53 protein-coding genes and 1 pseudogene (1 of these 54 running past the window's edge) are annotated in these 57,671 nt (G+C 45.4%); 7 read left to right on the top strand and 47 right to left on the bottom strand.

Annotated features, from left to right (window positions below; all coding sequences use genetic code 11):
• A protein-coding gene (locus tag NE638_RS08640; protein WP_173746035.1) for a glycosyl hydrolase family 18 protein crosses the window boundary here: on the bottom strand, positions 1-770 show its beginning. Its footprint begins 880 nt before the window's first position; only the first 770 of its 1,650 coding nucleotides appear in the window; its start codon is at positions 768-770; its stop codon lies beyond the left edge, outside the window.
• A gap of 185 nt (positions 771-955) precedes the next feature.
• Positions 956-1,225 (bottom strand): hypothetical protein, encoded by a 270-nt coding sequence (locus NE638_RS08635; RefSeq protein ID WP_227573883.1) that lies wholly within the window; start codon positions 1,223-1,225, stop codon positions 956-958.
• A gap of 359 nt (positions 1,226-1,584) precedes the next feature.
• Here NE638_RS08635 and NE638_RS08630 point away from each other — a divergent pair, with 359 nt between their 5' ends.
• Complete coding sequence (locus NE638_RS08630) at positions 1,585-2,352, top strand: adaptor protein MecA (RefSeq protein WP_021651393.1); 768 nt, start codon at positions 1,585-1,587, stop codon at positions 2,350-2,352.
• Between the two features lie 106 nt (positions 2,353-2,458).
• Here the strand turns inward: NE638_RS08630 and NE638_RS08625 are convergent, their stop codons facing one another.
• Positions 2,459-2,659 (bottom strand): DUF1858 domain-containing protein, encoded by a 201-nt coding sequence (locus NE638_RS08625; RefSeq protein ID WP_015527179.1) that lies wholly within the window; start codon positions 2,657-2,659, stop codon positions 2,459-2,461.
• 208 nt (positions 2,660-2,867) lie between these two features.
• Between NE638_RS08625 and NE638_RS08620 the strand changes: the two genes are divergently transcribed.
• Entirely contained in the window at positions 2,868-3,038 is a 171-nt protein-coding gene (locus NE638_RS08620) for a DUF362 domain-containing protein (protein WP_015527180.1), read from the top strand.
• A 46-nt stretch (positions 3,039-3,084) separates the two neighbouring features.
• Here the strand turns inward: NE638_RS08620 and NE638_RS08615 are convergent, their stop codons facing one another.
• The 17 genes from NE638_RS08615 to NE638_RS08535 all read right to left on the bottom strand — a co-directional run bounded on the left by NE638_RS08615 (position 3,085) and on the right by NE638_RS08535 (position 16,921).
• On the bottom strand, positions 3,085-3,654 hold the full coding sequence (locus NE638_RS08615; protein ID WP_022426424.1) for a MerR family transcriptional regulator: 570 nt from the start codon (positions 3,652-3,654) through the stop codon (positions 3,085-3,087).
• A gap of 226 nt (positions 3,655-3,880) precedes the next feature.
• On the bottom strand, positions 3,881-5,209 hold the full coding sequence (gene dnaB, locus NE638_RS08610; protein WP_015527183.1) for a replicative DNA helicase: 1,329 nt from the start codon (positions 5,207-5,209) through the stop codon (positions 3,881-3,883).
• A 3-nt stretch (positions 5,210-5,212) separates the two neighbouring features.
• Positions 5,213-5,659, bottom strand: a complete 447-nt coding sequence (gene rplI / locus NE638_RS08605) for a 50S ribosomal protein L9 (protein ID WP_015527184.1) — start codon at positions 5,657-5,659, stop codon at positions 5,213-5,215.
• A 2-nt stretch (positions 5,660-5,661) separates the two neighbouring features.
• Positions 5,662-7,710: a DHH family phosphoesterase gene (locus tag NE638_RS08600; protein ID WP_022426425.1), complete on the bottom strand. Its 2,049-nt coding sequence runs from the start codon at positions 7,708-7,710 to the stop codon at positions 5,662-5,664.
• A 173-nt stretch (positions 7,711-7,883) separates the two neighbouring features.
• Complete coding sequence (gene rpsR / locus NE638_RS08595) at positions 7,884-8,147, bottom strand: 30S ribosomal protein S18 (protein ID WP_021651398.1); 264 nt, start codon at positions 8,145-8,147, stop codon at positions 7,884-7,886.
• A gap of 48 nt (positions 8,148-8,195) precedes the next feature.
• Positions 8,196-8,654: a single-stranded DNA-binding protein gene (locus tag NE638_RS08590; protein ID WP_015527188.1), complete on the bottom strand. Its 459-nt coding sequence runs from the start codon at positions 8,652-8,654 to the stop codon at positions 8,196-8,198.
• 73 nt (positions 8,655-8,727) lie between these two features.
• Positions 8,728-9,015 (bottom strand): 30S ribosomal protein S6, encoded by a 288-nt coding sequence (rpsF, locus tag NE638_RS08585; protein WP_015527189.1) that lies wholly within the window; start codon positions 9,013-9,015, stop codon positions 8,728-8,730.
• 115 nt (positions 9,016-9,130) lie between these two features.
• Entirely contained in the window at positions 9,131-9,325 is a 195-nt protein-coding gene (locus tag NE638_RS08580; RefSeq protein ID WP_022426426.1) for a DUF951 domain-containing protein, read from the bottom strand.
• A gap of 49 nt (positions 9,326-9,374) precedes the next feature.
• Positions 9,375-10,097 carry an NAD-dependent protein deacylase gene (locus NE638_RS08575; protein WP_173746034.1) on the bottom strand — a complete coding sequence of 241 codons (723 nt, stop codon included), beginning with the start codon at positions 10,095-10,097 and terminating at the stop codon, positions 9,375-9,377.
• A 32-nt stretch (positions 10,098-10,129) separates the two neighbouring features.
• Positions 10,130-10,948 carry a class B sortase gene (gene srtB / locus NE638_RS08570; protein WP_173746033.1) on the bottom strand — a complete coding sequence of 273 codons (819 nt, stop codon included), beginning with the start codon at positions 10,946-10,948 and terminating at the stop codon, positions 10,130-10,132.
• Between the two features lie 177 nt (positions 10,949-11,125).
• Positions 11,126-11,998 carry a phosphoribosylaminoimidazolesuccinocarboxamide synthase gene (locus NE638_RS08565; RefSeq protein ID WP_015527192.1) on the bottom strand — a complete coding sequence of 291 codons (873 nt, stop codon included), beginning with the start codon at positions 11,996-11,998 and terminating at the stop codon, positions 11,126-11,128.
• 124 nt (positions 11,999-12,122) lie between these two features.
• Positions 12,123-13,643 (bottom strand): ATP-binding protein, encoded by a 1,521-nt coding sequence (locus tag NE638_RS08560; RefSeq protein ID WP_173746032.1) that lies wholly within the window; start codon positions 13,641-13,643, stop codon positions 12,123-12,125.
• Entirely contained in the window at positions 13,640-14,926 is a 1,287-nt protein-coding gene (locus NE638_RS08555; protein ID WP_256137144.1) for a vWA domain-containing protein, read from the bottom strand. Before NE638_RS08555 ends, NE638_RS08560 begins: the two co-directional genes overlap by 4 nt.
• A gap of 34 nt (positions 14,927-14,960) precedes the next feature.
• The gene (locus tag NE638_RS08550) at positions 14,961-15,392 is read right to left on the bottom strand and encodes a hypothetical protein (protein WP_092068357.1); all 432 of its coding nucleotides are present in this window, start codon (positions 15,390-15,392) and stop codon (positions 14,961-14,963) included.
• A gap of 157 nt (positions 15,393-15,549) precedes the next feature.
• Positions 15,550-16,209 (bottom strand): SdpI family protein, encoded by a 660-nt coding sequence (locus tag NE638_RS08545; RefSeq protein WP_330603413.1) that lies wholly within the window; start codon positions 16,207-16,209, stop codon positions 15,550-15,552.
• The gene (locus NE638_RS08540) at positions 16,196-16,474 is read right to left on the bottom strand and encodes an autorepressor SdpR family transcription factor (protein WP_015527197.1); all 279 of its coding nucleotides are present in this window, start codon (positions 16,472-16,474) and stop codon (positions 16,196-16,198) included. The genes NE638_RS08545 and NE638_RS08540 overlap by 14 nt, the downstream gene beginning before the upstream one ends.
• A 216-nt stretch (positions 16,475-16,690) precedes the next feature.
• Entirely contained in the window at positions 16,691-16,921 is a 231-nt protein-coding gene (locus NE638_RS08535) for an HPr family phosphocarrier protein (RefSeq protein WP_173746030.1), read from the bottom strand.
• A 157-nt stretch (positions 16,922-17,078) separates the two neighbouring features.
• Here NE638_RS08535 and NE638_RS08530 point away from each other — a divergent pair, with 157 nt between their 5' ends.
• Positions 17,079-18,305, top strand: a complete 1,227-nt coding sequence (locus NE638_RS08530; RefSeq protein ID WP_015527199.1) for a 6-phosphofructokinase — start codon at positions 17,079-17,081, stop codon at positions 18,303-18,305.
• 151 nt (positions 18,306-18,456) lie between these two features.
• Here NE638_RS08530 and NE638_RS08525 read toward each other — a convergent pair whose 3' ends face one another.
• The 10 genes from NE638_RS08525 to NE638_RS08480 all read right to left on the bottom strand — a co-directional run bounded on the left by NE638_RS08525 (position 18,457) and on the right by NE638_RS08480 (position 26,922).
• Entirely contained in the window at positions 18,457-19,545 is a 1,089-nt protein-coding gene (locus NE638_RS08525) for a class II aldolase/adducin family protein (RefSeq protein ID WP_114002153.1), read from the bottom strand.
• A gap of 211 nt (positions 19,546-19,756) precedes the next feature.
• Positions 19,757-21,568 (bottom strand): S8 family peptidase, encoded by a 1,812-nt coding sequence (locus NE638_RS08520; RefSeq protein WP_173746029.1) that lies wholly within the window; start codon positions 21,566-21,568, stop codon positions 19,757-19,759.
• 104 nt (positions 21,569-21,672) lie between these two features.
• The gene (locus NE638_RS08515; RefSeq protein ID WP_015527202.1) at positions 21,673-22,443 is read right to left on the bottom strand and encodes a prolipoprotein diacylglyceryl transferase; all 771 of its coding nucleotides are present in this window, start codon (positions 22,441-22,443) and stop codon (positions 21,673-21,675) included.
• Entirely contained in the window at positions 22,440-23,270 is an 831-nt protein-coding gene (locus tag NE638_RS08510; RefSeq protein WP_173746028.1) for an arginase family protein, read from the bottom strand. The genes NE638_RS08515 and NE638_RS08510 overlap by 4 nt, the downstream gene beginning before the upstream one ends.
• A gap of 43 nt (positions 23,271-23,313) precedes the next feature.
• Positions 23,314-24,258, bottom strand: a complete 945-nt coding sequence (locus tag NE638_RS08505; protein ID WP_173746027.1) for a DUF308 domain-containing protein — start codon at positions 24,256-24,258, stop codon at positions 23,314-23,316.
• 168 nt (positions 24,259-24,426) lie between these two features.
• Complete coding sequence (locus tag NE638_RS08500; RefSeq protein ID WP_015527205.1) at positions 24,427-24,618, bottom strand: small, acid-soluble spore protein, alpha/beta type; 192 nt, start codon at positions 24,616-24,618, stop codon at positions 24,427-24,429.
• A 97-nt stretch (positions 24,619-24,715) separates the two neighbouring features.
• Complete coding sequence (locus NE638_RS08495; RefSeq protein ID WP_015527206.1) at positions 24,716-24,898, bottom strand: PspC domain-containing protein; 183 nt, start codon at positions 24,896-24,898, stop codon at positions 24,716-24,718.
• 13 nt (positions 24,899-24,911) lie between these two features.
• Complete coding sequence (locus NE638_RS08490; RefSeq protein WP_173746026.1) at positions 24,912-25,829, bottom strand: DUF4097 family beta strand repeat-containing protein; 918 nt, start codon at positions 25,827-25,829, stop codon at positions 24,912-24,914.
• The gene (locus NE638_RS08485; RefSeq protein ID WP_173746025.1) at positions 25,826-26,602 is read right to left on the bottom strand and encodes a DUF1700 domain-containing protein; all 777 of its coding nucleotides are present in this window, start codon (positions 26,600-26,602) and stop codon (positions 25,826-25,828) included. Before NE638_RS08485 ends, NE638_RS08490 begins: the two co-directional genes overlap by 4 nt.
• A 2-nt stretch (positions 26,603-26,604) precedes the next feature.
• On the bottom strand, positions 26,605-26,922 hold the full coding sequence (locus NE638_RS08480) for a PadR family transcriptional regulator (protein WP_015527209.1): 318 nt from the start codon (positions 26,920-26,922) through the stop codon (positions 26,605-26,607).
• Between the two features lie 256 nt (positions 26,923-27,178).
• On the opposite strand from NE638_RS08480, the gene NE638_RS08475 reads away from it, so the two are divergent.
• A complete protein-coding gene (locus tag NE638_RS08475) occupies positions 27,179-28,639 on the top strand; it encodes an RsmF rRNA methyltransferase first C-terminal domain-containing protein (RefSeq protein WP_173722851.1) in 1,461 nt (486 codons plus the stop codon).
• Between the two features lie 52 nt (positions 28,640-28,691).
• On the opposite strand, the gene addA is transcribed toward NE638_RS08475, so the two are convergent.
• Both addA and addB read right to left on the bottom strand, forming a co-directional pair.
• The gene (gene addA, locus NE638_RS08470) at positions 28,692-32,414 is read right to left on the bottom strand and encodes a helicase-exonuclease AddAB subunit AddA (protein ID WP_173746024.1); all 3,723 of its coding nucleotides are present in this window, start codon (positions 32,412-32,414) and stop codon (positions 28,692-28,694) included.
• 4 nt (positions 32,415-32,418) lie between these two features.
• Entirely contained in the window at positions 32,419-35,817 is a 3,399-nt protein-coding gene (gene addB, locus NE638_RS08465) for a helicase-exonuclease AddAB subunit AddB (protein ID WP_330603412.1), read from the bottom strand.
• Between the two features lie 167 nt (positions 35,818-35,984).
• Here addB and NE638_RS08460 point away from each other — a divergent pair, with 167 nt between their 5' ends.
• Positions 35,985-36,422 (top strand): FMN-binding protein, encoded by a 438-nt coding sequence (locus NE638_RS08460; RefSeq protein WP_015527216.1) that lies wholly within the window; start codon positions 35,985-35,987, stop codon positions 36,420-36,422.
• Between the two features lie 74 nt (positions 36,423-36,496).
• Here NE638_RS08460 and NE638_RS08455 read toward each other — a convergent pair whose 3' ends face one another.
• The 4 genes from NE638_RS08455 to NE638_RS08440 all read right to left on the bottom strand — a co-directional run bounded on the left by NE638_RS08455 (position 36,497) and on the right by NE638_RS08440 (position 41,445).
• The gene (locus NE638_RS08455; RefSeq protein ID WP_173746023.1) at positions 36,497-38,446 is read right to left on the bottom strand and encodes an NAD(+) synthase; all 1,950 of its coding nucleotides are present in this window, start codon (positions 38,444-38,446) and stop codon (positions 36,497-36,499) included.
• Between the two features lie 19 nt (positions 38,447-38,465).
• Positions 38,466-39,347, bottom strand: a complete 882-nt coding sequence (gene hslO, locus NE638_RS08450; RefSeq protein WP_015527218.1) for an Hsp33 family molecular chaperone HslO — start codon at positions 39,345-39,347, stop codon at positions 38,466-38,468.
• A 17-nt stretch (positions 39,348-39,364) separates the two neighbouring features.
• Entirely contained in the window at positions 39,365-40,138 is a 774-nt protein-coding gene (locus NE638_RS08445; RefSeq protein WP_022426586.1) for a class I SAM-dependent DNA methyltransferase, read from the bottom strand.
• A gap of 176 nt (positions 40,139-40,314) precedes the next feature.
• Positions 40,315-41,445: a hypothetical protein gene (locus tag NE638_RS08440; RefSeq protein ID WP_059086908.1), complete on the bottom strand. Its 1,131-nt coding sequence runs from the start codon at positions 41,443-41,445 to the stop codon at positions 40,315-40,317.
• 444 nt (positions 41,446-41,889) lie between these two features.
• On the opposite strand from NE638_RS08440, the gene NE638_RS08435 reads away from it, so the two are divergent.
• Together NE638_RS08435 and NE638_RS08430 are read left to right on the top strand one after the other, a co-directional pair.
• Positions 41,890-42,447 (top strand): ECF transporter S component, encoded by a 558-nt coding sequence (locus tag NE638_RS08435; RefSeq protein WP_059086010.1) that lies wholly within the window; start codon positions 41,890-41,892, stop codon positions 42,445-42,447.
• A gap of 54 nt (positions 42,448-42,501) precedes the next feature.
• Positions 42,502-43,632: a pyridoxal-phosphate-dependent aminotransferase family protein gene (locus NE638_RS08430; protein ID WP_173746022.1), complete on the top strand. Its 1,131-nt coding sequence runs from the start codon at positions 42,502-42,504 to the stop codon at positions 43,630-43,632.
• Positions 43,633-43,746: 114 nt separating this feature from the next.
• Here the strand turns inward: NE638_RS08430 and NE638_RS08425 are convergent, their stop codons facing one another.
• From NE638_RS08425 to NE638_RS08375, 11 genes and pseudogenes are all read right to left on the bottom strand, one after another.
• Positions 43,747-45,882, bottom strand: a complete 2,136-nt coding sequence (locus tag NE638_RS08425) for a HelD family protein (RefSeq protein WP_059086012.1) — start codon at positions 45,880-45,882, stop codon at positions 43,747-43,749.
• Between the two features lie 5 nt (positions 45,883-45,887).
• Entirely contained in the window at positions 45,888-46,208 is a 321-nt protein-coding gene (locus NE638_RS08420; protein ID WP_059086013.1) for a putative heavy metal-binding protein, read from the bottom strand.
• Between the two features lie 182 nt (positions 46,209-46,390).
• Entirely contained in the window at positions 46,391-48,229 is a 1,839-nt protein-coding gene (locus NE638_RS08415) for an ABC transporter ATP-binding protein (protein WP_138276435.1), read from the bottom strand.
• Positions 48,226-50,388, bottom strand: coding sequence for an ABC transporter ATP-binding protein (locus NE638_RS08410; RefSeq protein ID WP_118608394.1), 2,163 nt, complete (start codon positions 50,386-50,388; stop codon positions 48,226-48,228). Before NE638_RS08410 ends, NE638_RS08415 begins: the two co-directional genes overlap by 4 nt.
• Positions 50,381-50,899: a MarR family winged helix-turn-helix transcriptional regulator gene (locus NE638_RS08405; RefSeq protein WP_021651325.1), complete on the bottom strand. Its 519-nt coding sequence runs from the start codon at positions 50,897-50,899 to the stop codon at positions 50,381-50,383. Before NE638_RS08405 ends, NE638_RS08410 begins: the two co-directional genes overlap by 8 nt.
• Positions 50,900-51,202: 303 nt before the next feature.
• Complete coding sequence (locus tag NE638_RS08400; RefSeq protein ID WP_044961487.1) at positions 51,203-51,376, bottom strand: DUF4250 domain-containing protein; 174 nt, start codon at positions 51,374-51,376, stop codon at positions 51,203-51,205.
• A 287-nt stretch (positions 51,377-51,663) separates the two neighbouring features.
• Positions 51,664-54,246 (bottom strand): ATP-dependent chaperone ClpB, encoded by a 2,583-nt coding sequence (clpB, locus tag NE638_RS08395; protein ID WP_173739304.1) that lies wholly within the window; start codon positions 54,244-54,246, stop codon positions 51,664-51,666.
• Positions 54,247-54,490: 244 nt separating this feature from the next.
• Entirely contained in the window at positions 54,491-55,708 is a 1,218-nt protein-coding gene (locus NE638_RS08390) for a tyrosine-type recombinase/integrase (RefSeq protein ID WP_059086018.1), read from the bottom strand.
• A gap of 105 nt (positions 55,709-55,813) precedes the next feature.
• Positions 55,814-56,008: a hypothetical protein gene (locus NE638_RS08385; RefSeq protein ID WP_005423220.1), complete on the bottom strand. Its 195-nt coding sequence runs from the start codon at positions 56,006-56,008 to the stop codon at positions 55,814-55,816.
• Between the two features lie 270 nt (positions 56,009-56,278).
• Positions 56,279-56,626: pseudogene (locus tag NE638_RS08380) on the bottom strand (TnpV protein).
• 590 nt (positions 56,627-57,216) lie between these two features.
• Positions 57,217-57,671 (bottom strand): ATP-binding cassette domain-containing protein (locus tag NE638_RS08375; protein WP_173746021.1); only part of this gene is annotated, 455 nt, incomplete at its 5' end.

Here is a 57,671-nt window from a genome sequence, read left to right as displayed (position 1 = left end):
AAATAGCTGTTTGCATCTGTGCTGGTAACCTGGTGCCATGCCAGGTTCACCGGCTCATCCATGGTAAGATATGTATAGGACTCTGTTTTAAAATCCCTTTCATAATCCGTTGTATCCACAGCACTTACTTTTTTCTTCTGAATATAACCGATGTAACCGTCATCGGTTGCCACCTGATCCCAGTCCTCTCCTTCATTCATCAGCCGGAGAACTGTATTCTTCGCCAGTTTGGAAAGGATCGGCGCCTTGATCCCGCCCCGGTAACGGATCACGGTATCTTTCTTCGTGGTCACGGTCTCCACATTGGTAAATTTGTACTGTATCGCAACCCTTGCAGGATCCTGCTCTATATAAGAATCGATATCTGTATACTTTTTTACATAATCCAGTTTCAGATAAACCGTGTCATCCTTCAGCCACACGTTTCCGTCTGCCTTATCTGAAGCCGTTTCCTCTGTGAGACTGGATGGTGTTGCATACAGTATCTTCTTGTTTTCGCTATCCCAGTAATATCTCTGATTCAAATATCCGTTCACTACATCCAGCGGAAGATATACATCTTCTCCTGAGATAAGTGCCTTCTCTTCCAGTTTCTCAGTTCCAAGTATCAACGCAGCCTCACCGTCTGCATTCTGGCCATAGTATTCTGTCAGATCCATCTGTTTCCTGCTTGGTATAAGCTTATTGATCCCGTAAACAGCCCCTCCGGCAAGAGCGACCAGAACGATCAGCAGACCTACCACAAGGACCGGTATGTGTTTTTTTATCATGTTTTTTTCCTTTCGGTATAAAATGTCATAATTTGTTTCATTATAACATATCTTGTCTACATTTCGTTATAAAAATCGACTTTTAATAATTTTTCACAATTTCTTTAGAATTTCGGTTCCCCGTATGGTATGCATGAGTGCAGGGGATGATCGTTATCCGGGGAACCGTTTTTTCTTATGTACGGTCATTCTTTGCGAATAAGATCAAAGCTTACACAGGCGATATGGCCGTCTTCATCTTCCGTATAATCCCGCATATAGACCCCGTTTTCCGCAATCTGACAGGCTTTTGCGATTTTTTTCGGAGTGCTTGGTGCTCCATCGAGATAAAGAGAAACTCCGTTCTCACGATAAAGCTCCAGCTCCCTTCGAAGGGGTTTTGCGGATTTCTTTTTTTCCTGTGATATATTTGGCGTATCCCGACCTCCTTTCCTGGTTAGATTTTCAGAAAACACCAGCAATGGTTCTCGAAAAGCTGCAACTTCCCTGTTAGGATGATACTTGTAATAAAATATAAATAATAAAATGGGGGAAATTTCTCTGTGTACCGACAGACTCGCCGATGAATTTCACACAGAATCCTTATCTTCAGAAAAATATGACTTTAAGTTATCGTTACTGTCTTCTTGCTTCCGGGAGGAGACAGCTTTTCTGCTTTTCATTATACCTGATTTCCCTTCAGATGCAAGTCTTTTATAAAAGAATCAGAAATTTTCTTTTTTCTCCGGTTTCTGCATCTTTACATCTTGTGTATAACTGTTATATAATACAGTATGTAAAAGATTAAATTTATTTACCTATAGGATGTGATCATATGAAAATAGAAAAAATCAATGAAAATCAGATCCGCTGTACCCTGACGAAAGAAGATCTGGACAGTCATCAGATCCGTATCAGCGAACTTGCATACGGTACCGAAAAAGCCAAACGTCTCTTTCGTGATATGATGCAGCAGGCACAGATACAATTTGGTTTTGAAGCAGATAATATTCCTCTGATGATTGAGGCTATTCCTGTCAATGCCGAAAGTATTATCCTCATTATCACTAAAGTGGAAGATCCTGAAGAACTGGATACACGTTTTTCCAAATTTGCACCCTTCAAGGGCAACAAACCTTCCGATACCGTAGAGATCGATGGCGCTGACAATATCATCGATATCTTCCAGAAGCTCTGTGAATCCAAGCTTAAGGATCTTTCACAGAAACCGGAAGAAAAAAGGGCGGAAACTTCCGCCTCTCAGGCAACAGAAACTCCGGATGCATCACAGCAACCGGCTGAGAGTTCTGTAAAGCTTATACGCCTGTACTCTTTCCCGGGGCTGGATGATGTTATTGCCGCATCTCATGGTATGAATGGTTTCTTTACCGGTGATAATACTCTCTATCGTGAAGGAGAAGACGGTGTCTATCAGCTGGTACTTCATCAGTCAGACTGTACACCTGAAGAATTTAACAAGGTCTGCAATATCCTTTCCGAGTATGGCATCGGCCGCGCATTCACACCAGCCGGTGAAGCCTACCTCAGAGAGCACTGTGCACTGATCGCTGATCATGCACTTCAGAAGCTTCTGAATATCTGACAAACCAAATATCCTACAGACAAACAAACCGCTGTCGGAATGCGATCCATATGATCTGCATTTCCCGACAGCGGTCCTTTTGTTTCAGCAAAAAAGCTTCTGTTTATTACTCACCAAGAAAATCATTGATCTGAGCTACGAGGACATCTGCGTCCAGGCCATGGACCATTGCTGCTTCTTCCAGAGATTCCATCTGTGAAGACGGGCAGCCAAGACAATGCATTCCTGCTCTCATCAGGATCGGTGCGATATTCGGGTCTACAGTGAGCAGTTCTCCGATCAGCATGCTCTTTGTAACTTTTGCCATGATTGTATTCTCCTTTACTGTTTTATCGAAATATTTTCATTCCGTTCTGCTATTATAATACGAATCCGGAATGGAATCAACGGGTTACGAATTTTCAGTTTTGTTTATAAATTTATACTTGTATTCTTTATGCAGATATATTAGAATGGGAATAGAATCCCTGGTAGGGGATACATATAATACACAATTTAAAAGGAGGATATCAATTATGGCATATGTAATTTCTGACGAGTGCGTTAGCTGTGGAACATGTGAGGGTGAGTGCCCGAACGAGGCTATTTCTCAGGGAGACGAGCATTATGTAATCGACGCAGACGCTTGTGTTGACTGCGGAACATGCGCTGAGGCCTGTCCAGTTGGTGCTATCTCTGCTGAGTAATGCATCATTAGCTTGATAAGCTGCTATAATGAATGAGGCTACCGGTTTACCGGCAGCCTTTTCTGTTTTTTTTATTCTTTTTTCCCTCACAGGAAGCTGCCGCTTCTCTTCTTGCCTGCTGCTGCCTGCGGATCGCTTCATCCAGAGAACGACACCGGTACTCTCCTTCTTTCTTTCTTTGCATTTCCTCACGGATCAGGCGTTCCATGATTTCTTGAAACTCCAGTATCTTATCGTTATCTGCTCCGCACTTCTCTGTATTCCCGGATTCCGTTTTTTCCATGAACTCCTTTTCAGATCCCGTTTTTTTCATTGGGATATCTTCAAGCTCAACAGCTTCTCCATCCAGGATCCTGATACCAGATTCTGAAAAATCCGGTGTATCTGCCTTTCTTGCCTCCGGTGGGATCAGTGTACGGATTGCTTTCAACTGAAGTCCTTTACTTTTCAGCTCATTTATTTTAAGAAAAAGCTGGATATCAAACGGTGTATAATAGCGATGTCCCAGTTCATTGCGTCCGATCCGAAGCTCCAGTTCTTCCTCCCAGTAACGCAGGACATAAGATTTCACTCCGGTCAGTGTTACGGCCTGTCTGACTGTATATCTTTTTTCCATTGTGAACGCCCCCTTATATAGAGATTCACTGCTGCTGTCTACAGTATAACCCCTGAGATCAAGAAATAGCAAGAATAATCGGTTGACATAATTTTACCAAATATGACTCTTTGCCTATATCCATAGCATCCCGAACTCCACGATCACACAGACAAAAATACAAAAGGCCATCAGGATAACTATAAGCTTTCATCCTGACAGCCTTTCATTTACCGTCTGCACGGCTCTATTTTTTCATATTTACAAACTGGGTATATCTCGGCAACCATACCAGCTCCACAGTTCCGATCGGACCGTTTCTCTGCTTGGCTATGATAATTTCCGCAATGTCTTTCTTCTCGGTATCTTTGTGATAATAATCATCTCGATAGATAAACATGACCACATCCGCATCCTGTTCAATAGCTCCGGACTCTCGAAGATCCGAAAGCATCGGCCTGTGATCCGGTCTCTGTTCCACTGCACGGCTAAGCTGTGATAACGCAATTACCGGTACATCGATCTCTCTTGCCAACGCTTTCAGCGATCGTGAAATATCTGAAATTTCCTGCTGTCTGGAATCCGATTTTCCACTTCCGCTCATCAGCTGAAGATAATCGATCATGATGATCCCTAGATTATGCTCAAGCTTATATTTTCTGCATTTGGAACGAAGCTCCGCAATGGAGATTCCAGGTGTATCATCAATAATAAGATTGGAGCCACCGATAATATCCGCTCCTTCTACCAGCTTCGTCCAGTCCTCATCTTTCAGATTTCCGGTACGGAGATTCTGGGAATCCACGTGAGATTCCATAGCAAGAAGACGGTTTACCAGCTGCTCCTTGGACATCTCCAGACTGAAAATAGCCACGGTCACATCTTTACGAAACGCCATATACTGGGCAATATTCAATACAAAGGCAGTTTTTCCCATGGAAGGTCGAGCTGCGATCAGTACAAGATCGGACGCGTGCATACCGGAAGTCTTATAATCCAGATCCACAAATCCGGTCGGGATCCCGGTAACGGAGCCCTTCAGCTTGGAAGCCTTCTCAATATTGCTGACTGCATTCAACACAACCTGCTGGATCGGCACATAATCGCTGCCATTTGTTCTCTGCAAAATATTAAACAGCTTTTTCTCGGATTCCTCAAGTATGGTTTCCGTACTGTCCTTTTCCAGATAACAGGCATTGGCAACTTCTTCCGTAGTCCGTATCAGCCGACGGAGAACTGCCTTTTCGCTTACGATATTGGCATAGTATTTCACATTGGCTGATGTAGGAACTGCTGCGATCAGATCACGGACATATTCCATACTGCTGATGTCCGGCGGAAGCTCTTTCTCCTTGAGACGATTCTGCAGAGTGATCAGATCTACCGGCTGTCCTTCATTACAGAGCTCCACCATGGCATCAAAAATGATGCCATATTGTTTTTGATAAAAATCATCACTGGTCAGGATCTCGGAAGCCACCAGGATCGCATCACGATCCAGGATCATGGATCCGATCACTGACTGCTCTGCCTCAATACTGTGAGGCAGAATCCTCTTGATCAGTGCTTCTTCCATTGATTACGCCTCTTTTACCCAGACTTTGAGACTTCCGGTTACCTTCGGATGAAGTCGTACCGGAACATTGGTAACACCCAGGTTACGGATCGGATTCTCCAGCTGGAGCTTTTTCTTATCGATATCAAGATTCAGCTGTTTTTTGGCTGCCTCTGAGATTTCTTTTGAGGATACAGAACCGAATGTTCTTCCGCCTTCACCTACCTTCAGAGTAAGGATAACCTCCTTTGTGGAAAGCTCCTCTGCAAATGCCTTGGCAGCGTCCAGATTTTCCTGTGCAACCTTTTCTTCATTTGCCTTACGGAGTTTCAGGTCATTGAGATTCTTGGATGTAGCTTCAACACCAAGCTTTTTTGGCAGGATCATGTTTCTTGCATATCCGTCACTTACATTTACGATCTGTCCCTTTTTACCCAGGGATTTAACATCTTCCAGAAGAATTACTTTCATTTCTATTTGTCCCCTTCCTGATATAACTGGTCTATAATTTCTTTCAGCATTCTTTCGGTCTCATCCATGGTGTCTTTCACCTGTGCACCGGCAATATTCAGATGTCCGCCGCCGCCCATCCGTTCCATCATGACCTGTACATTCACTTCATCAATGGCTCTGGCACTGATGTAAACCTCATTATTATAGCTGGTAAGAACAAAAGATGCCTTGACTCCTGCGATATTGAGCAGCTCATTGGCCGCCTGTGCTCCTACAACGGTAGGACTTTCCAGGCCTTCACTCGGACATCTTGCAATGGCAAAATAATCTCTGTAGATCTCCGCAGTACGAACTGCCTCCGCTCTCGCCTTATAGGAATCAATATTATCCCGGAGCATCTTACGTACACGTGTCACATCTGCTCCGCATCTGCGCAGGAATGCTGCTGCCTCAAAGGTACGCACACCCGCTCTTGTTGTAAAGTTGTTGGTATCGATCATGATACCCGCATAAATACAGTCCGCCTCAATACTGCGAAGCTTCAGCCCGTCTGCAAAATACTGCAGGATCTCTGCGATCATCTCGCAGCTTGAGGATGCATATGGCTCCACATAGGACAGAACTGCATTCTGGATCACCTCGCTGCCGCGGCGGTGATGATCCAATACCACAATGGTCTTTGTCATATAGAGAAGATCCTGGCATTCGGTATAGCTTGGCTTGTTGGTATCCACCACAATTACTACCGTATTGTTATCCACCAGTTCTTTGGCCTGATTACTGTCCACAAACATGGACGGCTCATAATCCGGATTTTCCATAAATCCACTCATCAGCGGCCGAATGGATGTGGTCGGATCATTGATTACAATATGCACCGGCTTACCAAGAGTCTTACCGGCACGGTAAATACCGATCCCAGCTCCCAGAGCATCCACATCTGTGATCTTGTGTCCCATAACCACCACTCGATCCTTGGTGCTCATAAATTCCTTCAGAGCCTGAGCCTTCACTCGTGCCTTCACTCGGGTTGATTTCTCCATCTGCTGTGCCTTGCCGCCAATGTAGGTAATATTATTTTCATTTTTGATCACTACCTGATCACCGCCACGGCCCAGTGCCATCTCAATGGCAATTCTGGCATATTCGTAATTCTGGATATACGTAGAAGCATTCAGACCGATTCCAATACTTAATGTCACAGCCATTTCATTTCCGATGTTAACCGTCTTAACCTCATCCAGGATATGAAAACGCTGTTCCTTTAGTGTTTCCAGTGAACTCTGGCGCATGATCAGAAGATATTTATCTTTCTCCAGTTTCTTCACAAGGCCGTCAAAGTTGGAAAAATACTTGGTGATCTTTCGGTCGATCAGTGCGATAAGCAGAGATCTTCTCACATCCTCCACGCTCTCCAGTGCTTCTTCATAATTATCCAGATAAGCCAGTGCTACAACAAGCTTGTTATCCTCATTTTTCTGGATGTATTCCTTAAGCTCTGTTTCATCATAAAGATACATGGCGATCAGACTGACATTCTGGGACATATTCTCCAGAATATCCGCATGGCTGACTACTTCACCCATAGTCACCCGCTGCATGGAAACCCGATAGATCCGATCCCCGAAATGTATACTCATCTCAGAAATTTCCGGTTCATCGGCTACAGGAAGCTTGTCCGGAGTAATATCCGGGAAAACTGTGCTGATATTTTTTTTATAAAACTGATCTCTCCCCGTGATCTCTGAAAAAATACGGTTGGACCAGATCATGCGGCCTTCCATATCCATAATGGCATAAGGAAGCGCCAGTTCTTCCAGCATCCGCTTTTCTACCACATCATACTGATTGGCAAATGCGATCATATCATTGATGATCAGCGGTTTGTGATATCGAAAAAGCTGTACTGCGATAAAAATATAGATCACAGTACCTACAGACACCAGAATTCCGGCCTTTACACTTACAATAAACACCAGCAGGTCCAGCAGCACGACCAGGACCGAAAGGTACAGCGGCCAGCGCATGAAGTGTTTCATAGGCCCCTTGAATTTAACTTTGTTGTTCATTGCTTTTTCCTGTTCTTAATGTAATTTAACCCACAAGTTATTTAACATTATACCAGATTCCTTATTATAATTCCATAGCAATGATAAAATCTATTTTGCTCATAAAAAAAACAAGGCCGCTGCCTCCAGATGACTGCTCATCTGTTTCGCAACGACCCCGTATAAGATCAGAATTAGTCCTGAACGTATGGCATCAGGGACATATGACGTGCTCTCTTAACAGCAACTGTCAGTGCTCTCTGATGTTTCGCACAGTTACCTGTAATTCTTCTCGGGAGAATTTTACCTCTCTCGGAAACATACTTTCTTAACTTTGCTACATCCTTGTAATCGATCTCGTTATTCTCTTTACCGCAGAATACACAAACTTTTTTTCTTCTGCGTCCGCCTCTTCTCTTCATCGGAGAATCTGGTCTCTCGCCTCTATTGTAAGCCATGATTGTTTCCTCCTATCTTATTCGTCTCATCTGTCTTGATCAGATGTTCTAATTGAACGGCAGCTCCTCATCAATTCCATCTGGAATGTTCATGAAGCCGTCGGCGCTTGCTGCGCTCGGACTCGGCATAGACGTTGCAGGTGCTGCCTCTGTTCTCGGATGAGCTGCTGCATAGCTGTCGCTTGATGCTTTGCTCTCAGCAAATTCCTGATCCTCAACAACAACCTCTGTCGTATAAACCTTCTGTCCCTCACGGTTCGTATAGCTTCCTGTCTGGATACGTCCCGTAACTGCAATTTTCAGTCCCTGTCTGAAATACTTTTCCGCAAATTCTGCTGTACGTCCGAAAGAAACACAGCTGATAAAATCTGCACTTGCCTCTCCGTCACGACGGAATCTGCGATCAACTGCCAGTGTATATCTGGCGATTGCCAGGGCATTTTCTCCTGCGGAATATCTTACCTCAGGATCTCTTGTCAAGCGTCCCATTAATATTACTTTGTTCATCGTTCTACCTCTCTTATGATTTCACTTAACTGAACAGGTTCTTAATGGTGTTTTCAAAAATCCGCTGCAAAAATTATGCCTCTTTCTTGACAACCAGGTATCTTAATACATTGTCCATGATGCGGACATGTCTCTCGATCTCCGCCGGGCACTGAGAATCTGCTTCAAACTGAATAAAATAGTAGAAGCCTTCATGCATTTTCTGAATCTCGTAAGCTAATTTCTTCTTACCCCATTCTTCAACTTCTGTGATCACGCCGTTGTAACGTGTGATGTAGCCTTTTGCTTTCTCAACTACAGCGTCACGTGCTTCGTCCTCAAGCTTAGCGCTCACAACTAATGCTAACTCGTACTTGTTCATGCTTGTCTTAACCTCCTTATGGTCTTTTGGCCCTTTGCCTGTCAAAGAGCAAGGATATGAAATATATCACGATTGTTGATTCTAGCACATCTCTCCCGTGATGTAAAGCATAAATTTAATTTTTTTCAATTTTTTTCAAATCTCGTGTATTTTTCTCAACCAGCTTACGTGCCACCATGATCTGATGTCCACAGCCCTTGCATTTCAGGCGGAAATCCGCTCCTACGCGAAGGATCTCCCATTCTTTACTGCCACAGGGATGAGCCTTCTTCAGTGTGACAATATCTCCAACTTCATAATTTAATCCCATTTGATACTCCTCATTTTTATTTTGCAGATCATCCCAGGTTCCCATATTTTCAGACTCTTATCTGAGAAAACACCTGCCCGATCGGTTCTTTAATAAGAAGATCCGCATATTTATCCCTCGGTGTCGGTGCCTTATTGATCACCACCAGATGATTTCCCCGGAAATAATCGATCAGGCCTGCTGCCGGATATACCGCCAGAGAAGTTCCCCCAATGATCAACACCTCCGCCTCTGAGATCACTCTTACTGATTCCTGGATCGTATAGTCATCCAGCCCTTCCTCATAAAGGACCACATCCGGCTTGATCATGCCGCCGCAGCTACACCGCGGAACACCTTTCGATTCCTTCATATATTTAAAATCATAGAATTTCCCGCATTTCATACAATGATTTCGGTAAACGCTTCCGTGAAGCTCCAGGACCTTTTTACTTCCTGCCATCTGGTGAAGATTATCGATATTCTGAGTGATCACAGCCTTCAGCTTTCCTGTTTGCTCCATCTCCGCCAGCTTAAGATGTGCCGCATTCGGTTTTGCAGTATCACAAAGCATCTTATCTCTGTAAAATTTAAAGAATTCCTCAGGTTTTCGCATAAAAAATGTATGGCTTAAGATCGTCTCCGGCGGGTAATCATATTTCTGGTTATACAGTCCGGCCTGGCTTCGAAAATCCGGGATCCCGCTTTCTGTTGAAACACCTGCGCCGCCGAAAAATACAATATTTCTGCTCTCATCAATGATCTTTTGTAATTTTTCTATCTCATTTCCCATATCATTTCCTCCCAAACTTATCCGCAAAAGCTCTACTGTGGGTTCACCGCATTCACTCTTTTTCCCTGTACCACAAAACGTGTTGCCTGATTGCCGGTACAGGTTGATAATGTAACGATCTTATCCTTCACATTGGCTTCACTTGCAATGGCATCTGTTCTGATCTCCGAATTCTGGAACATTTTTTTCTCATATTCCAGAAACTCTTTGCCAGGTCCTTTAAATAAGGTATACGTATCGCTGTTTACAGAAGTCGTATACGCTGCAATGATCTCATACCGGTAATCTTTTTCCGGTGTGAGGATCCAGAAATATTTGCTGGTATTATAAAGCGTCTCATCCGCTCTGTACTTTTTCAGCATTCCAAACATGGAACCATTCTTCATGTTGTGTCCGTACACCAGGGTATTACAATCGCTGAAATCTCTTTTGTTCTCATAATCAATAAAGATCGTTCCCGCAAAATTATAATTTTTCTCATATGTCTGGTGCAGATAAAAATTATTATCCTCTCCCTGTACCACCGGATAACTGATCTCAGGCAATGCTTCCATATAGATCCAGCCGATCACATCCTCATTGATACTCCTGAGAGAATCAAAATCAATGCTCACAGGTGCTACAGGCTGTTCATCCGGCTGATCTATCTCTTCCACCTGGTCCGGATCACGTTCTGTCACTGCCATTTCGGAAATGCTGTTATATTCATCGGTTCCTTTTTTATATTCTGTATAAATATGATAAAGGTTAAAAGCTGCATAACAGAAAATACAGATTGCCACGATCAGAACGATCGTCAGAATATGATCTCCAACTGTTTTTTTCTTTTTCACCTTGTTTTTCCTGCTCATAATCACACTCCTTTAAATCTGTCAGGATCATCTGGTTTCTGTATTTATTATAAATATCCCTCCGTTTTCTTGCAACCGTTTTGTTTTTGTCCTGTTTTATACAGAAAGAAGCCGCCTCGGAATGGGTATCCGAAGCGGCTTGTAAGGTATGTTCTATTTCAGAGCTGCTGTTATTTTTCAGGCCAGTTCTTTTCCTGTAAGCATTTTGTATGCCTGGAGATATTTCTCAATAGTCTTGTCAACGATCTCCTGCGGAAGTGTCCAGTCGTTGTCCGGATTGGCTTTCAGCCAGTCACGTGCAAACTGTTTGTCAAAGGATGGCTGACCATGTCCTGGTTCATAGCCTTCTGCCGGCCAGAAACGGGAGCTGTCCGGTGTCAGCATCTCATCACCGATGACCATGTTTCCGTCCTCATCAAGACCAAACTCGAATTTTGTATCTGCAATGATGATTCCCTTGCTGAGTGCATACTCTGCACATTTTTTGTAAAGAGCAATGGTGTTGTCACGAAGCTTTTCTGCATACTCGCGTCCTTTTCCCGGGAAGTATTTCTCAAGATGATCGATACTCTGCTCAAAGGAAATATTCTCATCGTGATCACCGATCTCAGCCTTGGTAGATGGTGTGTAGATCGGCTCAGGCAGCTTGTCGGATTCCTTCAGTCCCTCCGGAAGCTTAATGCCGCATACAGTGCCGTTCTCCTTGTAGCTTGCCCAGCCGCTTCCTGTGATGTATCCACGTACGATACACTCGATCGGCAGCATGTTCAGTTTACGGCACATCATGGATTTTCCTTCGAATTTCTCCTGCTGGAAAAACTCCGGCATATCCTTGGTATCTACAGAGATCATGTGGTTCGGAAGAATGTCCTCAGTCATGTCAAACCAGAATTTGGACATCTGGGTCAGTACAGCACCTTTCTTTGTAACTTCGTTATTCAGAATTACGTCAAAGCAGCTGATACGGTCTGTTGCAACCATGATCAGACTGTCTCCATTGTCATAGATCTCACGTACTTTACCTTCTTTGATTGGTTTTAATTCCTGCATGTTCTCACACCTCATCATTCGGTTATTTGATTTTTGTTTTCGACACCGTTACCGTATCACCTCACAAGCCCTCCTGTCAAGATGTCAGGCCCCTTTCAGTCATAAGTATTCGTTAAGGGATCATTCATATTTCTAATAGTGATGCACATTCCTCCTGAAGCTTTTTCTCCTGTTTCCGGTAAAGAAGCTTCTCACTACAGGCAAAATAAGGATCACAACCATACTCCCGGATAAAGGCCGCCGCATGGCTGTTCCTGGTCAGTCCGGTAACAAAAAGCACCGTTTCCTGTCCGTCCCCGAAGCATTCTTTCATAAATGTAAATGCCTGTTCCAGCTCCCCGCTGATCTTTTTCGCACAGGCCTTTCTCTTCTCCGCCATTTCTGTAAACAGCTGCCGGATCCGTTCAAAGCCAGCCTCTGTTTCTGTGATATGCTCCTTTCGGATAGTAAGGCTGAATTCCTCCAGAGTGCGGATCACAAGCTCTTCCGTAGTCTGCTGATCTGCGGTAAGAAGCTCCGCCTCCAGACGGACAGCCAAACTTTTCTTCTTCATATCTGTAAATTCATCCAGCGCCGTCATGTCCTTTTTATCCTGAAGAAAAGCTTTCAGATGCAGAAGTTCCTGATAAACAGCACCTGTCTCACCATCCATCTTCTCATAGGTCAGAAAACTTCCGTTCAGACCGTCAAGCAGAAGCCCTGTCACAAGGAAGCGTTCCTCAAAGGAAGCATCCTTCGCCATTTTTACCTTTTTCCGCTGTTCCTCCTCCGGCATCTCTCCGGAAAGCAGACGTTCCAGGCCATAGTCCTCTCCGTACTTCCTGTACAGCTGATAGCTGGCAAAAAAGCTTCTTGCGATCTCCTCTCTGCATAAATACTCCCCGATCAGATTCTCCGTGATCTCCACGCCCAGCTCCTCATAAGCCTTCAGGATCTCAGACAGGTCTTCCCAGCCTCTTGCTGTCACGAAGAATTTCCCGTCCACTGTATTCTCCACAGAATAAAAATGATCCTTTTTCATGCCGAGATAAGCCAAGATTGATCCGTGGATCTCCTTTTTCCAGGCATACTCCATCCACACCTCAAGATCTGCCTCGATATCCATCCTCCGCACACGGTCCAGTGTTACAATATCAAACTCCCGGACCGATTTATTATATTCCGGAGGATTTCCTGCTGCCGCGATCAGCCATCCTTCCGGCACACTGTGGCTTCCGAAGGTCTTGTTCTGAAGGAACTGCAGCATGGTAGGCGCAAGTGTCTCGGAGACACAGTTGATCTCATCGATAAACAGGATTCCCTCCTTCTTTCCGGTACGTTCCATACAATCGTACACAGAAGCAATGATCTCGCTTAAGGTATACTCTGTGATGCTGACCTCTTTTCCGTTGTAGCACCGGGTCACGATCCTTGGCAGTCCTACCGCACTCTGTCTTGTATGGTGGGTGATGGTATAGGCTACCAGACCTACCTCGCATTCCTCTGCCACCTGCTCCATGATCGCTGTTTTCCCGATTCCGGGAGGCCCCATAAGCAGGATGGGACGCTGCCGGAGTTTGGGAAATGTATAGCGCCCGGCTGCATCCTTCCGGTTGTAAGCCAGTAAGGTATGTTTGATCTCTTCTTTTGCCTCTTTTATGTTCATGTTCTGTAACGCACTCCTTCCTGCTCTGCCACAAGCCGGATCGCCCAAGGCGGAACAAGCTCCATTTTTTCTGTTTTATGTAAAAATACAAAGGCCGTTTCATAATCCGGTTTGCTTCCGGGATATATCCCGTCCCCGTCTGTAAAATAGATCAGAGCCTTAAGACTGCGGATTTCTTTTTTCTCCTGCTGCTCCTTCACATACCGGAACACCGGCCGGAAATCTGTTCCGCCCCGGCCCTGTATGGTGATATTTTTGCTGTATTCCTTCCATTCTTCCTCGGAATGAATCACCTTAACATCCTGGATACAGCAGTCACACTGGATCAGGTACACCTTCATTTTATGGAAAAAATTCTCTTTTTCACTGAGAATGGAATACGTTTCTCCAAGGAATCTCCGCACAGTCTCTCCATCACAGGAGCCGGAAGTATCAATGGCGATCACCAGCTCCTCCAGACGGTTCACTTCCTTATATTCCAGCGGCTCGATCAGCGGAAGATTTCCATAATGCTCCATCCCGTAATTATAAAAAATATAATCAAAGCTTTCCGTATCCAGCTCCACCTCTTCCCGCAGCACAGAAAACTGACGGAGGAATTTTTTGTAATTATATCTTCCGGATCTTACCGTTCCTGCCTCTTCCTTCTGGTCCCCTTTCTGGCTTCCCCGCCGTTTCCGGTGATCCTGACGGTTTGCGGCAGTATAGGAAAGAAGCTTGTTCCATTTTTCCTTTGTTCTTTTTCCTTTTTCTCCTGTGCAGATGTCCCACAGGGTGTGGTCATCAAAATGAAAGGCTTCCTCCAGTTCTTCCAGGTGAAACGGAAAAGCCTGTTCCTTCAGCTTCCGGCATATCTTTTCTGCGGAATCCGACCTGTCTCCCAGAATATGAAAAACCTTTTCACGGATTTTTTTCGCATCGCCGCCTGTCTCCAGAATCGGGATCTTTTCCCTGGAAATGATCTGTTCCACCGCAATATCACAGGCCAGGTTCCATAAGCGTCTGTCCTCCTGATCCTCCCGAAAAAGGTGCAGATACAGACAGTGCAGCAGCATATGAAGATAACCTCTTCGCACTGCCTCCGGCCTTTTTACATAAAGCTTCAGAAGATATTCCGGGGAAAAAAGAAAAAAAGCTCCATCTGTTCCAATGGTTCCGGTCTGCTCTGAGCCCTTCCCGGAAATGCAGGCAAAAGCACCGTCCAGATATGGAAAATAGTAGTACAGTTCGTTCCTTATATTTTCCAGGATATGTATTCCAAGCTCTTCCTGCCTCCGTTCCACCGAATCCGCCTCCATTCCCGATTTCCTGAAAAAATCACAGCTCGAATTTCTTCTCTTTAAATCCATAATTTGCTTTTTTCAAATGGAGAAGTCCCATCAGCGCTGCAGGTCTCCTCCACTCTTCAGCCAGTTTCAGGAACACCTCCAGCTCCTGTTCCCCAAACCATTCGTTCTCATAAAGCTTCTCGATCTTTTCCCAGTCATCTTCCAGGATCAGGCGTTCCACAGCCGGACGGATCCTTTTCTTAAGATATGCTCCATAATGCGCGCGTTCCTCTTCCTCCACACCTTCCTCCAGAAAATATCCCCGCAGGGCAACTGCCAGCCGCAGCGGCTCCTGCTTGGTACTTCCGAATTTCCGGTAAAGATGAATGGCCTCTTCTTTGGCATCCTCGTTCTCCGCCCGCATTTCAAGAGCAGTGGCAGCAACTTCCACATCTTTTTGAAAACGGCTTAATTCTGTCATAATGATCCCTCCTGTCTGCTGTCTGTTTATAGTGTTCGAGAAAATGCTTTTGTATGACATTATCATATCACGTACCGCTTTGTTTGAACATTATTTTTTGTTAAAAAAGAAACCGCCACTGCCTTTTTTCTGACAGTGACGGTCCGAAATTATTTTCTCAGATTCCCTTTTTATAAAGAATAAATGAATAGATCATTGGCACAAGGATGACCAGCAAAATTACCGCAAAAACTATTTCCGTTTTCAGAAGCAGCGAATTCATAAGAAAAAGCAGCCCTGACAGGATCAGTATCCAGCCTGTCATACGGTTGGTACGGTTCCAGTTCTCCTCGCTGTTCAAGGTCCAGGGAAGCTTCATTCCCACTGTATAATTCTGTTTCACCTTATGAACGTAATTTCCGAGAATGATAAACATGATCCCCACCATGATATTCACGATCACACCTATATCAATGTCCATACCCAGAGCAAGACCATAGATTGACATGCAGGTGATCACAGACCCCACCGGAACCAGCCACAGGACCATGGTAAAAATACGCCTGTTGATATTTTTTCTTTTTGGATCATTGGCTGTAAAAAACACGCAAAACAGATGGATCAGCAAAAGTAGAAACGGAATTCCAAAAACTGCCATCGGCTTGCTGCTCCAGCCGTTGGCCAGATTATGCTGATCAAAATGTGTTGCGATCTTCTCCGGCAGACGGTCCCACAGCAGGATCCCTGCCAGTGACGGTGAGATCGTAAGGATACTCCCAGAGATCAGGGACATTTTATATTCCTTCAGAAACTCTTTTCTTTCTTCACCTTTCATCATTCTTTCCCCCTTTCAGATCACTGAGCCACAGAAGCAGCTCCTCTACAACTGTGGTATTCAGTTCGTAATACACGAAATTCTTTACCTTCGTCTCCCACACAAGATCTGCTTTCTTCAAAATTTTCAGATGATAGGATATGGTTGCACCTGTCATGTCAAAATGTCCTCCGATCTCACCGGCTGACATTTTCCCGTTTTTCAGAAGCTGCAGGATTTCTCTCCGCACAGGATCCGAAAGTGCCTTGAAGGTTTCCGCAAACGCCATCGTGTATGTCTTCCTCCTTTCGGATAGTATTTAGAAATATTTCTAAATAGAATATATCACTTCCGGATTTCCCAGTCAATAAGTATTTAGATTTTTTTCTAAATACTTACATTTGTCATCTATAAAAAAATGAGGATACCGATCATCGCCTCTGCGACCTTACGATATCCTCATTCACCATCGATCAACCATTATTTATTTTTTCCCCTCTTAAACCTACCTTATGCAAAAACCAAGACTGGATGTGATCTCCGGCGCAAGCTCCGGCACATGTGCACAAAAGTCCATCTCTCTGCCAAGGCCAATGGATGCAACTCCAAGAATGGATTTGCCATTTACCGTTCTGCTTCCCCTTTTCAGATCCACTGCAAACGGAAAATGCTCCGTCACATCAAGAAAACGGTTCACTTCATCCATGCTCTCAAACTGTACTTTTTTTACTGTCATCGTTTTTTTCACCTCTTTTCTCTATCTATACTACTATTTTACTATGATATAATTATTTGTATAGAGTAATTTTTTTATAAAAAAGGTGATTTTTTTAGATGTTATCTTCTCCTATTTCTGTTACAATATAAAAAAACAACACCCAGGAGGTATCAGAATGTCAAAAAAGAACCTTATCGCAGGACAGTCCGGCGGACCGACCGCAGCTATCAACAGCAGTCTTTACGGTGTGGTATCTGAAGCACTTAAACATACAGAAGAGATCGACCATGTTTATGGTATGGTCAACGGCATTGAGGGATTTTTAAACGGAACAGTCCTTGATTTCCAGGAAGCACTTCCGGGAGAGCAGCTTCTCGCTCTTACCTGGACCCCCGGCGCTTACCTTGGCTCCTGCCGTTACAAGCTTCCGGAATCCCTGGAGGATCCGGTTTATCCGAAGCTTTTTCAGAAATTCGAGGAGATGAACATCGGCTGGTTCTTTTATATCGGCGGCAACGATTCCATGGATACCGTCAGCAAGCTTTCCCGCTATGCTGAAAAGATCGGCAGCGACATCCGTATCCTCGGTGAGCCGAAGACCATTGATAACGATCTTGTAAACACCGACCATACTCCCGGATTCGGAAGTGCTGCCCGCTACGTAGCCTCCACCGTCCGTGAGATCACCCTGGACGCCTGTGTCTATGAGAAAAAATCCGTCACTATCATCGAGATCATGGGACGTCACGCTGGCTGGCTCACCGGAGCTGCTGCCCTTGCCCGGAAATACGTTGGAGACAATCCGCTTCTCATTTATCTTCCGGAAACCGATTTCGATGTAGAAGAATTTCTCCAGAAAGTTCATGCTGCCTTCGAGAAAAACTGCAACGTCGTAGTCTGTGTATCTGAGGGAATCCATGATAAAGACGGCACTTTCATCTGCGAATACGACAGCGCTGCCGGAACCGACGCCTTCGGTCACAAGATGCTTGCTGGCTGCGGTAAATATCTTGAGAATCTTGTACGCAGCCGTCTTGGTGTCAAAGCCCGCTCCGTAGAGCTCAATGTAAGCCAGCGCTGCTCTGCAGCTATGCTCGCCGGAACAGACCAGCAAGAAGGCATCCTCGCCGGTGAATTTGGTGTACAGGCTGCCCTGAACGGCGAAACCGGAAAGATGATCGCATTTAAACGTCAGAGTGATTCTCCGTACTCCATGAAATGTACACTGGAGGATGTCAACGTTATCTGCAACGAAGAAAAGACGGTCCCTGTGGAATGGATCACAGAAGACGGCTCCGATGTCACCGAAGACTTTATCCGCTATGCCCGCCCGCTGATCCAGGGAACTGTAAATGTTCCGGTTGGCGAGGATGGACTGCCGGCGTTCGTGTATCGGAAATAAGATTTGTGGTAATGCGGATAAAAATATCCACATTTGCTGCGTAACTCTGTCCTGAGTAACTGTTTATCCGTCATTCGATAAAAAATGCACCGGGAATTTCCTAATAGTTCCCGATGCATTTTCTTTATTTCTCTATATATATTTTTCTTTTTTATTTCTTACTGCGGTATGCTTCTGCTTCCCAGTGTGTGATAAAATATGTGATCTCATCAGTCATCTGCAGCGGGCCGCCAAAGCTCTCTGCATACACTGCAAGCTTGATCGCATCCTTTACCAGAAGCTGTGCCTTTGCTGCCTTTCCTTTGTCATCTTCCATGATAAATGCGCCAACGCCCTGTACCAGGATCAGTCTTGGCTCTTTATCATGCTCTGCCATAAATGCATCCAGCGTATTTTTCGCCTCATCAATATTTTCTACAAATAACGGATAAGGTCCGCAATATACAATATGATCCGGAGTAAACGGCTTCAGAAGAGGTGCCGCAGCAGTTTTATCTTTTACAAAATGATCCGCCTCCGCAGCCGGTACGACTTCCACCGCATGTCCGAGCAGACTGGAAAGCTTCTGTGCTGCCTGCTCTTTTTCAGGTGTAACTGCATCACTTACATCCGCAGTTCTCTTTACGTGCTTTTCCAGCTTTCCGATCACACCATCGAATAAAACGCCGATCTCCTCTACCGTATCAGCCGCAACAAAAATTCCGTGATTCTGAAGCAGAAGAACCTGCACGTCTTTTCCTGTTTCTTCTTTATAGGCATTCATTTTCTCGAAGCAGATACGGGCAAGTGTGTATCCCGGTTTGCAGATATCGATCCAGAGTACATCTTTTCCAAGAAGCTCTTCGCAAAGAGCCTTTGCGCCCTTTCCGCAGGTCAGTCCATTGATAAGTGTCGGATGAACATGCAGGACATACGTATAGGCAAACAGATTGTGGAGCAGTGCTTCCACGCTGGGACGTTTGGTTTTATCCTCATCGGTCACTGCCGCCATTACATCTGCAAGATATGCAGATTCACGCTTCACATCATCCGCCGGATATTCCGTTTTCATGATCTCATTCAGACGGGCTCTGTCCATTTTGACAAATTCCTCTGCCTTAATGGTAGCAAGCTGTGTACCGGATCCCTTTACATACAATGTTGTATCGTCTTTTACAGAAGTATTACCGCCTCCTGCCAGAACATAGGCCGGATTGCTTCCGTAAGTGTTTGACATTTTTACCAAAGTTGAAAGCTCCATAAGTAAAATTCCTCCCTGTTGTGTCATTATATGATTTTTCCATATATTTATAGTACACGATACAAAGTGAATTATCTATATGAATATTTTTTCCAAAACTAGTACTTTCGTATCCTTTTATTATTTTTCCAAATGTAATATCTATGCATCTACTCTTTCCAAAGGAAATGATCTGTTTCTGCTTTTCATATTTTTTCCAGCTCTCATCATCTCACGTCAGCAGTTCAAAGGTATGATACAGATCCACCCTCCCATACCCCCACTCCGGGTTTGGGTACTGCATGTTTTCTTCTCTTCTTGCGCCTCTCTGCAGATAATATTTCACGCTGCTCCCAGTAAAAAACGGCTGGTTATCCCGTATGATCGCCCATTCAAACAGAAGTGCCGCGATACCGGCGGTCTGTGCGGCGGAGATACTGGTTCCGGAGCGGGTTCCAAAGCCGCCTCGTACCAGCGGCACTTTTACGTTAACGCCAGGAGCTGCCAGATGTGGAGTGATCATGCCATCTGGCGTATAGCCTCTGCCTGCTGCAATGTAGATGCTTCCGTCACGATGCTGGTAGGCAGTTGCCGTAATGCTGTTCCTGGCGTCTCCCGGCGCTGTCACCGTGGTATAGGGGGATGGTTCCAGAAAATAGGTATCCTGGGAGATCAGCCCTTCCACAGGAAGCCATATATGGAACTGTACGTTCTGCCTGTTTCTTGCCTTGGTAAAAATTTTCCAGATACCGGACGCCGGATGGAAAAATCGGATATACACCAGGGAATATCCGGTCTGACGCTCGATCAAGATATAATTCACATACACCTTTGTTTCCACAAAAACAAATGACAGCTCCTGGGTTCTGGAACCTATGGAACTGCTGACTTCCAGTATCTCACCGGTTGGTGACTGGATGGAAAGCTCATAGATTTCCGGCGGTTCTCCCCAGAATTCTATGGTAAAGCCCTGCTCTCTTTCCGCTACACGGAGTTCTGTCACGATCTGTTCCCTTCCCTGAGAAAAAATCCCCGTACTGTGGTTTCTTGTATTTCCTTCGTTTCCTGCTGCCACAGATACGGATACCTGAGAAAAATTTGCCACATAGTCCACATACTGGCTTAACGCATTGGTCCCCAGATGCGCGCCCTGGCTGCTTCCGATCCCCAGGCAGATAGAAAGTGGCATCTTCAGCTTTTTGGCCTGGGAAATCGCAAAAGCAATGGCCATCATCACATCATTTTCCTGAAAAGCTTCTGCCTCCGGAGGATAAAGATAAAAATTCCGGAGATATTGCTTTGCCGGCTTTACCTTGATGATGATCAGGGTTGCCTCCGGCGCTGCTCCGGTAAAATTTTCTCCGGGTACCATATTTCCGGCAGCAATACCCGCCAGTGCCGTGCCATGGCCGTTGGTATCTCTGGATGGCACGATGGCAAACGGCTCCTCGGAAGCCAGTGCCCGGTCGATATCCTTTTTCCGAAATAATTTGCCATATGGAACTTCTGTATCTGCTATATCATCCCCCGGCAAATTATCTGCATCTCCATTTTCAGCTTCCAACTCCCGTCCAGACTGATTTTGTTCTTCCTCTTCTATGGACTGATCCCATAAATAAGCGATTCTGGAGCCGCCTGCATTTCGAAACACTTCATTCTGATAATCAATCCCCGAATCGATCACCGCCACCGCAGTACCTTTTCCACGCAGCTTCAGATAAGGGTGATCGTGCAGCCTGTTGATCCCTGATTCCCCTGCTGCCTCCATATCCATGTAGGTATAACATTTCGGGATCGAATTATAGGAGGTTCCCGTGACCTCAATTTCTCCCATACTTTCCAGCGGAACATAAAGAACCCCGAAAATTTCATTGATCGCCCTAAAAGATGCCCCCGGAAAAAGTTCCATAGTATCCTGGACATTCTGCATATATTTCACGATAAAATCCCCGAAGCGCTGACTCTGTGCCGGATTTTCCGTCTGCGCTCCGGGGATCTTATCCTCTGTTTTCATATTTGGTTCAAAATCTTCTTTTCTGAGCATGACAGGCCTGCTTTCGCCTTTTTCATAGATGTATGCAGCGAAAACCTGTCCTTATACCACTATTGTCCAACTTTTTCCTGATACATGGGACTTCCCTGATCCATTTAAACACTGCTCTTGCTATCTCTTTTTTTCCTGATCCGTATCAGCAGCACGATCCCCGCAATCCCTGTAAAAATACTGATAAACTGGGAAGTCGACAAAATTCCCACACTTCCACGGATAATATCCCCACGGAAAAACTCGATCACAAACCGTCCAATGCTATAAAAGATCAGATAACAGGCAGTAACCTGACCATCTTCTTTTTTGTTCCGTGCGATCAGCAACAACAAAAGAAAATGCAGAAAATCCAGTCCGCTGGAATACAACTGCGTCGGGATCAACGCCACGTGATTAGGCGCATATTCGGAATTCTGAAATATCACAGAAAAAACACTCTCTGTCTCTTTTCCATAACAGCAGCCCGCCAGGAAACATCCGATCCGTCCAAATCCCTGGGCCAGTGCCACAGATGGCAGGATCACATCCGCGTATTTAAAAAATACAAGCTTTCTGATCCTGCAATACAGAAGCCCCGTCAGTATCCCGCCGATGATACCGCCAAACACCACAAAACCGGAGCTTAAAGTTTCCATTATAAATCCCGGATCCTGAACAATTGATTTCCACTCTGTGATCCAGAAGAGAAGCTTTGCACAGAAAAATCCACCCACCAGGCACCACAGGATCATTGGAAAGATCTGTTCACTGTCAAGCTTCTGTTTTCCGGCTCTATATTCTGCAGTCAGGCAGCCTGCCAAAATTCCAATGGCGATCATCAGACCATAACCGTATACCGTAAATGGCCCGATGGTAAGAAGTTCATTTTTCATCGGTTTCCTCCTGTTGTCTCATTCTTATTTCCGTCATGATCTTCGCTCCCGTATGCGGACAGAAAACACTCCAGCAATGTAGCATTGGCCCGGTCATTCAAGGCGCTGTTTCCAGATTCTGCTACATCACATTCACCACAGATATCCACGCCTAGGATTCCCTCTGCACATATTTCTCTGACTCTCTTCAGACATTCCAGCATCGTATTCAGGCGCATATCCCCCTGGCTCCAGTTCGTGTCCGCATCATCCTTGCAGAGAACATCTTTATCCACAGAAATGTACAGCGGCAGCTTTCCCACATGCTTGCTTACAAACGCACACACCTGCGCCTCTTCCATTTCCAGAAGCTTCTCTCTGCTCAAGAATTCCACCTTTTCCTGAATCTCCGATTCCACTCTGGAAAAAGCTTCCTCATCCGGGCCGATCAGGATCACCCTTTTAAGCAATGGAAGTTCCATAACAGAATCGTAGATCCATCCTCCGCAGGAAAGCAGACCTCCGAATGCCGGCGGCTGCATATCCGTGTGATTGTCAAATACAAGAAGCGAGAAAGGCTCCGATATCTTTTCCAGCCAGATCCTTGTCATATAGTGATAGTTTCCGGAATCAATAAAATGGATTCCTCCGGAAGAATAAGGGGCAATACGGCTGCGAATGGCATTCATCGCATCCTCATCACAGTAGCAGTTGGTTCCGGGAATGTCCCTGGCCTCCACCCGGGATACTTCTTTTCCCCTCCAGAACTGCTGATCCTCATATATTCCGGAAAAATCCATCATCAGTATCTTTATATTTTTATCTGTATTTTTATCTGTATTTTTCATGTGCACATCTTACCACGGAATGGCAGATGATGCAAGAGAAGGGTCAGTCCTTCCACTCTTCCAGTTCTTCATCGGAACCGTCCAGAAGATCCTTCAGGCTGCCGGTTTCCGCCTGGTCTTTGCCTACAGCCCAGAGCTTCATCTCCACATTCTCCGGCTCTTTTTCCCAGCGGGAATTCTTCTGCTTTTGCTCTTCTTCCGGTTCTGTGGATTCTTCTGTCTCTTTTCTGTCCGCAGAATATCCGTCTGCATCCTGCGCCGGCATAGCCGCTGTAGTCTCTGCTGTAGTTTCTGTTGGATATTCTGTTTCCTTCCCACTCTGCCGCTCACTCGACGCGTTTTCATCCTGGGTTCTTGTATCATTTGGCACATCCATATCTGCCGTTTCATTTACAGCATCTGAACTGTCTGCACCAGAATCTTCCTCCTCTGTCTCCGCTTTTTTTGCGATCTTTCGAAGCCCCAGCTTCATAATAATATAGAATACGATATCCGCAGCTCCGTCACACACCAGCACCCAGCCGGAAAAGATCAGCAGAGTCATGATCTTCGGAAATCTTCCAAACAGCATCACGATTCCAAGTGCAATGAAAACAAGACTTCCGATCAGAAGCATGCTCCATGCGCCGTTTCCTCCTTTTTTCAGAAGGAAGGCTCCTTTAAACTTCCACAGACTGTCAACCAATACAAATGCGCTGAGCATCCATGGAAGCAATTTGATCACGATAGACGGTGTCATAAAAAGAAACACCCCCAGCACAAAAACAACCACACCACTTAGAAGATCCATGATCGTAGCTTTCGCTTTTCCACGTATGTAAATATAGATATGATAAATGCCAGCTCCGATGAGGATCAGCCCGAATACTACTTTGCAGATCACGTCCACCGTCTGCGTGGGGATCAGGATCAGGCAAAGTCCCAGCAGTATATAAAATACTGAGGAGATGATCTCACCCTTTAGAATGTTGTTGATTTTTTCACCCATGTTCCTTCATACCTCCTCTGTTATTCCAACAGTATAGCTCTTTTCCACTGGTCAGTCCACCCTGAAACGTCAAAAAAATTTCTTTTTTCCAGAAAAATATTCTTATAATTCAATACAGCCCGAAGGACTTTTCCGGCGTCATTTCGCCTTGTTCCTTCAGGCTGTATTTTACTTTTTATGTTTCTTCTTTTTTGTCATAAGACCACCGATCCGTCCGGTTTCTTTTGCAGAAAGGCTTTTCCACCCGTCTTTGATCACTTTATCCAGAACTCCCATCTCATCGGCAATCTCGTATTTCAGTTTTTCCGCCTGGGAAAGCTTTCCCTCAAGATATGCTTTTACTTCTTTCTCCCTGTTCATCTTCCACACTCCTCATCTTTTTTATGGAGTATGGACAATTTCCGGAGAAATTATGCATTCTGAAAAATATGTCCGTCCTTTATGGGTACTGTCATTTTTAATCCGGGATAATGATCGCCGCAATGATATACGCCAGGATTCCGGCTCCGCCCATCAGCGTGATGATCACCCATACCAGCCGGACAAGAGTCGGATCGATATTAAAGTATTCCGCAATTCCGCCGCAGACACCACATAACATACGGTTTACTGATGATTTGTATAGTTTTTTGTTACTCATAATGCTTCCTCCTTTAGTCTTCTTCAAATTCAACCTGAACGTTTCCCATTCCGCAATCCAGTTTTATATTTTTCGTGGCACCTTCATTTGTGATCTGTTTATTTCCGGAAGTAATGGATGTTTCCAGAGAATCATCCACCTCCAGATTTCCAAGACCACATTTCAGCTCATAATTATACTCAGCAGCTTTTCCTGTAAGTGTAAGCTCCATATCTCCCATACCACAGCTTCCTTTTAAATTCTCCACCTGAAGTTCACTGATGTCAGCAGTTCCCACTCCGACTGTAAAATCTGCTTCCTTTATATCCAGGCTGCCGGAATTTTCAATGGTTCCGGCCCCCACATTTACTTCCATCTGCTCCGCTTTAAAATCACCATCCAGTTCGATGGTTCCGGCTCCCATCTGAAGTTTTATCTTCTGAAAGCTTAAGTTTTCCGGGCAAAAAATTTCTATGGAACGGTTTCTCACTTTTTGATTGCTTGCAATTCTCAGACTACCGTTGTTATTGCTGATCTGAATGCGATTGTGATCCTTCCCTGAAACTTTCACCTGGACTTTATCCTCATTCCATGTTTTCAAAACCAGTTCTTCGTATCTCAGATCACAGAAAAGGTCTGACACAGCCGAGGCCTCATATACTTTCGTATATGCGGAACTGTCTGCACTGTCTGCCAGAACGCCCTTCTCAGTTACCGCGCTCTCTGCAGCTGCCTGAAAATCGTCCTCCTGCTCATCCATATCTTCCTCGGAATCTTCCACTTCCCAGCTGTTTTCATGATCCAGAACACGAAGCACCTGCGTGATTCCATGATCCAGAACACTCACATCTCCCATAGTCGCTCCCATGGCAGCTCCGCCGGCAGTAAGTCCCAGGCCTGCCACACCGAATACCGCTGCAAGGATCAGAATTACCTTCAGAAAACGTTTCATACTTTTTCCGCCTTTCTTCCATTCAGGAGACTGCTGCAGAATCCCGTAAATTTCCGCAGGATCGCCGGCAGTATCTTACCTGTAAACCACACCGTCAGTAACAGTAACAAAAGTCCAAGTGCCATCATCAGGCATCCGATACCGATAGTCAGGATTCCGGCCGGCGGAAGAGACACCGTCATGGCAATCCCAACAACAATGCACGCAACTGCACCGATCACAAGGATGATCGATCCCGCTCCTGCAAAAAATGTCAGCAGAAAAGGCAGCAATGCCAGTGTCACCAAAATCCCCAGTACTCCGCCAAATAATCCTTTTATCAGAGGAGCCGCAAAAACAAGAACGATCAGCGCAAGAATGATTCCTGCCTTATTCTGCTTTTTCTCTGCGTGATAGCCGCGCTGGGCACGTCTTTTCCTGCGGTCTTTGAAATTTTCTGTATTTCCCGTATCACGATGGGCCTCTCCCTGTCCATTTCCGTATACGGTTACTTCTGTATAATGGTCCGGCATTTCCCCGTTCTCTTTCACACGGGTATCCTGATATCCGTTCTCTGTGTATTCCCCGTAATCTTCACTGTTCTCCTGAAGATCTGCCTTAATGATCGCAGCAACCTTCCCCGGATTTCCCAGTTCCCGGATCACTTCTCCTTCATTCTCAGGACCTGCATCATCAAAATATCCTTCATAATATTCCAGTGCTTCCTGTCTCTCTGCCTCTGAAATATCGGAAAGCAGCCGTTCAAGCTGTTCCATAAACTGCTTTCTGTTCATAATCAAACTCCCTCCTCAAACATCCTGGTGATCTTGGATGAATAGATCTCCCATTCACTTCTGTAAAGATTCAGCTGCGCTGCGCCCTTATCTGTCAGCTTATAATATTTCCGGTTTCTGCCTGCATATTCCATATTGTAGGCTTCCAGACATTCATCCTTCTGAAGCCTGCGAAGGACCGGATACAGCGTAGATTCTGAAACCTCCAGAACACTTCGCACATCCTGGGTGATCTTGTACCCGTAGGTACCGTCCTTCTCTCTGGAAATAACAGCCAGGACGATCGCATCCAGGAGGGCTGCTCCTGTATTAAATACCATCTGCTCACCTCTCTATGACCTGTAAAACGGACCTTCACATTCCGTCTTACTACATGCTGATGAACGCGATCACTTCACGATCCAACGCTCACATGATAAGTCATGTAATATTGTTCTGTGAATAATACTATATATCGTATAATATAGTTTTGTCAATAGTATTTAGAAAAATCCCTCTATACTTTATAATATTTTTCGGAAACCACTCTTTTCACACAATATCCGAGAGAGTCAAGTTTATATTATGGAGGAAATTATGACAGATTCAGATAAAATACAGACATTACCGCTTCCTTTTCTGGAGCGTATGAAAGAAATGCTGGGAGATGATTATGATGCTTTCCTGAAAAGCTACAAAAATCCCCGCACCTACGGTCTACGTGTAAACACCGCCAAGCTCTCCTGCCAGGATTTTCAGGCGCTTTCCCCTTTCCCTATCCGACCGATCCCGTGGATCAATACCGGATACTTCTACGAGGAGGAAAGCCGCCCTGCACGATGTCCTTACTACCAGGCGGGTCTTTATTATCTCCAGGAACCAAGTGCCATGACACCAGCTTCCAGGCTTCCCATCGAACCTGGAGATTTTGTCCTGGATCTCTGCGCAGCTCCCGGAGGAAAAGCCACTGCCCTGGGTGCAGCCTTAAATGACACCGGATTTCTCCTTGCCAACGATATCAGTACTTCCAGAGCCAGAGCCCTTCTTAGGAATCTGGAGCTTTTTGGCATGAAAAATATGCTCGTCACCGACGAAAAGCCCGCCAAACTTGCCCAGCGTTTTCCTGCTTTCTTCAATAAGATCCTTCTGGACGCTCCATGCTCCGGGGAAGGCATGTTCCGAAAAGAGGAAGCCCTTGCCCGCGACTGGACACCGGAAAAATCTGCTGAGCTTTCTGATATCCAGAAAGACCTGGTCTTAAAAGCTGCCGATATGCTCCGTCCGGGCGGAATGCTGCTTTATTCCACCTGCACTTTTTCCCCATGTGAAGACGAAGAAGTGGTAGCCTATCTTCTCAGACAACGCCCGGATATGGAACTTATGGAAATGCCAGGATATGAAGGCTTCTCCAGCGGCCGCCCGGAATATGCCGGCACAGCAGACACTTCCGATTCCGAAATCGCGTTAAGCTTAAATGCATTTAATCCGGAAGAACTTCAAAAATGCGTCCGAATCTTTCCACACAAAATGGATGGCGAAGGTCATTTTCTCGCCCTGTTCCGCAAAAAAGGTGACTCTCTTCCACCCGTTTTCCGCTTTTCCGCAAAAGGACCGGACAAAAATACCCGGAAATGGCTGGAGGAATTTTTCTCTGAGATCGGCCTGAAAACCATTGGCGGTCAGGAATTTGACTGGAACCGTGTGGAAGTCCGCAAAGATAAAGTATACTATCAGCTGCCCTTCCCGCTGGATCTCCGCGGAATCTCCTTTCTTCGAAACGGCCTCTACCTGGGTGATCTGAAGAAAAACCGTTTTGAGCCGTCTCAGCCTCTGGCGCTGGCGCTTCACAAAGGAGATGTGGAAGCAGTTATCTCCCTGCCGGTTTCCGACGAGCGGCTTACCCGTTATCTGAAAGGCGAAACTCTTATGATCGAGCCAGAAGAGGCCGCTCACAAAAAAGGCTGGCACCTTCTCTGTGTGGACGGTTATCCTCTCGGATTCGGAAAGCTTGTAAACGGGATCCTGAAAAACAAATATCCTGCTGGCTGGAGAGTGTAATCTCTCCGCCGCAGGATATCTGCCCACATTAACATATCATTTCATTTTCAGATCAGAGACTGAACGCTTCTCCAAGAGTAAACGAATAAATATACCGTTCCTTCACCTTCCGGCCTGTCATCCGTTCCAGCGCCTGGGCGTAATCCTCCAACTGTACATGATAACGGTCGATCAGCTTCTGTTCTTCTCCACGTCTCACAAAGTCCGTTTTATAATCCACCAGAACGATTTCTTCATCCTCTATAAAATACGCATCAATGATTCCCTGTACCAGAACATTTTCCTCACACTGCCACTGCGAATCGAGCTCCGAAGCTTTTCTTGCGATCACAAAAGGCTGCTCCCGGAACAGAAGTCTCTTCTCTGAAGCTGCTTTCATCCGCTGTCCGAGAGGTGTTTCCACAAAATTCCAGATATCCTTTACCCGGACCGACTCAGCCTCTTTTCTTTCCATCTTCCTGGCGTCAACCCATTCTCTCAGCTGTCTGCGGATCTCATCCCTGTTTGCTGTCTTCTGATAGTCCAGGCATTCCATTACACGATGATAAGCTGTTCCACGAAGTGCCCCTGTATACCCTTCCTCTTTCTTCTCCTCGATAAATCGGGGAACCAGCGGCTGGATCTCTTCTTCCGTCTCATAATCCACCGTTTCTTCCAGATCCTGCTCACTGTGGTAGCTTCGCTTTTTCAGTTCTGATACACTCACCTTCACAGGAAGATCTTCCAGATATTGATAGGGATATACAAAGGAAAAACGTCTCTGGATCTCCTCCCGGATCTCACTGTCAAAAACTCTGCCCGGATTCCAGTTCTCCAGTGTTTCCTTCTTCATTTCCCGCTCTGCCTGTTCCACAACCTCACTTTCTGTCAGTTCCCGTGCTGTGACCCGTGTAACTTTGAATTCTGCCGGATCTTTGTACAGAGGATTTGCGGTATTCATAAAGATGCCATATTCATGAAATAATGGTGCCATGCAGCGATGTCTTGCCAGTGCCGGAAGCACATAATCCCAGTAAGTCTTCCCGCCAAGCCTCCTGCCCAGAGAAAGCAATGGTTCCTCACTGTCCCTTAATGCGGACAATTCCCCCAATTCCGGTTGCAGGGCTCCAATGGTTCCACTGAGGATCAATTTTTCCTTTGCACGTGTAAGCGCTACATAAAGTACCCTCAGCTCCTCTCCGAGGCTTTCCATCAGAAGCGCTCTCCGTATGATCTGCTTACACAGGGATGGAGCGATGATCCTCTTCTCCGGCAGGATCGCATCCGCACCGATCCCCAGCTCCGGATGGATCAGGATACTTGCGTTCATATCCCGGAAATTAAAGCGTTTTCCCATTCCTGCTGCAAACACTACCGGAAACTCCAGTCCCTTGCTCTTATGGATCGTCATGATCTGTACTGCACTTTCCCCGGTTCCGGAAAGATTTACCTCCCCGTAATCCACCTGATACTGCTGAAGCTTCTGGATATATCTTACAAAATTAAAAAGGCCTCGATAGCTTGTCTTCTCATATTCCATTGCCTTTTCCACAAGCATGTTCAGGTTTGCATTCCTCTGTTCACCATTTGGCATTGCCTTTGCATGGTCTCCATATCCGGTACGTGCAAGTACCTCCAGGATCAGCTGATGGACCGGCGTGTAAGCCGCCTTATCACGAAGTGTATTCATGGTGTCCATAAAACAGGACAGCTTCTCTCCGAGGATTTTTTTGTTTTCCTCAGAGCTTCCATGCTTTCTGTAGTCCTCCACAAACCTGCACACACATTCATAGATCATTCCTTCCGGATATGCGATCCGAAGCTCAGCCAGCTCTTCTGTGGTACATCCAACGATCGGTGAACGCAGTACGCCGGTCATGGGAATATCCTGCAGCGGATTATCCAGGATCCGGAGATAATTCAGCAGTGTCACAACCTCTGTTGCAGAAAAATATCCGGTTCTGGAGGCCGTATATACCGGTATCCCTCTTGCACTCAAAACCTCCCCGAAGGTTTCAGCCCAGCCTGAAGCAGATCGGAGCAGGATCACGATATCTCCATATTGAAGAGGTCGATACTCTCCCGTTTCCTTATCCAGCACCCGTTCATGCCCTACCATAGATCGGATTCTTCCTGCAATGGCAAGGGCCTCCAGCTCTCTCTCATTCTCCGTTACTTCTTCATCCTCCTCTTCCAGCAGCGGACTGTATTTATCCACAAGAAGGATCTCTGTTTTTACAAATTCCGGATCCTGGCCTTCCGGAAAAGAAGCTCCGGGATACAGAGCTGCCGCCTCGTCGTAAGCAATTCCTCCCAGATCTTCCCCCATGATCTGCCGGAAAATAAAGTTGACACTTTCAAGGACTTCCGGTCTGCTTCGGAAATTTTTGTGCAGGTCGATCCGCTGTTCCGGACTGTCTTCCAGTGAATAGCTCTTATATTTTTCCATGAACAGTTCCGGACGGGCCAGACGAAAACGGTAGATGCTCTGCTTTACATCTCCTACCATAAAGATATTTTTGCGTTCATTGACCCAGCCGGAAACTGTCTGCATCAGGATCTCCTGAACCAGATTACTGTCCTGATACTCATCCAGCAGGACCTCATCATATTTTTCAGAAAGCTCTCTTGCCGCCTGGCTGGGCACATAGGTTTCTCCTTCCTTTTTCAGAAGGATGTCCAGGGCAAAATGTTCCATATCTGAAAAATCCAGAACATTTTTTTCACGCTTCTTTGCCTGGAAACGTTCTGCAAAATCCTTTGTCAGCTTTACCAGCATCTCCAGCGGTGGTGCAGATGCTTCTGTCAGTTCCGTCAGCTCAGCCAGATTTCCGTAAAAATATCGGATTCCCAGTTCCTTCAGATTATCTTTTGCATCTTCGCGAAGAGCTTTTACCAGATTTTTCAGCTGCTCCGATACTCCCTCCATTTTTTTTGAGGAAAGTCTTGCAAACTTCAGATTCCGGAGATTCTGCGCTATCTCATCATAATCCCTTTTAACGGACAGTTGTTTTAACTGCCGAATCAGTATCATATCTTTTTCTAGAGCCTCCAGATAAAGCTCCGGTCCATCCTGGAGCTGACAGGTCTTCATTGCGGTTTCTGTAAGCTCTTCCGCTTCTTTCAGTGCGCAGTCTGCAGCCTCCCACAGATATCGGAACCATCGCGTTCCCTCAAGACCTTTTTCCGGATCCAGATGATAATTCTCCACACAGCTGTCCAGCCATTTTTCGGGCCATGGATTACTCATCGCAGCATTATAAAGCTCCAGCACATGTTCCTTCAGTCCTTCATCCGTTTTTCCTGGCGCATAGCATTCCACAAATGCAGTAAAATCTGCCTTTCTTTCTGCATAATGATCTTCAAAAAGCTCCTTCAGCACATCTTCCTGCAAAAGCTTCAGTTCACCCTCATCTGCAGTCCGGTAACCCGGATCCAGTCCGATCAGATGAAAATAATTTCGGATCACATAGGCGCAAAAGCCGTCAATGGTAGTGATCTGTGCCGTATGGATCAACGTCATCTGTCTCTGCAGATGCTCATTATCCGGATCTTCAGCCAGTGCCTGATCCAGTCCACGTTCGATACGTTCCCGCATCTCTCCCGCTGCCGCCCTTGTAAATGTCATGATCAGAAGACGGTCAATGTCCACCGGTTTCAAAGGATCCATGATCTTACTTAAGATCCTCTGCACCAGCACTGCAGTTTTACCGGAACCGGCTGCTGCGCTGACCAGAATATTCCGGTCTCGGAGCGTGATGACCTTTTTCTGCTCTTCAGTCCATTTCACTGCCATTCTCTTACTCTCCCTTCATGATCTTTTTCCACAGTGCATCTTCTTCTATGGACGACAGCCTGTGAAACTCATATCCCGGTATCTTCCTGTCGAAGCCGCACACAGTAAGATACGGACAATATGTGCAGGCATTCTTTTTTCCAAGTTCATAGGGTTCCACTGCCGCATTTCCATCCAGGATCGATTCCCGGATGTCACAGATCTTTCTCCGCACATACGCTCCCAGAGCATCAAACTGCTTCCTTGAGGCAACAGAAGATCTTTTGCTGAAGCTTCCGTCCCGGTTCAGGGATACCGGTATGGAGGCCATAGTGCTGTCGATTTTGGTACTCATATTATCATCTGCCTGTACAAGCCCGTTCATTTTCATTTTCTTCAGCATCTGCTCATTGATGCTTTCCATATCCGCATGGATCTTCTCCTGTATCATAGGATCCTTCACATTATAATAAAACACACCGGCCGGAACGATCTCGCGATCCGGATACTTCCGTTTTTCCACCTGTAATGCTCCATCCAGATAGACCATCAGCTGAAGCTGAAGGCCATGATACAACGCCAGCAGATCAAACGAAGTATTTCCGGTTTTATAATCGATCACCTTCACATAGACCCGGTTGTTCTCCGGCTCTTCCATGATATCCACACGGTCGATCCTTCCGCCCTGAAACCTCACCTCAAATCCTTCCGGCCGGAATGCTCCATGCTTCAGCTGTTCCTGCAAAGCCCACACGGTACGCCGCAAAATACGTCTGGTCCGTTCGATCATATATTCATTTCTCGCACTGCTTTTAAGGATCGTATTTCCGTAATCTGCGGAAACCTGATCCAGACAGCTGTCTATGATACGGTTTCGCTCTTCCTCCGTAAGCTCTGCCCAGTCCAGTCCCTCTTTTCGGACTTCCGCCGCAAATTTTTCCAGTGCCATATGCATGACATTTCCCATATCCATAGCCCGGAACTCATACTCTGCACGTTCTGTAACCTTCAGGCCATACTGCAGAAAATGTGCAAATGCACAAGCCGCAAAACGCTCCAGCCGGGTAGCACTGTACGGGGAAATTTCTCCATAGAGGATCTTTGCCACTGTTTTTCCGATCTTGTCTGACGGTCGTTCTGAAAAAGATGCCTCTGTAAGCTTTTTTACAAGGATCCGGTATTCCGGGCTCTGAAGATACCAGCTGTACAGTTCCTGGAAGACCGCATTATCCTGGTAAGCTTCTCCTGCAAGCCCTCTCAGAAAATAATCCAGGCTGATTCCCGGAAGCTCCAGTAATTCCATAGGTTCCTGCATATCTCCGCACTGCCGGATCTTCATTTCCGGAAACATCTCCCGGATATTACTGACAAGAAAGGCCGGACTCAGGGCTTTTCCCTGGCTGTCGGACTGACAGAAGGACAGACAGAGCAGTTCTCTTGGCTTGGTCATGTTCAGATACAGATAAAATCGCTGCATGTTCATCAGTTCCTTTGGCCCCGGTGCAAGCTGGATCCCCTGATCTTTAAAAAATTCTCTGTCAATCTCCGTAAGCATTCCTCCACCGGATGTATTCTTCGGAATATTCCCTTCATTTACTCCCACAAAAAACAGTGCACGGATATCCTTCAGCCTGGTTCTCTCCATATCTCCCACAAGTACCTGGTCCATACTTGGCGGGATCAGAGCCACCTTGGCCTGGTTCAGTCCTGTTTCCAGAAGCTGACGGAAATCCTGGCGGTTCACGGTTTCCTCTCCAAGGATCTCCACCATATTATCCAGAAGTTCCATAACAATTCCGTAGATCTGGGCATATTCCTTTTCCATGGCCTTGTCGCCCTGTTCCTTGAATTTCAGTTCCTGATGCTTCAGTTTCTGCTGCACCTGGCTCCGCACTGCAAACTCGTAGAGAAAAGTACAGTATTCCCGCACCGTCTTTTTCCCACCTTTAAAGCTTAGCGCAAGCTCTCTGGTCTCATCTGCGAACCGCTGCCGGATCTCATTAAGCCTCTGAATGCTTTCCGGCGGCATTCCCCGGTAAATACGCACCCACACTTCATCCCATTTCTTAAATCCACGGATACCAAGAGCCAGCACATAATTCTCCAGAAGGTCTGCTTCCTCCCTGGTCACACAGGACATTCCGCACCGGAGATACCGGAATACACTCTCATAGGAAAAATCCTGCACTGCCATCTCAAGTGCTGCCCGGAAATATTCTACAAACGGATTCATCAGGACCGTATGCTTCTCATCAATGAAATACGGGATCCCTGCTGCTGTAAATACCTGCTTTGCAAGATTTCCATACTCCTCCAGGTTACCTGTGATCACGGCGATCTCACCGTAACGGCAGCCCTTTTCCCTTACAAGTCTGGCGATCCGGCGGGCAGCTTCTTCCATTTCCTTCTGCGGGTTCACTGCCGAAAACATGCAGATCTCATCCTGCGCTTTTTTATATATATTTTTTCGGTAACGGAAGATATTTTTTTCAAGGAAATGAAGGGCAGGTGCCTGGGAAAAGCGGGATTTTCCCACATCCTTCAAAAGAACCGGTGTCTCGATCTCCCTGGTCAGCTCCGAAAGCCCGTGGATCATCTGACGGCTCATATAAAAAAGCTGATAAGGTTTTCCTCTCATGCTCAGATTCTCATCCGCATCCATGGTCACCGTTACCATCACCTTCTCACAGACAGCAAGAAGTTCTCCCACAACACGCATCTGAATAGGCGTAAAACCGGTGTAACCATCCAGAAGGAGTACACTGTTTTTCATTTTTTTAGAAAACGGAAGAGCTTTTTCCAGCGCATCCATTACTTCTTCTCCTGTCATATAATGATTCTTCAGATATCCGGTAAATGCCTGGTAAAGAACAGCTACGTCTTTCAGCTTCATCTGAAGTAACGCTCTGTCACCGGAATCCTCGATCATCTCCTGAATCTCACTATCCCGGATATCGTACTGCATAAACTCCGACAGGATAGACTTCACTTCATCCAGGTATCCCGCTTTACGCATCTGACCTCCCAGATAGGAAAGCTCCTTTCCATGCTGCTGTACCATCTTCTGCAGCACCATACTCTTACCGGTTTCTTCCAGAAGGATGCGGCTGTCTCCTCCAACTTCCTCCAGAACACGGTATGCAAGACGCTCAAAGCTCAGGATATCAATATTCAGGATTCCCCTGCCCGGACTCATCTCCACCAGTGTCTTCTGGGTCTGCATGGTAAACTGCTCCGGCACGATCACATAAAAAAGCTTCTCAGGATGCAGCCCTGCCTGTTCTATGATATTCTGATAAGCATAACAGGATTTTCCGCTTCCGGAACTTCCTATGATAAACTGTAATGACATCTTCATCCTCCCGATCACTTGCAGATTTTCAGTCATTCCGGCGCCATCCTGCGCCTGAAGTATTCCTATCATACCACAAATTCTACTCCTATAGAACGGTCGTTCTTTATATTCTGAAATATCAGCCTGCTCTTTTCCTTATTTTTCCAGACACAGTATCGAATGACCTGCGCACAGCTGTGGCATAAATCCTCCCTCCCGATAATAAACTATATAAAAAGCTTTGGGAGGCGTGCGCCATGAGTTCCAAAACCAGGATCATCGTCCTACATATGAAAGAGATCATTTACACAGCTGTCTTTCTGGCTCTGGCTGTTGTTCTGGCTGTCGTTCTTTTCTTCATGTTCGGTCCCGGAAAAAATGCCAGTCATACAGCCAGCGAAAAATCCCGCTACAAGCCGGGCGTCTATACCTCTTCCATCACCCTGAACGAGAATACCTTCGATGTGGAAGTTACTGTAAATGCTGACAGGATCAAGGCCATCCGTCTGGTGAATTTAAATGAAACCACAAAAGCTTCCTATCCTCTTATGGAACCGGTTCTGGATTCTTTGGCAAGTCAGATCTATTCCAGTCAGTCCCTGGAAGACATTCAGTATGCAGGAGACCGGAAATATACCTCCCAGGTACTCCTTTCAGCTATCACGGATGCAGTAAAAAAAGCGGAGAACACTTAAGCTCTCCGCTTTTTTCTCATATCAGATATATTTGATCCTGTAACAGCATTCACATTCCTCTTTGTGATCTACATTCAGATTTCAAGCTTCTCCAGCACATCCTGCCAGATCCTTGCACTTGCATCACTTGGCATTCTGAGATCTCCTCTTGGAGAAAGTGCCACACTACCTACCTTCGGGCCATCCGGCAGACAGGAACGCTTGAACTGCTGGGCAAAAAATCTCCGATAGAAGGTTTTCAGCCATTTCAGGATCGTCTCTTTATCATAAATCCCATCAAAGGTCAGGCAGGCAAGCCTGTAGATCTTATCCGGTGTAAATCCTGCACGCAGCATGTAATACAGATAAAAATCATGAAGCTCATAAGGTCCTACCAGATCCTCCGTCTTCTGGGCGATCTTGCCATCCTTAGGAGGAAGAAGCTCCGGGCTTACCGGAGTATCCAGGATATCCAGAAGAACCTCCTTCAGTTCCTCATCTCCGCAGGTATCCGCATAATAACGTACCAGATGACGTACCAGTGTCTTCGGGACAGAAGCATTCACACCATACATGGACATGTGATCGCCATTATAGGTTGCCCAGCCAAGAGCCAGCTCGGAAAGGTCTCCGGTTCCCACAAGAACACCGCCTTCCTTGTTTGCCGTATCCATCAGGATCTGCGTACGCTCACGTGCCTGGCTGTTCTCATACGTCACATCGTGGATCTCCGGATCATGTCCGATATCCCGGAAATGGATATTTACCGCCTCTTTAATATTTACCTCGGTAAGCCTTGCACCAAGGCAGCGGCTTAACTTGCAGGCATTCTGATAGGTTCTGTCTGTGGTTCCAAAGCATGGCATGGTCACACAGTGGATCTGTTCTCTCGGCATTCCCATCCGGTCAAAGGCACGTGCCATTACAAGAAGCGCCAGGGTAGAATCCAGTCCTCCGGAAAGTCCTACCACCGCACTCCTGCTGTGGATATGCTCCATACGTTTCTTAAGTCCCATAGCCTGGATGTTCAGGATCTCCTCGCAGCGCTCATCACGCTCTTCCTTCACAGACGGAACGAAGGGATACTGTGGATATTTTCTGGTAAGTCTTGTTTCCTCCTCTGCTACAGAAAAATCAACTCTTGTATGACTGCATGTAGAAACTGCCGGATACGTGGACATTCTTCTTCTCTCATCAGCCAGTCTCTGCACATCGATCTCACTGTAAATGATGCCGTTCTCAAAGCGTCTGCTTTCCGCAAGCATGGAACCGTTCTCTGCGATCATATTCTGTCCGCCAAACACAAGATCCTGGGTAGACTCCCCTTCCCCTGCACTGGCATAAATATATCCGCAGATCAGTCGTGCTGACTGCCCGCTTATCAGAGTTCTCCGGTAGGAATCCTTACCTACCATCTCATCACTGGCAGAAAGATTAACGATGATATGCGCACCGTTGACGGCATGACGGATACTTGGCGGCGCAGGGACCCAGAGATCCTCACAAAGCTCTGCTGCAACAGTGAATTCCGGAAATTCCTTACATTCAAAGATCAGCTCTGTTCCAAAAGGAATTTCATCCCAGAACTCATCCTCCTCATTTTTCTCGCACTTCAGGAAGTCCACAAATTCCACATCTTCTTCCTCTGCACCTGCAAACTGTCTCTGCTCATAAAACTCATTATAATTCGGAATATGAGTCTTCGGCACAAATCCCACGATACGGCCATGATTCAAAGCTGCTGCCACATTATAGAGCTTGCCTCTGTGACGCAGCGGGAGTCCCACAAAGATCAGGGCGTCCGTCTCCCTTGTCTCCTCTGCAATATGCAGAAGCTCATCCCACGCACTGTCCAGAAGACATCTCTGGAGAAAAAGATCGTGACAAGTATATCCTGTGATACAAAATTCCGGAAATACCATCAGCTTGACATGTTCCTTTTCCATTTCATGAATGGCCTTCAGGATTTCCTCTCCGTTTGCCTTGCAGTCTGCAACGGTAACTCTCGGCGTTGCCGCTGCCACCTTGATAAAACCATGCTTCATTTTTTCTTCCTCCCGAGTTTTATCGCTTGCACTCTCTTATGATCCTCTTAAGATCTTCCACGGTAAAATTATAATTCTTATTGCAGAAATGGCAGTTCATCTCAATGTCCTTGCCTTCCTGGATCATCTCGTTAAGTTCTTTTCTTCCGATGCTGATCAGCGCTTTTTCCACACGCTCTCTGCAGCAGTTGCAATGGAACTGTGTGGGCAGTGTATCATTGATCTCTATGTCAAAGCCTTCCAGTACTTTTTCAAGAAGACTTTCCGGTGTGTGTCCCTGCTCCAGAAGATTGGTAACAGAATCGATCTTTGATACGTTTTCCTCAAGCTTTGCGATCACCTCTTCCTCTGCAAAAGGCATCAGCTGTACAATAAAGCCTCCCGCCTGACGGACTGTATTATCCTTATTCATCAGCACACCCAGTCCTACTGCAGACGGAACCTGCTCGCTGGTTGCAAAATAATAGGTGAGATCTTCTGCGATCTCGCTGGTCTGAAGAGCAACCTGTCCCACATATGGCTCTTTCAGTCCCATATCCTTGATCACATCCATAAAGCCTACGCCGACAGCTCCCGCAACATCCAGCTTGCCTTTGCTGTTTGCCGGGATACATACATCCGGATTCCCCACATAGCCCTTTACATTTCCGTGAGAATCTGCAGTTACTGTGATTCCCTGCAGTGGTCCGCCTGCATGGATCCGAAGTGTAAGGAGATCCTTTTCTCCTTTCATCATAGCTCCCATCATGGCACCGCCGGTAAGGAGACGTCCCAGTGCCGCTGTTGCCACCGGACTGGTGTTATGATTCTTTCTCGCTGTCTCCACCATATCGGTTGTAACAGCCGCAAATGCACGGATCTGGCTGTTTGCCGCTGTTGCTCTTACAATATAATCACTCATATAAAAAATTTCCTCCTTTATTTCTCGTCTGACGGAATTTCCTTTCCATGTTCTCTGGCCACAAAAGTCAGTCTTCCGCTGTCCGGCTTCGGTGCATCCTTGGTGTATGCGTCATAAACCGCCAGCGGGATCAGGCCTGCCTTTTCAAGAAGTTCCCTTACTTTCTCCGGATCATAGGCCTTCTGGTAATGAATTTCCTCGTCTCTCTCATAAAGACCATCTTCTCTCGGAAGAAACAGAGTCAGATCATACACATTGATCCCGGTCTCCTCATCAAATTCATTTTCCCAGATAAAGCTTCCCTCTTCCCGATTCTCTGCAATAGTCGTATTTCCAAGCATTTCCCGGTATTTATACGGGGTGTTCATATCAAATATGAAAATTCCATCCGGATCAAGATAATTGTTCACCAGTTTAAATACAGTAAGCAGATCATCCTCCTCTGTGATGTAATTCATACAGTCACAGACGCTGACGACAGCACGTACTGTTCCATAAAGTTCAAACTCCCGCATATCCTGTTCCAGATAAAGGATCTCATGACCGGATTCTGCACGTTTTTCCATGGCTTCGCCAAGCATTTCCTCAGAGTTATCCACACCGATCATATCATAACCGGACTCAGCCAGAAGCTCTGTCATCACTCCGGTCCCACAGCCAAGTTCCAGCACGATCCCGTCTTCAATTCCGTATTCTTTAAGACTTCCTATAAGATATTCCGCCCATTTTTCATATTCCACATTGTCCATGAAAATGTCATAAACTCTGGCGAAATCACTGTATGCTTCCATAAAAACCTCCAAATATTTTCCGGGCGTTCCATCGCCCGCAGCGTTCACATTATACCATGTCTTCCTGTATAAGTATACGCCTCTGACATAATATGACACAAAAAATCCGGGACCGCAGCCACAAAAGCTGTGATCCCGGAATTCTTATCTAACCGAATCTCCTGCTACTCCAGGCTTTACTGTACAGGCATATAGTATACGTCTGCAGCCTCACCGTGCCAGTAGAAGCTTGTTCCATCCTCTTCATATACATCACAGTCATACTGAGAAGAGAAGGTGAAACGGTTTCCTTCGTTATCCATCCATGCACCGTTTCCGTCCGGAACGATAACACGTGGTTTACCATCGGAATTTCTGTAAATAGTTCTTGTCTCATCTGTGTTGCCAAGCTGCTCATCTGTAAATCCGCCATTTACGATAGCACCGGAGGAGCTGCTGTCAGTGGATGCAGTTCCATTGGAAGAACCATCAGATGTACTGCTTCCGTCTGTAGATGTTCCGTCAGATGCTGCACTTCCGTCTGTAGATGTGCTTCCGTCGGCAGCTGTAGTTCCATCTGCTGCTCCGTCAGAAGAAGCTGCTGCATTACCATCTGCAGATGCACTTCCGTCAGAGGAAGCTGCTGCATTACCTTTACCGGCAGTCTTAGCTGCGGAACCATTTGCCGCACTCTTCAGAGTGGAATCACCAAGGATTGCAAAGCTGTCGACAGACTCCTGAACCTTTTTCAGAGCATCCTCTTTTTTAACAGATGCCACAAGGCTGTAATACTCACTGTCATTTACAAAGTATTTATTGATAGCATATACATAACCGTCACTCTTGGTCGTATCCTTATATTTCACAGTATAGGAATAAATGTTGATTCCGTCTTTCTGATCTGCCTTGTAATCCTGGATCTCAAAATCGGTTCCATTTACCATGTTCTCTGCCTGTGTCATGGAAACTGCCATATCCTGGGAGTTCGGGATCACTGCAGATTCCAGATCTGCACCGGAGCCGTGAAGGATCAGGATCCTGCCCTGGTCCGGAGACTCGAAGCTTACCATATCTGTCTCATCGGACTTGTTGGCCCAGGTTGCATCTGGAAGCTTGATCGCTACGGATTTATCCTTGGATGTATAGGTTGTATTCTGTGCGTCTGCTGCAACAGTCGGTGTAACCTTCGCTTTTTTCGCCGGTGTCGGAGTAGGAGTAGACTCCACAACCACGCTGTCCTCTTTTCCTCCTCCGAAACTACATGCCGTCATGACACCAGAAAGAGCAACAGTCATAGCTAAAAGTGCAATAAATTTTTTATTCTTCATAGTATCCTCCTCATAATCATCATCAGTCACAAAGTGTGTCCGGAACATTCACTCCTGAACACACTCTTTGCTATAGTTTACGATTTTATTACAGCTTTGTCAATTGATTTCTCCCTGTACTTTATGAATATCCTGTAAGCAGATATCCTGCTCCGTACAGGATTTTTCTAACATTATAATCTTCCCGGATATATCTATCTTATTCTCTTCTTCTGCTGATCCTGTATTTCCCGTTTTACGCCTTCATTACGAAAGCTCTGTTTATTCCCCCACCAAGTAAGCCTCCTGTTTTAATGACAAATATCCCCCTTGAATCTGTCCCTTCTTTTTTTTCTATAATTGTGTCTTTATTCATGCACACTCGTGTTGTAAAGTATACCCAACCAAAAATATATGAAAAGAGGACATCCATACATCGATGTTTTCAGGAAAGGATCTATCACTATGGAAAAAGCAGTTCAGACATCTCAGAGAACTGACCAGGAGCTTTCATCTGTTCAGTTTCTCACCATTACAGCCGCATTTGTTGCACTGACTTATATCTTCACCGCATTTATTAATGTTAAGCTTCCGATCGCTGCCAACGGCGGACTGATCCACCTTGGAAATGTGCCGTTATTCATCGGTGCCATTTTATTTGGAAAGAAAACCGGAGCCATTGCCGGTGGGATCGGAATGGGTCTCTTTGACCTTCTCTCCGGATGGACCCTGTGGGCACCATTTACTCTTATTATTGTAGGGATCATGGGCTTCACAGTAGGTAAGCTCACAGAGGATCCCCGGCACCAGAACATGAAATGGTATGTGATCGCCATTGCCGCAGCCTGCGTGATCAAGGTTGCAGGATACTACATTGCAGAGGTTATCATCTATGGAAATCCACTGGCACCGGTATCTTCCATCCCGGGAAACCTGGTCCAGATCGGTGTTGCAGCTGTCATCGTTCTCGTAGTGATCACACCATTAAACCTTGCAGCAAGAAAAACCGGATTAAAAAAATAGCTGTAACAGCTGCCGTAATTTGCGGAAATAATATAAAGATCAAGAGGTGAGCTTATGTATAAGATCATGACACCGGGACCTACACAGGTCGCAGAAAATGTCCGTCTGGCAAGAAGCATGGAATGCACAAATCCGGATCTGGACGAAGATTTTGTCGAATTTTATAAAGAAACCTGCGAGAAGATCAGCACTCTTCTCCATACCTCCAACGAAACTCTCATCTTAAGCGGTGAGGGTATCCTTGGACTGGAGGCTGCCATTGCTTCCATGACTGAGCCCGGAGATAAAGTTCTTGTTCTGGACAATGGTATCTACGGAAAAGGCTTTGCCGATTTTGTTTCCATATACGGAGGCAGACCGGAGCTTTATACCAGAGATTATCAGAACACTCTCGATGTAAAGGAACTGGAAGCCTTCCTTGCGGATAACCATGACTACAAATATGCAACCGTAGTACACGGCGATACTCCAAGTGGCATGCTCAACGATGTATCTGCCATCTGCCCGCTTCTTAAAAAATACGGGATCCTTACCGTTGTAGATTCTGTCTCCGCTTCCTTCGGCGAGCCCCTGAACATTGATGCATGCCAGATTGATATCATATGCGGCGGATCACAGAAGGTGGTATCTGCACCTCCGGGACTTACCTTTGTTGTAGTCAGCAGCGATGCAAAGAAGGCAATGACTGAAAGAAAGACACCCATTGCTTCTTTCTACGCAAATCTCACAACCTTTGCACATTATTATGAAGAAAAATGGTTTCCATATACCATGCCGATCAGCGATATCTATGGTCTGCGGGCTGCTATTGACAACATTGCCGATGATCCCGGGATCCTTACACGCCACGCCAAAATCGCCGCAGCCTCCCGAAAGGCCATTACAGGAGCCGGACTTAAGCTGTATCTCCACAGCGGCTATTCCAACACGGTAACTGTTTTTGAAGTCCCGGAAGGCACCACTGCTGCTGCGATCCTGGATGGAGTCAGAAAAGACTATAACATCATGCTGGCAGGCTCCTTCGATGTCCTTGCCGGAAAGGTTATCCGCATCGGTCACATGGGAAATAATGCAGCTTTCTACAATGTACGTGAAGTTTTCCATGCTCTGGACGGAACCCTGCAGAAGCTTGGCGTTCCTCTTACCGGATCCATGGAAGAAATCTTCTGCGAAAATATGAAATAAACAAAAAAACGCTGTAAAAGGAAATTTATCACTGCTGTTTCTCCATTTTGCTGGTATAGCCGGTAAGATGAAGAGACAGCTCACATTTCCATTTACAGCGTTTTGTAATGTTATTTATTCTGTTATTTCATACATATACAATTCATGCAGCGCCCTGGTTGCCGCAATATATCTGGCTCTCTGCACGATCGGACTTCTGTCAGTCCCCGGAAATACAGAAAATACCTGATCAAATTCCAGTCCCTTTGCCATATAAAACGTGGTAACAGTAAGACCTTTTTTGAAATTTGTGCTGTCCCTGTGAAGCAGTGACAGCCTTTCCTTTGTGTCAAAGCCCTCTGCTTCCAGTTTTTTCTGAAGAATATAATATGCCTCTCTCGCTTCATCTGCAGTTCTGGTGATCACCGCTGCTGTCTCGTAAGAAAGCTCCTCCCCGGTCTCAGTCCCATCTGTCTCCGAAGCCGCATTTTCCGGCATGTCTTCGTCGGCTTCCGCCACTGTCTGCTTCTCCAGTCTCAGTTCCTTTACCACACGCTCCAGTGCCTCGGTAAGCCCCGTAAATTCTTTCTCTTCCACCGGTTTTCCATGGCGTTCAAAAAGCTCCACCTCTGTGATCCCCGCAAGCTTATTCGCATAGGAAGCAATCTCAATGGTATTACGGTAACTCTTATTCATCACGATCCTTCTGATATCCTTGCCAAAGATCTTCGGAAGGAATGTAAGCACATCCTGCTGGTCCCCATCCATGGTCTGCTCCCGATCTCCCAGGATCGTCATTTTGCATTTAAAAAGCCTCTGGATGATGAGATACTGGATCATGGAATAATCCTGCATCTCATCCACGATCAGATGGCGGACACCGCTGTCTTCCTGCTGGGTCTCCAGACGGTATTTCAGATACAGAACCGGATACACATCCTCATAACGAAGCTTTCTTTTTTCGTACTGTACCTGTGGAAGCGCCGGAAATCCCTCCTGCCTCAGGAAACGATTGTATAACACATAAAGATCTCTTGTCTCATACATCCGGTAAAAACGACTCTTCACAGCATCCCTTTCTTCCTCCGGAAGGTCAAAGCCCTTCAGCGTTTCCACCTCATCAATGAAATACTCTGCCACTGCATCCATTCTGGAAAGCAGCGGGATATCCATGAATTTAAAATAAAACAGTTCAATAATTTCCTGTTCTTTTTTTACTACGCCACGATGTTCTATATCCCGGAAATTCATAAGACTGTCTTCCAGTTCTGCCAGATACCCTTCCATACGGTCCAGAAAATCCCGGGACTGTTTTTCCTTCAGAAGCTCCTCATCACATAAGCCTGAAATCTGCCGCTCGATCAGATCATAACGATCCTCGCAGTCAGACACTGTATTTTTCAGTCTCTTATAGGCAAAAAGATCAAAGCTCATCTCCCGGATGTTCTCCTCACCAAGCTCCGGCAGGATATGGGAAATATAATCCGAAAATACTCCGTTGGGCGAAAGTACCAGCACAGAAGAGGATTTCAGATTCTTTCTGTCATGATAAAGGAGATATGCGATCCTGTGCAGGGCAATGGAAGTCTTTCCGCTTCCTGCAGCCCCCTGGATCACCATGATCCTGTCCGAGGTGTTTCGGATAATGGCATTCTGCTCCTTCTGAATGGTTCGGATAATGTTTTTCAGCTGTACATCTCCGTTGCTTCCAAGCTCTGCCTTCAGGATCTCATCATCAATTTTCACATCGCTCTCGAACTCGTAGATCATTTTTCCGCCACGGATCTTATACTGCCACTTTGCCGCAATATCTCCATGGATCTCACCCAGCGGGGCCTGATAGGAGGCCGGTCCTTTGTCAAAATCATAGAACAATCCGGACACCGGTGCCCTCCAGTCATAGATCAGAGGCAGACCACCGTTTTCCTCCGCAAGGTTTGCGATACCTATATAAAAGATCTCCGGCTCATCATCACCTTCATAGCAGAAATCCACTCTGCCAAAAAATGGTGAATCCATCATCTTACGGAATCTGCGGCGCAGCTCGATCTTTTCATTGCTGGCATTGATCTCATGGAGAAGTGCCTGCTGGTTATCGAAATTTTCGTAGCCATACTGGTCCATCTCTGTGTAGTTTTCCCAGTAATACTCGTGCATTCCTTCGATTTCTTTCTGACCAGCCTCTATGGAATCATCCAGCTGTGTGATCCGGTGCCGCAGAGTTCCTGTTACATGTGCAAGATATTCCCGTCCGTTTTTTACTGCTGCCATACGCCTTAATCCACCACTACCGCTGTTCCGCTTGCTGTAACCATCAGCATGCCATTATCTGCGCCAAGTACCTCATAATCAATGTCCACGCCAATCACTGCATTGGCGCCCATTGCTCCTGCCCGCTGTTCCAGTTCTTTCAGTGCCTCTTCCCTGGCCTTCTGAAGTTCTTCCTCATAACAGGCACTTCTGCCGCCAAAGAAATTCCGAAGACCCGCGCCAAGATCTTTCATAAAATTTACTCCTGAGATCACCTCTCCAAATACGATTCCTTTATATTCACGGATTGCTCTTCCCTCTACCGATGGTGTTGTCGTTATGATCATGGTAAAATCCTCCCGTTTCTGTCATTTTTCATGGACACTCCAGGATTATTTCCGAAAACATGCTCCGGAGTGTTTATTACAGAATTATACCCGAAAGCGGAACAGATGTATAGAGTAAAAAAGCGAAGCGGACATTCGAAATCCGCTTCGCACCTTTTAAATAATAACGATTGATCTCAGTCTCACGCCTGAGCCTCTTTTTTCTCGAACTGACTGTTATACAGATCCGCATAGAAGCCCTTCCGTGCCAGGAGCTCTTCATGATTTCCCTGCTCAATGATATCTCCGTCCTTCATGACAAGAATCAGATCTGCATCCTTAATGGTAGAAAGTCTGTGGGCGATAACAAAGCTGGTTCTGCCCTTCATCAGGTTATCCATAGCCTTCTGGATCTGCATTTCTGTTCTTGTATCAACGGAAGATGTGGCCTCATCCAGGATCAGGATCTTATTGTCTGCCAAGATCGCTCTTGCAATGGTAAGCAACTGCTTCTGCCCCTGAGAAACATTACTGGTCTCCTCATCCAGGACCATCTGATAGCCGCCGGGCTGCTGCATGATAAAGTTATGGATATGGGCCGCTTTTGCTGCTGCGATCACCTCTTCATCCGTTGCGTCCAGTCTTCCATAGCGGATATTTTCCATAATGGTTCCGGAAAACAGCCAGGTGTCCTGCAGCACCATTCCGAACATCTCACGGAGATTGCTGCGGTTGAAGTTCCGGATATCATGTCCGTCAACCTTGATGCTTCCGCCATTTACATCATAAAAACGCATCAGCAGCTTTACGATCGTCGTTTTTCCTGCACCTGTAGGTCCTACAATGGCGATCTTCTGACCGTCATGCACATCTGCGGAAAAATCATTTACAATGATCTTATCCGGATTATAACCGAATCTCACATGCTCAAACTGTACATTTCCTTCCAGTCCCTCAATGGAATCCGGGTTCTCCGGCTGAAGCTCCTCCTCCGGCTCCTCAAGAAACTCAAATACCCGCTCAGAAGCTGCCGCCGAAGACTGCAGAAGGTTTGTAACCTGGGCGATCTGCTGGATCGGCTGTGTAAAGTTACGAATATACTGGAAGAAGGACTGGATATCTCCAACCTCGATAGTTCCTTTGATGGCAAAAAGCCCTCCGAGAAGTGCCACCATCACATATCCCAGATTTCCCACAAACTGCATGATCGGCATCATCATCCCGGAAAAGAACTGTGACTTCCATGCAGACTCATAAAGCTTCTGGTTGTCATGCTCAAATTCCTTCAGCGCATCCTGCTCTTTGTTGAATACTCTTACCACATCATGGCCGCCGAAATTTTCCTCAACCTGACCATTTACTTTTCCCAGGTACTCCTGCTGTGCCTGGAAATATTTCTGGGAGTGTTTCATTACTTTATTAATGATAAGCATGGAAACCGGCAGGATCAGCACTGCTGCCAGTGTCATCCACACGTTGATGGAAAGCATCATGATAAATACACCGATCAGTGTTGTTACGGATGTGATCAGCTGTGTCATGCTCTGGTTGATGCTCATCTGCAGGGTATCCACATCATTTGTTACCCTGGAAAGGATCTCACCGTTTGTTCTGCTCTCGAAATAATTCATTGGCAGACGGTTGATCTTCTTTGAAATATCCTTTCGGAGATTGTATGTAACATCATTGGAGATCCCCGTCATGACAAATCCCTGGATCAGGGAAAAGCATGCACTTGCCACATACAGTCCCAAAGTCCACAGAAGGATCATTCCGATCTTACTGAAATCAATACCGCCTGTACCGTTTACCTTGGCAACCAGACCATTGAACAGCTCTGTGGTAGCTTTTCCAAGGATCTTCGGGCCTGCAATATTAAACGCTGTACCTGCCACTGCAAAGATAAACATCAGGATAAAACGGAATTTATATCTGCCCATATAGCCAAAGAGCTTTTTCATGGAGCCTTTGAAGTCCTTGGCCTTCTCTGTTGGCTGCATTCCGTGTCCGCCCATCGGGCCTCTTCTTCTCTGCTGACTCATGCCAATTCCTCCTCTGATAACTGACTCATGGCAATCTGGCGATATACCTCGCAGGACTTCATCAGCTCCTTATGGCTTCCGATCCCTGCCATATGTCCATCGTCCAGTACAAGGATCTTATCTGCATTTAAGATCGTACTGATACGCTGTGCCACGATAATGGTTGTTGCTTCTTTTGTATGTTCTTTCAGCGCTTTTCGAAGTGTGCTGTCTGTTTTGAAATCCAGTGCGGAAAAGCTGTCATCAAAGATAAAGATCTCCGGATCTTTTGCGATAGCTCTGGCAATGGAAAGCCTCTGCTTCTGTCCACCGGAAACATTGCTTCCTCCCTGTGCGATCGGAGTCTTATATCGCTCCGGCTTGGTGTCGATAAACTCCGTAGCCTGTGCAACCCCTGCTGCTTTTTTCACTGCATCCTCCGAAATCTCTGTCTTTCCGTAACGGATATTGGAATCAATGGTTCCTGAGAAAAGTATACCCTTCTGCGGAACGTAACCGATCCTATCACGGACATCCTTCTGTGTCATTTTCCGGACATCCACGCCATCCACTTTCACAGATCCTTCTGTTGCATCATAGAAACGCGGGATCAGATTGATCAGTGTACTCTTACCGCTTCCTGTACTTCCGATGATCGCTACTGTCTCACCTTTTTCTGCCTTGAAGGAAATATCTGTGATAACATTCTCTCCTGCCTCCGGATATGCGAAGCTTACATGATCAAATTCTACAGTCCCCTTCACATCCTGGGAAGGCTGTACCGGATCCTCCGGATCCTGGACACTGACTTCTGTCTCAAGCACCTCGTTGATACGGCGTGCAGATACATTTGCTCTCGGCAGCATGATAGACATTGCTGTGATCATCAAAAATGACATGATGATCTGCATTGCATACTGGATAAATGCCATAACATCACCAACCTGCATGCTTCCGCTGTCTACCGCATAAGAACCGCTGTAGATGGTCAGTACGGAAACTGCGTTCATGATCAGCATCATCACCGGCATCATAAATGTCATACAACGGTTTACAAAGAGGTTTGTCTTCATCAGAGTGATATTTGCATCCTCAAAACGCTCCTCCTCATGTTTTTCACGGCTGAATGCACGGATAACCGGAATACCGGTAAGGATTTCTCTTGTTACCAGGTTCAGCTTATCTACCATGGTCTGCAAAGCTGTAAATTTCGGCATTGCAATCCTGAACAGCATTGCCATAAATGCCATGATCAGTACAATGGCCACCCCAAGGATCCATGTCATGGAGGAATCTCTCTGAAGCACGCGGATCACACCACCGATTCCAAGGATTGGCGCGTAAAGCACGATACGGAACATCATAGCCATTACCTGCTGGATCTGCTGGATATCGTTCGTGCATCGTGTGATCAGGGATGCTGTTGAAAACTTATGGTACTCTCTGCTGGAAAAACCTATGACTTTGTTATAAACCAGTCCACGGAGATCATGTCCCATAGATGCAGCAACTCTGGATGAAAGAAATACCACACATACTGCAGCCATCATGGTGACCAGTGCCATCAGCACCATGCGGATACCTGTTGCTTTCATGTAATCCATCTGTATGGCATCCACATCTTCACCCATGGCTTCATATTCTGCACGAACATAGGAAACACCTGCCTGTGTGATGATGGATTCCTGCATCTTGTCGATCTTTTCTCCGACCTGGTCCTTCATAGCAGCCAAAGCCTCTGCCGGCATCTGAGAAAGAGCCGCCAGTGGATCCGTCCCTTCCGGGATTCCCATTTTTGCAAGAGCTGCCTTTGATTCTTCACTGTCGGACATCAGAGTAGAAACGATCACCATCGGTTTGCCGAAGATATCGTTGAGTTCTTCTCTGTCTTCTTTGGAGATTTTATCCTTTAATACCAGATCATCTCCCTCTTCCTCATAAAATCCATCCACAGTTTTCGCATCATCCTCTTCCATAAACAGCTTCAGACTGTCCATAGACGTCTTTCTGATCTTCTCAGGAACACTGTCTTCAATACCGTTCTGCTGAATTCCCACATTAATGATATTTGATGTGTAATTCGGCAGAGACAGATCACAGTATGCCTGAAGAAAAAGAAGCGCAATGATGAGTACGATGTAACCTGCAGATCGTTTCAGATATTTCATCAGTTTAATCACGTTTCTGTTCCTTCCTTTCTGTCATTTCATCCGGATGAAGCTTTTCTATGGCTTCCTCCGGCTGGATCTTTTCGATATTTACAAGGATCTGCTCCAGAAATCTCCGAAGCAGGCACTGTTCCGCCTCACTGAAGCCTTCCATCATCACAGCCTCATTTTTATGGATCCGTTCCAGTGCTTTTGCCTTGATTTCCTTTCCCTTTTCTGTCATGTAGATCCTGGTCACACGCTGGTCCTTTTCATCCGGTTTCTTATAAAGAAAGCCTGCTTTCTCCAGTCTCTGTATCGATACATTTACCGTAGGCGGCTTGATATGCAGGATCTTTGCAATTTCCCGCTGACTCAGGCCATCCCTTCCGGACACAAGCCCCAGAACCGGTATCTGTCCCGGATAAATCCCAAGCTCCTGCATCTGACCAAAGCATTTCGTCATAAAATAACGGTCTACCTTCATAAACAGAGATAAAAAGCTGCTCTGCCTTTCTTTCTCATCTTCCTCCTTACAAAACACGCTGTCACTCCTCTCTCATCCGATCAGACACCTGCTCTTTGTTAATGATATACGAAGCAGTGATCTTCTTTTTTAATTAGTCGGCTAACTATATATAATATACATCTGCACAAAAAATGCAACTGGTTTTTGTGAATTTTACACTTTTTTAAGATTTACAGCTTCTTTAATTTCCACCTGAAATCTATTAATTAATTTGTCAAGCTAATTTATTTTCTGCTGTTTTTCCTATTTTTTTCGCAAAAAAAATACCCGCTTCGTTTTTTTATTCGAAACGGGTACTTCTTTCTGTTCCTGATTTTCTTATACAAACTGATTCACAGCCGGATCATAAGCATAATCGATCATGTCAAGCTTATCCTCCAGTTCTTTCCGGTTAAGTCCTCTGTCCTCACAGAAGGCATCCAGGGATCTGTAAAAATCCCGCAGCTGTGTATTTACGTAACTTAAAAGCATTACCGGGTCCTTTGGTATCATAATCTGTTTCCATCCTTTTATCTGATATTTATCCAATATCCCAGATGCTGCTGGATAGCTGTCTGATCTGAAATATCAGATTTACTATCTTACCAATTTTATTTTTTGTCAAGAGCCAGTAAAAAATTTTTCAGGATTTTTTATTTCTTCAGTATCTGATAAAAATATTCCATTCCTTGTCCCCAAAAAAGAACTGCCTGGTTCCGATTTTCATCCTGAAATGGATTTCTATCAAAACCGACAGTTCTTTTCCTTGTCAATCTATCATAACTTTATGGAGTTATTTTTTACTTCGTGCTGACGGTAAACGCTCCGTCCTTCACATCCAGCACAATGGTATCTCCGGCATGTACATCACCGGAAAGGATCTTCTTGGCTGTCAGTGTCTCCACATAATTCTGGAGATAACGCTTCAGAGGACGTGCACCGTAAACCGGATCATAACCGTTATCCACTACCATCTGTTTGGCAGCATCTGTAAGCTCCAGAGAAAGCTCTTGGTCAGCCAGACGGTCGCTGAGCTCTTTGACCATAAGATCTACGATCTTACCTACATTATCCTTGGTCAGCGGCTTGAACATGATAATCTCATCCAGACGGTTCAGGAACTCCGGACGGAAGTGACCACGAAGATCATTCATAACCTGTTCCTGTGCGTCCGGTTTGATATCTCCCTTCTCGTCGATACCGTCAAGAAGGTACGGAGAACCAATGTTGGAAGTCATGATCAGGATCGTATTCTTAAAATCAACCGTACGTCCCTGTGAATCCGTGATACGTCCATCGTCCAGTACCTGCAGAAGTACATTGAATACATCCGGGTGAGCCTTCTCGATCTCATCAAAAAGAACAACACTGTACGGTTTTCTTCGAACGGCCTCTGTCAGCTGTCCGCCTTCCTCATATCCGACATATCCTGGAGGCGCTCCGATCAGACGGGACACGGAATATTTCTCCATGTACTCACTCATATCGATACGGACCATATTCTGCTCATCGTCAAACAGTGTGGCAGCCAGAGTCTTGGCAAGCTCTGTTTTACCAACACCGGTTGGTCCGAGGAACAGGAATGAACCGATTGGCTTTGTGGGATCCTTGATTCCGGCTTTGGAACGAAGGATCGCATCTGTTACAAGACGAACACCCTCATCCTGTCCTACTACACGTTTGTGCAGCTCATCCTCAAGGCCCAGCAGCTTGGTTCTCTCACCTTCTGTCAGCTTGGTTACCGGAATACCGGTCCATCTGGAAATGATACGTGCAATCTCATCATCTGTGACAGCCTCATGTACCAGGCTTCTGTCACTCTCCTTAACCTGCTTCTCCTCAATCTCCAGCTGCTGCTGAAGCTTCGGCAGCTCGCCATACTGCAGCTCTGCTGCTTTCTCCAGATCGTAATTCTGTTTTGCTTTCTGGATCTGTTTATTGATATCCTCGATCTGCTCACGTAATTTCTGAAGCTTCTCTACGGAATGCTTCTCATTATCCCACTGAGCTTTCTGGGTATTAAAAGTATCTCTCAGCTCTGCAAGTTCTTTCTGCAGATCAGCCAGACGCTCTTTACTTAAGTTGTCAGTTTCTTTTTTCAGGGCAGACTCTTCAATCTCCAGCTGCATGATCTTACGTCTCTGCTCATCCAGCTCTGTCGGCATGGAATCCAGCTCCGTCTTGATCAGCGCACAGGCTTCATCAACAAGGTCGATGGCCTTATCCGGGAGAAAACGGTCTGTAATGTATCTGTGTGAAAGTGTGGCAGCTGCAACCAATGCACTGTCTGTGATCTTAACACCGTGGAATACCTCATATCGTTCCTTCAGGCCACGGAGAATGGAAATGGTATCTTCCACTGTCGGCTCATTTACCATAACCGGCTGGAAACGACGGGCAAGTGCAGCATCCTTCTCAATGTACTGTCGGTACTCATCCAGAGTTGTTGCACCGATACAGTGCAACTCACCTCTGGCAAGCATAGGCTTCAGCATGTTTCCTGCATCCATGGCGCCGTCTGTCTTACCTGCACCCACGATCAGATGAAGCTCATCGATAAACAGAATGATCTGTCCTTCGCTCTTCTTCACTTCCTCAAGTACCGCTTTCAGACGTTCCTCAAACTCACCACGATACTTGGCACCTGCAACCAGCGCACCCATATCCAGGGCAAAAATCTTCTTATTCTTAAGACCTTCCGGTACATCTCCTGCCACAATACGCTGTGCCAGTCCCTCGATGGCTGCTGTTTTACCAACGCCAGGCTCACCGATGAGAACCGGGTTGTTCTTGGTCTTACGGGAAAGGATACGAATAATATTCCGGATCTCCATATCACGTCCGATCACCGGATCAAGTTTCTGGTTCTTCGCCTTCTCCACAAGATCCTCACCGTATTTATTCAAAGTATCATAGGTTGCCTCCGGGTTGTCACTGACAACTCTCTGGTTTCCCCTGACTGTAGATAATGCCTGAAGAAAACGCTCTCTGGTGATTCCGAATTCATTGAATAGCTTCTTCATGCTCGGGCTTGGATTCTTCAGCATGGAAAGAAACAGATGCTCAACCGATACATACTCATCTCCCATAGCCTTCGCTTCGTCCTCTGCACTGACCAGTGCCTTGTTCAGATACTGACCAAAGTGAAGCTGTCCACCGGAAACCTTAACTTTGGCATCCAATGCTTTCTTTACTGTGTCAATAAAATATTCCTTCTGGATTTCCATCTTCTCGATCAGCTTGAGGATCAGGCTGTCCTCCTGTGTCAGCAAGGCATACAGAAGGTGTTCCTCTTCGATCTCCTGATTGCCATATTCATAAGCAATCTTTTCAAGATCCTGGACAGCCTGTACGGATTTCTGTGTAAATTTACTGATATTCATAGGCTTTCCTCCTATTCTATGAAAAGCATTTCCAATATTCGCATACCGGAAATGCTGTGCTTTTTTCTTGTTCTAGGAGAACTATAACACCATTTATTAGCACTGTCAAGAGGTGAGTGCTAATATTTTGAGATTTTTTTTGCAAACCTTGATTTTACGAGGTTTGCAACACTTTTTCTTCCTTATAATCATCACTTTTTCTTGATTTGACACCATTTTGACACCAATTTTTTTATTTTTGGTGTCAACTAATTGCTACGCTTTCCAGCCTTGTGATTTCACTCTCAATTCTGGACATCTCACTTACATGGTTATATACGTCCATTGTTACATCTATGTGGGCGTGTCCCATAATATATTGAAGAACTTTTATGTCTATCCTCTTTTCTGCCATTCTGGTACAAGCCGTATATCGCATAATGTGAGCGGATACCGTTGGTAACAATTCAGCATTTCTATGTTCAGTCTTTGCAATTTGAACTTCTTTTTTGTTATATGCGTCTACAATATTATATAAGATATTGTTTATTGCACTAGGCATGAGCGGTCTGCCGGACTTTGCCATGAAAATGAATCCTTTATAACCGTCTATCTCAACATCTTTTCCTTTTTGAAGCATAAAGTTTAATTTCTTTTGTTCTTCAAATGCTCTTTGTACATCTGATGTCATAGGGATATTTCGGATTCCAGAATCCGTCTTTGGCGTGGAAATATGGAATTTATAGCCATCTCCTAAATCTTTATAAATCAACTGATGGTCAATACTTACCGCTTTTGTTCTGACATCTACATCTTCCCAAGTCAATCCAATCAGTTCTCCGCACCTTACACCAGTTCCTAACATGATTCTGAGCATTGGATAGTAGGTGTTGTATACTTGATTATTTTTCACAAATTCCAGCATTTTTTCCTGTTGTAAAACTGTTAAGGCAATACGTTCTTCTGCCTGTCTACCATAATCACTGATAGAAAACTTTGCCGGATTCTTGCGGATAATATCATCATCAACAGCCATTTCCAGTGCCGGATAAATCATATTGTTAATAAATTTTATTGTAGAATATGCGTATCCCGCTTTAGAAAGTTTTGAGTAAAACGATTTGATGTGTGATGGTAAAATCTGAACAACCTTGATGTTTCCAATTTCGTCTTTGACACGATTCTCCCATGTTTTCAGATAATTTGCTCTAGTAGATTCTTTCAGCTCCCCAGTGGACATATATCTTTCAAACAATTTATTAAGAGTAAGTTTTTTGATTGCTCCATCAGTTAAAATGTTATCTTCCAAGTCTTTTGCAATCTGCTTTTCCTTTTCCCTTAATTCCGGTAAATCCTTTGCATATACTGTCAGACGTTTTCCGCTTCTTATATCTGTATAACGGTAACTGTATCTACCATCTTTACGCCAGCTTTCGCCCTCTCTTAATTTTCTTCCTTTATGGTCTTTTCTGCTATTTGCCATGAGAAACATTCCTTTCTGTAATAGCCCCCTTTTTTGTTCTCATGACGTGGTTATGTCTATAAATATTATACCATATATCACAAGAAACATAAACGAAAAAGGGGGTTATTCTTCCAGATATGAGAGGTAATTTTTGACTTTTTCTACCGAATAAAGAACCCTACGTCCAATCACAATTTTTGCTCCTGCCTGTTCTCCAATCTTTCTTGCAGTAGCATGACCACAAGATAACATTGCAGATAATTTATCTATATTTACCGTTATCGGCTGTGAAGTTGGTCTTTCTTTTGTTTTGTTCATCTGTCAGTCCTCCTTTTACCGACCTGTATTATCGTCATTTTCTGCACACCAGTAAAAGTATCACTCTCCTTTACCATGTGCTGTCCCTTCTGGATTGGTTTCCATATAATGCTTCAAAAACTTCCTGTTCAAACTTATCACTTCCTTTCAGGCAAAGAAAAAGACGCAAGCCATATTTCTATGACTCACGCCTTTCTCTGCACTTATTTACTTTACAATGCCTATTAGTTCCAATTCGCTACGCACTGCGTATCCTTTTAGAACTTACATTTATACATAAATCAATTCCTTGAGAATAATCTCTTCCGCAATCGCTTTGTGTTGATTAGCAGCTCTTACCCATGCCATTTAATCTGCTTTTTTATCCGGCAGTGGTTCTTTTTCTTCCAACTGTTTCAGAATCATTTCTTCCCGTTCTCTGGCTGCCTTGTCCACTTCCAGAAGATGCTTTCCAATCGTATCCTGCAGAAGCATCACCTGATACGTTGAATTTCGATGGTTCTTCAGATAATCTCTGCGAAGAAAACCATACTTGCCAAGTTGCTCCATCTGCTCACCGGATTTATAGGTGAGATTCGGGATCAGATATCCATTTACATTTGTATACGTTATATAAATAGGACATTCGCAATCCGCTTTCGCTACTTGCTCATGAACGCAGTTGCTTCGCTTCCTGCATTCATTTTATTAGCACTCTCCATTTCTCATCATTTTTTGACCACAAATTTACGACATTTACGACAAATCTGACACTGCTTTACAATACCAGACAAAATGACTAATGCCCCGGAAATCCTGTAAAACAGGCACTTCCGGGATACACAAGACAGGACAAAAATCGACTTCCATTATCAAGAGGTGAGTGCTAATTTTTTTACAAAGAATTTCGCCCGTAAAATGAAAAACTAATTTTCATCTTTAGCCCTTTATGTTCTTTTGTTGGAAGGTGTTTCTTTACGAGCTCAAGTTTCAACTCCTTACTATACTGTTTCCTAGACATAAAAATATGCTCCTCATATGATAGATTTTTGGATATTTCCATTGTCTACCATATGGGGAGTATATCAATCCAACGGTTTTCAGTGCTTTTTTCATATTACTTTATTGAATATCCCTCATTCTGCCTATATAAGTGAAACTTAGCGAAACTTAAATTAAATCTCTTTCAGACAATTCAATTTGGATATTCACCAACTGTGGATTATTTCTCAGTGCACCAGTTTCCAACTTACCGCCTGCTGCCTTGCATCCACAAATCTCTTATAAATACCTTCCTGTTTCATTAATTGCTCATGTGTTCCCTGCTGTGCAATTCTTCCTTTTTCAACAACCACAATCTGGTCTGCATGTCTGACTGTTTTTAATCTGTGGGCAATCATAATAATCGTTTTTTCCTTTGTAAGTGCATCTACTGCATCCATCAGCTCCTTTTCATTCTCCGGATCAACATTGGCTGTTGCCTCATCTAATATAACGATTGGTGCGTCCTTCATGATCGCTCTGGCTATGGAAATACGCTGCTTCTCACCACCGGAAAGTGTGGCTCCTCCTTCTCCGATCACTGTGTCATATCCATTCGGAAGTTTGCTGATGAAATCATGACAACATGCTTTCTTCGCCGCTTCCACCACTTCCTCATGACTTGCATCCTGGCGTCCGAATT

The sequence above is a fragment of the Blautia sp. MSK.18.38 genome (genome assembly GCF_024460535.1).
Classification (GTDB): Bacteria; Bacillota; Clostridia; order Lachnospirales; family Lachnospiraceae; genus Blautia_A; species Blautia_A fusiformis.
This window is presented reverse-complemented; position numbering and strand designations above follow the sequence as displayed.

Coding starts and splice junctions, on each gene's coding strand:
- addB (WP_330603412.1), bottom strand. CDS start 35,817: ATGATAGGAATACTTCAGGCGCAGGATGGCGCCGGAATGACTGAAAAT.
- NE638_RS08520 (WP_173746029.1), bottom strand. CDS start 21,568: ATGCTCAGAAAAGAAGATTTTGAACCAAATATGAAAACAGAGGATAAG.
- addA (WP_173746024.1), bottom strand. CDS start 32,414: ATGGCAGTGAAATGGACTGAAGAGCAGAAAAAGGTCATCACGCTCCGA.
- NE638_RS08600 (WP_022426425.1), bottom strand. CDS start 7,710: ATGAACAACAAAGTTAAATTCAAGGGGCCTATGAAACACTTCATGCGC.
- NE638_RS08455 (WP_173746023.1), bottom strand. CDS start 38,446: ATGAAGCATGGTTTTATCAAGGTGGCAGCGGCAACGCCGAGAGTTACC.
- NE638_RS08590 (WP_015527188.1), bottom strand. CDS start 8,654: ATGAACAAAGTAATATTAATGGGACGCTTGACAAGAGATCCTGAGGTA.
- NE638_RS08615 (WP_022426424.1), bottom strand. CDS start 3,654: ATGGAAAAAAGATATACAGTCAGACAGGCCGTAACACTGACCGGAGTG.
- NE638_RS08505 (WP_173746027.1), bottom strand. CDS start 24,258: ATGGGTGAAAAAATCAACAACATTCTAAAGGGTGAGATCATCTCCTCA.
- NE638_RS08460 (WP_015527216.1), top strand. CDS start 35,985: ATGAGTTCCAAAACCAGGATCATCGTCCTACATATGAAAGAGATCATT.
- NE638_RS08625 (WP_015527179.1), bottom strand. CDS start 2,659: ATGGCAAAAGTTACAAAGAGCATGCTGATCGGAGAACTGCTCACTGTA.
- NE638_RS08545 (WP_330603413.1), bottom strand. CDS start 16,209: ATGATGAAAGGTGAAGAAAGAAAAGAGTTTCTGAAGGAATATAAAATG.
- dnaB (WP_015527183.1), bottom strand. CDS start 5,209: ATGGAAGAAGCACTGATCAAGAGGATTCTGCCTCACAGTATTGAGGCA.
- hslO (WP_015527218.1), bottom strand. CDS start 39,347: ATGAGTGATTATATTGTAAGAGCAACAGCGGCAAACAGCCAGATCCGT.
- NE638_RS08430 (WP_173746022.1), top strand. CDS start 42,502: ATGTATAAGATCATGACACCGGGACCTACACAGGTCGCAGAAAATGTC.
- rpsF (WP_015527189.1), bottom strand. CDS start 9,015: ATGAACAAGTACGAGTTAGCATTAGTTGTGAGCGCTAAGCTTGAGGAC.
- NE638_RS08515 (WP_015527202.1), bottom strand. CDS start 22,443: ATGAAAAATGAACTTCTTACCATCGGGCCATTTACGGTATACGGTTAT.
- NE638_RS08485 (WP_173746025.1), bottom strand. CDS start 26,602: ATGAACAGAAAGCAGTTTATGGAACAGCTTGAACGGCTGCTTTCCGAT.
- NE638_RS08490 (WP_173746026.1), bottom strand. CDS start 25,829: ATGAAACGTTTTCTGAAGGTAATTCTGATCCTTGCAGCGGTATTCGGT.
- NE638_RS08495 (WP_015527206.1), bottom strand. CDS start 24,898: ATGAGTAACAAAAAACTATACAAATCATCAGTAAACCGTATGTTATGT.
- NE638_RS08420 (WP_059086013.1), bottom strand. CDS start 46,208: ATGATCATAACGACAACACCATCGGTAGAGGGAAGAGCAATCCGTGAA.
- NE638_RS08500 (WP_015527205.1), bottom strand. CDS start 24,618: ATGAACAGGGAGAAAGAAGTAAAAGCATATCTTGAGGGAAAGCTTTCC.
- NE638_RS08530 (WP_015527199.1), top strand. CDS start 17,079: ATGTCAAAAAAGAACCTTATCGCAGGACAGTCCGGCGGACCGACCGCA.
- NE638_RS08565 (WP_015527192.1), bottom strand. CDS start 11,998: ATGCAGGAATTAAAACCAATCAAAGAAGGTAAAGTACGTGAGATCTAT.
- NE638_RS08435 (WP_059086010.1), top strand. CDS start 41,890: ATGGAAAAAGCAGTTCAGACATCTCAGAGAACTGACCAGGAGCTTTCA.
- rpsR (WP_021651398.1), bottom strand. CDS start 8,147: ATGGCTTACAATAGAGGCGAGAGACCAGATTCTCCGATGAAGAGAAGA.
- NE638_RS08550 (WP_092068357.1), bottom strand. CDS start 15,392: ATGACAGAATTAAGCCGTTTTCAAAAAGATGTGGAAGTTGCTGCCACT.
- NE638_RS08415 (WP_138276435.1), bottom strand. CDS start 48,229: ATGAGTCAGCAGAGAAGAAGAGGCCCGATGGGCGGACACGGAATGCAG.
- srtB (WP_173746033.1), bottom strand. CDS start 10,948: ATGAGCAGGAAAAACAAGGTGAAAAAGAAAAAAACAGTTGGAGATCAT.
- NE638_RS08560 (WP_173746032.1), bottom strand. CDS start 13,643: ATGAACATAAAAGAGGCAAAAGAAGAGATCAAACATACCTTACTGGCT.
- NE638_RS08630 (WP_021651393.1), top strand. CDS start 1,585: ATGAAAATAGAAAAAATCAATGAAAATCAGATCCGCTGTACCCTGACG.
- NE638_RS08575 (WP_173746034.1), bottom strand. CDS start 10,097: ATGGGAAATGAGATAGAAAAATTACAAAAGATCATTGATGAGAGCAGA.
- NE638_RS08390 (WP_059086018.1), bottom strand. CDS start 55,708: ATGGCAAATAGCAGAAAAGACCATAAAGGAAGAAAATTAAGAGAGGGC.
- NE638_RS08445 (WP_022426586.1), bottom strand. CDS start 40,138: ATGGAAGCATACAGTGATTTCGCCAGAGTTTATGACATTTTCATGGAC.
- NE638_RS08440 (WP_059086908.1), bottom strand. CDS start 41,445: ATGAAGAATAAAAAATTTATTGCACTTTTAGCTATGACTGTTGCTCTT.
- NE638_RS08535 (WP_173746030.1), bottom strand. CDS start 16,921: ATGACAGTAAAAAAAGTACAGTTTGAGAGCATGGATGAAGTGAACCGT.
- NE638_RS08480 (WP_015527209.1), bottom strand. CDS start 26,922: ATGGTATTTAATACAGGAGCAGCCCTCCTGGATGCGATCGTCCTGGCT.
- NE638_RS08580 (WP_022426426.1), bottom strand. CDS start 9,325: ATGGGATTAAATTATGAAGTTGGAGATATTGTCACACTGAAGAAGGCT.
- NE638_RS08620 (WP_015527180.1), top strand. CDS start 2,868: ATGGCATATGTAATTTCTGACGAGTGCGTTAGCTGTGGAACATGTGAG.
- NE638_RS08385 (WP_005423220.1), bottom strand. CDS start 56,008: ATGAACAAAACAAAAGAAAGACCAACTTCACAGCCGATAACGGTAAAT.
- rplI (WP_015527184.1), bottom strand. CDS start 5,659: ATGAAAGTAATTCTTCTGGAAGATGTTAAATCCCTGGGTAAAAAGGGA.
- NE638_RS08425 (WP_059086012.1), bottom strand. CDS start 45,882: ATGGCAGCAGTAAAAAACGGACGGGAATATCTTGCACATGTAACAGGA.
- NE638_RS08540 (WP_015527197.1), bottom strand. CDS start 16,474: ATGGCGTTTGCGGAAACCTTCAAGGCACTTTCGGATCCTGTGCGGAGA.
- NE638_RS08400 (WP_044961487.1), bottom strand. CDS start 51,376: ATGATACCAAAGGACCCGGTAATGCTTTTAAGTTACGTAAATACACAG.
- NE638_RS08475 (WP_173722851.1), top strand. CDS start 27,179: ATGACAGATTCAGATAAAATACAGACATTACCGCTTCCTTTTCTGGAG.
- clpB (WP_173739304.1), bottom strand. CDS start 54,246: ATGAATATCAGTAAATTTACACAGAAATCCGTACAGGCTGTCCAGGAT.
- NE638_RS08510 (WP_173746028.1), bottom strand. CDS start 23,270: ATGAAAAATACAGATAAAAATACAGATAAAAATATAAAGATACTGATG.
- NE638_RS08525 (WP_114002153.1), bottom strand. CDS start 19,545: ATGGAGCTTTCAACTTTGGTAAAAATGTCAAACACTTACGGAAGCAAT.